Below are 55,444 nucleotides of genomic sequence, written 5' to 3' on the forward strand. Positions count from 1 at the left end.
GGCGGCGCTGCCGGAACTGATCGAGGCCCATCAGCCAGTCGGACGCATCCTGCCGGCCATTGCAGCGCACCTGGGCATCAACCCTGACGCCGTGGTGGCAAGTGGTGGCGGCGACAACATGATGGGCGCCATCGGCACCGGGAACATTCAGCCCGGCGTGATCACCATGAGCCTCGGGTCCTCCGGTACGGTCTACGCCTATGCCGCCGAACCTGCGGTCAGCCCACAGCCGTCGGTGGCGACGTTCTGCTCCTCCAGCGGTGGCTGGCTGCCGCTGATCTGCACCATGAACCTGACCAACGCCACCGGGGCGATTCGCGAATTGCTGGCGCTGGACATCGACACATTCAACGCCCTGGTGGTCCAGGCTCCGATTGGCGCCGAGGGCGTGTGCATGCTGCCGTTCCTCAACGGCGAGCGTGTTCCCGCCCTGCCCCATGCCACCGGCAGCCTGCTGGGCCTGACCACCACCAACCTGACCCGGGCCAACCTGTGTCGCGCCGTGGTCGAAGGCACGACCTTCGGTTTGCGCTATGGCTTGGACCTGCTGCGGGCCAACGGGCTCCAGGCCCAGAGCATTCGCCTGATCGGCGGCGGGTCGAAGAGTGCGGTGTGGCGGCAGATTGTCGCCGACACCATGGACACCACGGTCATTTGCACCGAACAGAGCGAAGCCGCTGCCTTGGGAGCGGCGATTCAGGCAGCATGGTGTCACTCGGGTTCACCTACGGATTTGGCCGAGCTGTGCGAGCGCTGCGTCAAGCTCGACCCGACCAGCGAAACCCGGCCAATCGCCGCGCATGTCGCGGCGTCGCAACAAGTTTATGAACGTTATCGACAACACGTCGCAACCCTTTGAGAGCGGGAAACTATGTATTTGGTGTGTGGTGAAGCGCTGTTTGATTTTTTCAGTGAGACCGAGGCGAATGGCCCGGCCTCGCAAGTGAACTACAAGGCCATTGCCGGCGGTTCACCGTTCAACGTGGCCGTGGGGCTGCGCCGCCTGGGTGTTGAATCGGCGCTGTTGACCGGGCTGTCCACCGACTACCTGGGCCGACGCTTGCAACAGGTGCTGCTCAATGAAGGTGTCAGCGCCCAATACCTGGTGGAGTTCGACGCACCGACCACCCTGGCAATGGTTGCCGTGGGCGCCAATGGTTCGCCCCACTACAGTTTTCGCGGCGAAGGCTGTGCGGACCGACAACTGAGCCTGGCGCATCTACCGGACCTGGGCCCCGAGGTACGCGGCTTGCATTTCGGCTCGTTCTCGCTGGTGGTCCAGCCCATCGCCGACACGCTCCTGGCCCTGATGCAACGCGAAAGCGGCCGCCGCCTGATCAGCCTCGACCCGAATGTGCGACTCAACCCGCAACCGGATATCGAGCTGTGGCGCTCACGGATTGCGACGCTGGTGCAATATGCCGACCTGATCAAGGTCAGTGACGAAGACCTGGAGCTGCTCTACCCAGGGGTTGAGCCCAAGGCGATCGTCGAAGGTTGGCTGGGGAACCGCTGCCAATTGGTCTTCCTGACCCGTGGCGGCCAGGGCGCTACGGTCTTCAGTCGCCAACACGGCTCATGGTCGCTGCCGTCCTGTCCGGTGAAGATCGCCGACACCGTGGGGGCAGGCGACACCTTCCAGGCCGCGCTGATTGCGTGGTTGACTGAACAACAATTGGATTCGGTCGAGGGGTTGCATACCCTGACCCGGGAACAGATCAGCGCCATGCTTGAGTTCGCCATTCGCGCCGCCGCCCTGACGTGTGGCAAAACCGGGCCAGACCTGCCATACAGGCAACAATTGAACTGAATGGCGCATCGCTGCTAAAAAATCGCAGCTAAAAACTGGACGCCGGGTTCGGACACGACCGGACCCGAGCGTCAGGCTTACAAGGACAACGCCGCTATTAGCGCCCAGTCATCCGATGGTGTTGCTGATGAAAGTGATTGCCAGCGGCAGGGTTGTGGTCGAGCTCGGTACGCAGCTCGGCGATCAAGTCGTTGATGGCCCGGCAACCGGTGAGTTTATTGGCATCGATGTCGGTTTTGACCAAAGCCACGCGATCGGTTTCGTGATCGTCGTAAATCTTGACCGTCATCTTGAGCTCAGGTGACAAGGTGCATTGCGAGCGCTTGGGCAACAAGCTGCTTTCAATGATGTTTCGCATTTCGAGGGCAGATAGAAACATGGCGACTCTCTCCTGTTGAGGCGGCCAACTTATGTTCACGCCGGCGGTATTTTCGTCCGTTTTCTTCCCTGCGGACTGGGACTACGAATACCGTGCCGTTCGTTCTTTTTTTTAGCGTTTTCAGTCAACGAGTTCGCCAGGCGAACTCTTGAATCATCCCGCAATAAGTGTGCCTGTATTGAAGACCTTGCGGATTGATCTGAATCAAACGCTTAGCTTCTTCCCGCGCCAGAGAGCTCGTGCAAAATGCAAGGAAACGCTATTTTTTCCATGCAAACTGCAATCACTTTTATCCTGTTCGCAAACTAGAGTAGCCCCTAATGTGAAGACGCAAGCGGGCATCCGTCGCCTGCTTCAAAAAAAGTGTGACGTAGCGTAAAAAACTCAAATCGCGCCCACCGCCGCACGCTCGGCCACGTGGCGCAAACTGTCGAAATTGATATTGGCACCGGAGTCGATCGCCACCAGCGTCTGGCCTCGCGCCCCCGTGTGCGCCACGTACTGCTTGATGCCTGCCACCGCCAGTGCGCCCGACGGTTCGGTGATGGAACGGGTATCGTCATAGATGTCCTTGATCGCGGCGCACAGTTGATCGTTGCTCACGGTCATCACTTCATCGACACAGAAACGACAGATATCGAGGCCATGGGCGCCGATCTGCGCGACGGCCACGCCATCGGCGAAGGTTCCCACTTCTGGCAAGGTCACCCGCTCACCGGCTGCCAGTGCCGCCTGGAGGCAAGCAGAATGCTGCGACTCGACGCCGATGATGCGTACCTCCGGGCGCAGGTACTTGACGTAGGCCGCGATCCCGGCGATCAGCCCACCGCCGCCGACCGGGACGAAAATCGCATCCAACTGGCCGGGGTGCTGGCGCAGGATTTCCATGGCGACAGTGCCCTGCCCGGCGATCACGTCCGGGTCATCGAAAGGCGAGACGAACTCCCGTCCGGTCTGCTCGGCCAGGTCCAGCGCGTGCGCCAGGGCAAACGGAAAGCTTTCCCCGTGCAGAATCGCTTCGGCGCCTCGGTTGCGCACGCCCAGCACCTTCAATTGCACAGTGGTCACAGGCATGACGATGCTGGCCGAAATCCCCAACTCCCGTGCCGCCAGCGCGACACCCTGGGCATGATTGCCGGCAGACGCGGTGATGACGCCACGGGCGCGCTGCTCCGGGGTCAGTTGCACGAGTTTGTTGTAGGCACCGCGGATCTTGAAGGAAAAGGTCGGTTGCAGGTCTTCACGCTTGAGCAGGATCCGGTTACCCAAGGCCTCGGACAGTGCAGGAGCCGCTTGCAGCGGCGTGCGCACGGCCAGTTCATAGACCGGCGCGGCGAGAATCTTCTTAACATAGTGCTCAAGCAGGGCTTGCTCGGTGCGGGTAACGGTCATGGCGATCTCCTGGTTCGGGCGGAGCCCAGGAGACAGAAAGAAAAAACCCGCCTCCAGGGCGGGTTGGGTGCAGCCGACAGCTAACCCGCCAAATAAGGAATGGCGGTAATAATGCTTGGCTGGCTGCGCAGTACGGTTGAGTTCATGCCTGGAAATTAGCGGTGTGTTGGCGGCAAGTCAATGGCAAATATGTAGGAGCTGGCGAAGCCTGCGATCTTTTGATCTTTCGCTTGAGATTCAATTTCTGGGGAAAGATCGCAGCCTCGTTGCACTCGACAGCTCCTACACAGCTCCTACATTCCTACATGGCACCTACATGGCGTTGTGTCATTTGAGTCCGATTTTATACAGCGCCCCGTCGTCCTCATCCGTCAGCACATACAGGTAACCATCCGGGCCCTGGCGAACATCCCGGACGCGTGCCTTGAGCTCGCCCAGCAAACGCTCTTCGTGGACGACCTTGTCGCCCTGCAATTGCAGGCGAATCAGTTCCCCGGGCACCAGCGCTCCGATGAACACGTTGCGCTGCCAGGCCTTGAAACGATCATGGTCGTAGAACGCCATGCCGCTGAGCCCCGGTGACACCTGCCAGACGTGGTGAGGGTCAAGGCCGCCCTCGACGGTCTTGCCCTGGGCTTCGGGAATCGGGGCGCCGGAGTAGTTGATGCCATGGGTCGCCAGTGGCCAGCCGTAGTTCTTGCCGCGCTCGATGATGTTCAATTCATCACCGCCCCTGGGCCCGTGCTCGTTTTCCCACAGCGTGCCATTCCAAGGGTTGAGGGCGGCGCCCTGGGGGTTGCGCATGCCGTAGGACCAGATCTCGGGACGGACGTCTTTCTGGCCGACGAAGGGGTTGTCGTCGGGCACCTTGCCGTCGGGGTAGATACGCACGACCTTGCCTTGCAGCTTGTCGAGGTCCTGGGCGGTGGCCCGCTCGTTGTTTTCCCCCAAGGTAATGAACAGATAGCCGTCGCGATCGAAGACCAATCGCGAGCCAAAGTGGTTGCCCGTGGACAGCTTGGGTTGCTGGCGGAAGATCACGTCGAAATTCTTCAGGCTCTTGAGGTCTTCGGACAGTTGCCCGCGCCCCACGGCGGTGCCGGCCTTGCCGTCTGCGCCCGCCTCGGCATAAGACAGGTAGACGGTGCGGTCCTGCTTGAAGTCAGGCGACAGCACCACGTCCAGCAGACCGCCCTGGCCCTTGGCCCACACTTGTGGCACACCACTCAAGGGTGTGGACAATTGACCATCGGGGCTGACCACGCGCAGGTTGCCCGGCCGCTCCGTCACCAGCATGCCCTGCTGGCCAGGCAAGAACGCGACGGACCAAGGGTGTTCCAGCCCCTTGACCACGGTGGTCACTTCCAGGGTGCCCTCCTCGCTCTTGAATGACTGGATTGGCGCGGCAGCAGCCGGCGTGGCAAAGGTCAGGACAGCGCTGGCGCAACAGGCGGCCAGGAGTGTTTTACGCAACATGCACATTTCCTTCTGCGGTGTTGAAAGAGAACAACGGGCTCCGGCGCCTAGCGGTTGCCATTCTGGCTGTTCCTGGGGGGCGTGGGAGACTCGATGGTGGGACGCGGCGAACCCGACGGTTGGCCGGACCGAGGGTAGCCATTACCGATGCCGCCATTTTCCAGGGTCGGTGGGCGTGGTACAGGCACGCTCGGATTGTCATGAATCGTCGGCACGTTGGGCCGCGTGCCCTGCATGCTGTTGGGATTGGCCCGCCGTGTCGGGCTGTTATAGGGATTGTTGTTGCCCGGCAGATTCTGGGCCAGGACCATAGGGCCTTCGCCCGGAGGGGTGGCCTGGGCAGCGGCGGTCAGTAATAGCGTCATGATGGCGAGTATCAGCCTGTTCATTCGGACACCTCTTAAGTTCAGGCATATCGAAAGCACGCTACGCCGCAGGTTCGCCATTGTTAAGCGAAATGTCCCGGTGAAGATGTAACCAAGAGTCTCCGCCCCCTGTGGGAGCGAGCTTGCTCGCGATGGCGGTGGGTCAGCTTGCATCAATAGCGCCTGTACCGTTGCCATCGCGAGCAAGCTCGCACAATGGAAACTTTTCCCAAGGCGCGAAGGTCACCAGAAAGACATTCACCGGCAAGGACAACACCACCATGGCACGGGCAATCTGGAAAGGCGCAATCAGTTTCGGACTGGTCCACATTCCTGTCGCGCTGGTGTCGGCCACCTCTTCCCAGGGCGTGGATTTTGACTGGCTGGACAAGCGCAGCATGGACCCGGTGGGCTACAAGCGGGTCAACAAGGCCACGGGCAAGGAAGTGACCAAGGACGACATCGTCAAGGGCGTCCAGTACCAGAAAGGCCAGTACGTGCTGCTCAGCGAAGAGGAAATTCGCTCCGCCCACCCCAAGTCCACCCAGACCATCGATATCTTTGCCTTTGTCGACAGCGAGAAGATCCCGTTGCAAAACATCGACACGCCCTACTTTCTCGCCCCCGACAAACGCGGGGGCAAAGTCTATGCCCTGCTGCGCGAAACCCTGGTCAAGACCCACAAGGTCGCCCTGGCCCACGTCGTGCTGCATACCCGCCAGCACCTGGCGGCGCTCATGCCCCTTGAATCGGCGCTGGTACTGGTGATGCTGCGCTGGCCCGCGGAGGTGCGCGACCTTGATGTCCTGGAGTTGGGCGACGAGGTGACGAACCCGACCCTGGCCAAGGGCGAGCTGGAAATGGCCAAGCGTCTTGTGGCAGACATGAGCGCCGACTGGGAGCCGCAAGAATACCGGGACAGTTTCGAAGACAAAATCATGGAACTGGTGGAGAAAAAGGCCAATGAAGGCCGTCTCGAAGCGGTGGAGACCGACCCGGGCGAAGAACAACGCAAGACCGCCGATGTCATCGACCTTACCGAGTTGCTTAAGCGCAGCCTGGGCAGCAAGGGCAAGGTCACCGACAAATCCGCCGGGAAGGCCCCGGCAAAACCTGCGAAAACCGGCAAATCCGCGCCTGCCAAAAAAGCCACCAAGGCCTCCCGGGGCTAAAAACCTGGCGTATGCCGCGCTGGAACGGGCCAAGGGCTCGGGCGCCAACCCTTGGGAAGGCTACAACCACCGCCAGCGGATCACCGCCAGTATGTGGGAGCAATTGGACGCGCAAAAACCCAACGACTGAACACGCGTAGGACGTAGGAGCTGTCGAGTGCAACGAGGCTGCGATCTTTCCACAAACAATTGAGTCCAGAGCGAAAGATCAAGATCAAAAGATCGCAGGCTTCGCCAGCTCCTACGGGGGATGAGGCCTCGGTTCAGATCCAGACAAAGATCGCCAGCAAACCACCAAAAAAAGCCCACTTCTGCAGGTAATACAGCGTGCGGTTGCGTTTCTTCAGGGCCTTGCCTTGCAAGCGTATCTTGTAGAGCCTGGAGAACGCCCGGTTCAGGCCGCCCGTCCTGTCACCGGCGTCGTTGGGCGCACCGGCCGCCGCCATCACGGTGCGGCTGAACCAGCGGTTGAACGCGCTGGCCCAGCGAAATTTCATGGGCCGCTCCACGTCGCAGAACAGGATGATGCGGTTATGGTCGGTGGTGTTCTGGGCGTAATGAATAAACGTTTCGTCGAAGATCACCGCCTCGCCATCGCGCCAATGATAAGGCTCGCCATCGACATTGATGTAGCAACCGGCATCGTTGGGCGTTTCCAGGCCCAGGTGATACCGATAGGACCCGGCATATGGGTCGCGGTGCCGGACCAACTTCGAGCCCGGCGGCAACTCGGCAAACATCGCCGCCTTGATCGAGCCGATGCTCTGCACCAGTTCGGTGGTGCGTGGGCACAGTTTCATGGCCGAGGGATGGCTGTCGCCGTACCACTTCAGGTAGAAACGCTTCCAACCGGTCTTGAAGAACGAGTTGAAGCCCACGTCGTCGTATTGATTGGAACGCTTGATCTCCCCTGCGTGCAGCAGGTTCTGGCCTTCGGCCCGGATCTCTTCCCAGTGGGCCTGCAACGGGCTCAGGTCCGGGAACTGCGCCGGGCTCAGGAACGGCCTGTTGGGCAGTTTCGAGCACAGGTAAAGCAGGCAATTGATCGGTGCGAGAAAAGACGAATGATCGCTCAACTGGCGGCCGATCTTATGCCGCACCCGCCCGCGCAGATGAACGTAACCAATGGAGAAAATGTAAATCGCAACAATGATGAGCTTCACGGAAACCGTCACAATGCAGGAGTGAACAGGTTGCTTTCCCGGGCCAGCCAAGCGGCAAGGGAGATAGCATCGAGCGAGATGGCATTCTAGCCACAGTTTGTAACCGAAAGTTATCCTTCAATTGTGAAAAACTGTCTTGCCCGGGCAATCCCCTATCGTTTATGCGGCCAGATCAGTACAATCGCCGCCAACTATTACTACGCGCCCCCTTTGGCCGATACCGCAAACCACGGCTTCGGCGCACGTCTACCGGGCCAGGCGCTCCGTATGCTGCTGTCCTCTTATGCCGGATGGACCCTTGCGCTTGCGACCGCGACGCCTTTGGGCGGTCGGGACGTGCGCAAACAGGTACTGAACAGGTACTGCCGCACCCTTAGCTACTCTGAATGTTCCGCAGGATAAACCTTTGATCTCTACAGCTAACATCACGATGCAGTTCGGCGCCAAGCCACTGTTCGAAAACGTCTCTGTCAAATTCGGCGCGGGCAACCGCTACGGTCTGATCGGCGCCAACGGTTGCGGCAAGTCGACCTTCATGAAAATCCTCGGCGGCGACCTCGAGCCGTCTGGCGGCCAGGTCATGCTCGAGCCGAACGTGCGCTTGGGTAAACTGCGCCAGGACCAGTTCGCCTACGAAGAATTCACCGTGATCGACACCGTGATCATGGGTCACGAAGAGCTGTGGAAGGTCAAGGCTGAGCGCGATCGCATCTATTCGCTGCCGGAAATGACCGAAGAAGACGGCATGGCCGTGGCCGAGCTGGAAACCGAATTTGCCGAGATGGACGGCTACACGGCCGAATCCCGTGCCGGTGAACTGCTGCTGGGCCTGGGAATTGGCATCGAGCAGCATTTCGGCCCGATGAGCGAAGTGTCGCCAGGCTGGAAACTGCGTGTGCTGCTGGCCCAGGCGCTGTTCTCCGACCCGGAAGTGCTGCTGCTCGACGAACCGACCAACCACCTGGATATCAACACCATCCGCTGGCTGGAAAACGTGCTGACCCAGCGTTCGAGCCTGATGATCATCATCTCCCACGACCGTCACTTCCTGAACAGTGTCTGCACCCACATGGCGGACCTGGACTACGGCGAGCTGCGCCTGTTCCCGGGCAACTACGACGAGTACATGACCGTGGCGACCCAGTCCCGGGAGCAATTGCTGTCGGACAACGCCAAGAAGAAAGCGCAGATTTCCGAGCTGCAATCGTTCGTCAGCCGCTTCTCGGCCAACGCCTCGAAAGCCAAGCAGGCCACCTCCCGCGCCAAGCAGATCGACAAGATCCAACTGGCCGAGGTCAAGCCATCGAGCCGCGTCAGCCCGTTCATTCGCTTCGAGCAGACCAAGAAACTGCACCGCCAGGCGGTCATTGTCGAGCGCATGGCCAAGGGTTTTGACGGCAAACCGCTGTTCAAGGACTTCAGCTTCACCGTCGAAGCCGGTGAGCGCGTGGCGATCATTGGCCCGAACGGTATCGGCAAGACCACCTTGCTGCGCACCCTGGTCAATGAACTGGAACCCGATGCCGGTACCGTGAAATGGACCGACGCCGCGGAACTGGGCTACTACGCCCAGGACCATGCCCATGACTTCGAAGACGACGTCAACCTGTTCGACTGGATGGGCCAATGGACCCAGGGCGGCGAACAACTGGTTCGTGGCACCTTGGGCCGCATGCTGTTTTCCAACGACGAGATCCTCAAGTCGGTCAAGGTCATTTCCGGTGGTGAGCAAGGCCGCATGCTGTTCGGCAAGCTGATCCTGCAAAAGCCGAACGTGCTGGTGATGGACGAACCGACCAACCACTTGGACATGGAATCGATCGAAGCGCTGAACCTGGCACTGGAAAACTACCCGGGCACGCTGATCTTCGTCAGCCATGACCGTGAGTTCGTCTCGTCCCTGGCTACCCGCATCATCGAGCTGAGCGCCGATGGCGTGGTCGACTTCAGCGGCACCTATGACGACTACCTGCGCAGCCAGGGTGTGGTGTTCTAAGGACGGCCCTCGGCTGTTTGCTGCAAAAGCAAAGCCCTGTCCACTGTGACAGGGCTTTTTTGTATCCCAAGGGTAAAAACCTGTGGGAGCGAGCTTGCTCGCGATGGCGGCCTGACAGTTGGCCTGGCTCTTGCCGTCGTACACCCGTCAGATCTGTTTGAGCAGCACCCGTGGGAGCAAAGCTTACTCGCGAGACGGCCTTACAGCCGACCTGTTTCTCCCTGGTGAACCCAATCCCTTGCTCGCGAAGGGGCCGGTGCATACAACCTCAATTGAAACTGCACATCCGGGTCCCCAAGCACATTTAGTTAGCCTGCTTTCTTTTATCCCCTCCTCGCGCCATGATGAAACTCTCTTACCGCTGCCCGCGAACGAGCCCTATGCCCACGCCCTCACCTGCCTCCAGTTCCCTGTCGATCACCCTGCAGATCGTCTCCATCGTTTTCTACACCTTCATCGCCTTTCTTTGCATCGGCCTGCCGATTGCCGTGTTGCCCGGGTATGTCCACGAACAGCTGGGTTTCAGCGCGGTGGTGGCCGGGTTGACCATCGGTTCACAGTACCTGGCGACCCTGCTCAGCCGCCCCATGGCCGGGCGACTGTCGGACAGCGTTGGCACCAAGCGGGCAATCGTCTACGGGCTGTCGGGAATTGTGCTCAGCGGCGTGCTGACGTTGATCTCGACCTTGCTGCAAAGCTTTCCCCTGCCCAGCCTGCTGATCCTGATTGCCGGCCGTCTGCTGCTCGGCGTGGCCCAAGGGCTGATTGGCGTGGGTACCATCAGTTGGTGCATGGGCCAGGTGGGTGTGGAGCACACGGCCCGCTCGATTTCCTGGAATGGCATCGCCTCGTACGGGGCCATTGCCATTGGCGCCCCATTGGGGGTGGTGATGGTCGGTGAACTGGGTTTCGCCAGCCTGGGCGTTGCCTTGTCGTTGCTGGCGGGCGCTGCGCTGTTGATGATTCGCAACAAGCCGTCGGTGCCGGTCATTCGCGGCGAGCGCTTGCCTTTCTGGGCGGTGTTTGGGCGCATTGCGCCGTACGGAGCGGGCCTGAGCCTGGCGTCGATCGGCTACGGCACGCTCACCACGTTCATCACCTTGTTTTATGTCAGTCGCGGCTGGACCGGCGCGGCCTGGTGCCTGACGGTCTTCGGTATCTGCTTCATCCTGGCGCGGTTGTTGTTCATTTCCAGCATCGCCCGCTTCGGTGGCTTCAACTCGGCCATTGCCTGCATGAGCATCGAAACCCTCGGTCTGGTATTGCTGTGGCTGGCACCGTCCACCCCGTTCGCCCTGGTCGGTGCCGGGCTGGCCGGCTTCGGGCTGTCGCTGGTATACCCGGCGCTGGGGGTCGAGGCCATCAAGCAGGTGCCGAACACCAGTCGGGGTGCTGGTTTGAGCGCTTATGCGGTGTTCTTTGACCTGGCGCTGGCGATTGCCGGTCCGCTGATGGGGGTGGTGGCGTTGAACATGGGCTATTCGTCGATCTTCTTCTGTGCTGCCTTGTTGTCCCTCACCGGGTTGGGCCTGACTCTGCTGCTGCGTGGCCGAGCCATAAGCGCACCTTATTGATCGTAATACTGCTCACTGCCGTTTTTGTTTTGAGAAGGTCCGGTATTTACTTGTTCTGGTGTGTATATCCGTTTCTGCGGTAACGGCCGCTTAGGGTTCCGCCCTGACGGCGGGTCACTTTTGGAAGAGCGCCAAAAGTAACCAAAAGCGCTTTGCCCCACCACTTGGCACCTCGCCTAGGCTCGGTGTGCCCGAACGAAGGCATTGCTCCGTGGGCCGCCGCGAAGGGCCATCCATGGCCCAGCGCGGCTACCTCGGCATCCATGCCGAGGTGCCCACTACGCAATGCCTGCGTTCGGCCAGCGTGGTTTAACGGGGCGTTCAGATCAAGATCCAAAGCAACAGCAAGAGCAGGAGCAGGAGCAGGAGCAGGAGCAGGAGCAGGAGCAGGAGCAGGACATATGCCCACATTTATTTAGCTGACCCACCGCTATCGCGAGCTGGCTCGCTCCCACATGGGGTTGCGGGTGCTCACCGCATCTGCGCACGACACAAAAACCTGTGGGAGCGAGCTTGCTCGCGAAGACGTCGGCACATCCAACATTACCGTAAACTGAACCACCGCTTTCGCGAGCAAGCCCGCTCCCACAGGAGAAACGCGGTCCCATCAAGAACCAGGTCGGCTATCAGGCCGCCTCGCGGTGGACGTTGATTTCGGCGCCCCGTTAACCACGCTGGCTGAACGAAGGTATTGCGCAGTGGGCAACCCGGCATGGATGCCGAGCCTAAGCGAGGCACCGAGTGGTGGGGCAAGAGCGCTTTGGTTACTTTCGACTGGGCCGGCTTCCGGGCTTTTCGAAAGTGACCCGCCGTCAGGGCGGAACCCTAAGCAGCCCTTACCGCAGAAACGGATATACACACCATCCTTACGTAAAACCATGCCTCTCTATTGATCAGCCGTCCTCATCCCCGCCCGGGTCGGCTTGCCCAAGGCCTCGCCAAAGAAGCGACTGGCCTCGGAAATCATGGTGCGGTGGATGTCCTTGCGGTCGACCCCGTCAGCATCCGTGCAAAGCGCCGGCATCGCAGCGACCTGCTCGTCGGTACACGGCGCCATGAAGACAAAATGTCCCGCGCCGGCCAGGGTCTTGAAATCCGGTGCAGTGGGCAGCTTGCGGGCCAGAGCGGCGGCGTTCTTGTCGAAGGCAACGAGTTTGTCGCCATCGCCGCTGTACAGCAGCACCGGCACATGAACATCAGCCAGGGTATGACGACCGAACTTCAGGCTCAATGGCGCCATCAGCAGCAACGCCCGGACCCTGGGGTCGGCCACGGGTTGCAGGTCATCGCGGTCGGCGATCAGTTCGCCTTGGGTATTGCAGGCGTCTCGGTCATCCGGTCGCTCCACGCAGTAACGGCGCAGGCGATTGAGGTCCGGCGTCGCACCCGACAGGATCAGCGCGGTTTCGCCGCCAGCCGAATAGCCGATCACCCCAACCTGCCCGGCGTTGACGAACGGCGAGAGCATCGGGTCATTGAGCGTGGCGGTGATGGCTTCGGAAATCTGGATCGGCCGCCCGTACAGGTTGCTCAGGGTGCCAAGCCGACTGTGATCCTGGTTGTTGTCGCCGGGATGAATCACCGCCACCACGACAAACCCCTTGCGCGCCAGCGAGGTGGCCAGGTCATGCAGGGCCAGCGGCGTGCCGGTATTGCCATGGGACAGCATCAATAGCGGAAAGCGTCCGATGGCGATCTTGGCGTCCGGCGCGGCATCGATCTGGTAACCACCCAGCAGGCTGGACTGTTCCCGGTCGGTGGATGGATAAAAGGCGATGGCGTGCATCGGCTGCTGATCGAGCGGATCGAGAAAGCTCAGTTCATGGAAACCAGCGCTCCAATGCGGATGCGGCCCCGGTGCGGCCTGCACTGAACCGAGACTGGCAAACAAGCAAAGCAGCAGCGCTGCACCAAAACGTGTCATCGAATCTTCCACCTTCACCAGCGTACGGGAAGGCCCCGTCGCTCGCAGTCTTGGCCGTGCATAACCTGCGCCATAAAGCCCGGCGCCGAATGCAGAAAAACCCTGCATCCCGACCATCCAATGACGACGAGAATACAGGGTTTTACGAAGGCTGCCCGACTAGCTTGGTGCCTTTACGCAAGCCTTACGCAGCGGCGAACTGCTGGCCGATCTGCAACGTGGCTTCGCTCATGGCTTTGGTGCGCATGTCGTCACCGTAGGCCAGGCCTTCGGCGCGGACGAATTCGATATCGGTGATGCCGATGAAGCCGAACAGTAGCTTCAGATAGTCCTCATGACCCACGCCGCTCGGTTGGCCGGCATGCAAGCCGCCCGCCGTGGAGACGATCACCAGTTTCTTGCCGCCGCACAGGCCTTCGGGACCGGCTTCGGTGTAACGGAACGTCTGGCCGGCCACGGCAATGCGGTCGATCCAGGCCTTGAGCTGGGTCGGCACGCTGAAGTTGTACATAGGGGCTGCGATAACGACCGCATCCGCCGCTTGGAATTCGGCCATCGTGGTAGCACTCAACTCTGCCTCATGTTGTTGGGCAGCGTCACGCAGTTCAGCGCTGGTGCCCGCCGCGATCAAGGTCTGGGCGGAAAAATGGCTGATGGCATCGGCGGCCAGGTCGCGGTAGGTCACCGTGATGCCTGGCTCGGCAGCTTTCCAGGCGTCAACCACTTCACGGCTCAATTGGCGGGAAGCGGAGTTGTCGCCGAGGATGCTCGAATCGATGTGCAGCAGTTTCATGTGAGTGCTCTCCAAGTGAGGACCGCAACCAGGCGATCAATTGGAGACAATCCTATCGATGAAGCCAATATTCGATAAGTCAGCACAAATGCGATAGTTTGTCCCACTGACAGGACAATCGAGCTGAACATGCAAGACCTCAATGACTTGTACTACTTCGCCAAAGTCGTCGAAGCCGGCGGTTTCGCGGCGGCCGGGCGGTTGCTGGGCATTCCCAAGTCCCGACTGTCGCGGCGTATCGCCGAGCTGGAAGAACGCCTCGGCGCCCGGTTGCTCCAGCGCACCACCCGCCAATTGAAATTGACCGCGGTCGGCGAACGTTATCTGCGCCACTGCCAGGCCATGTTGCTGGAGGCCGAAATGGCCGACGAAGCGGTGGCGAGCATGTCCAGCGAACCCCGCGGCCGATTGCGGGTATCGAGTCCGGTGGGCCTGGCCCACCAGTTCCTGCCGGTGATAATCGAAACCTTCCTGGTGAAATACCCTTTGGTGCAACTGGACATGACCCTGCTCAATCGGCGGGTGGACCTGATCGGCGAAGGCATCGACGTGGCGTTGCGCGTGCGCGACCTGGGGGACGAGGACCCCTTGCTGATGACCCGACGTCTGCGCCAGGCGCGACTGATGATGGTCGCCAGCCCGGCCTTTGTCGAAGGGCGGCGGATCGAAACCCCGGACGATCTCAAACAGTTGCCGGTGCTCGGGGCATTGGAAGCCGATCGCCAAGTGCACCTGCACTTGGTCAGCGCCGATGGGCAGCGTGTGGAACTGAGCCTGGAAGCCCGCCTGGGCATTGACGACTTCATTGTGCGCCGGGCCTGCACCCTCGCCGGCCTGGGCTTCACTTTATTGCCGAGCATGTATTGCGAGCAGGAATTGCAGGACGGCACACTGGTGGAACTGTTGCCTGGATGGTCGTCGCCCGATGGCTGGCTCCAGGCGGTCTACCCGCATCGGCGCGGCATGCTGCCGGCGGTGCGTGCATGGATCGATCATTTGGTGGAAGCCTTCGAGGGCTGTGGAGATAGAACGCTATGAGGTTGAGCGAAGAGGATGTCGCGCAGTTTTGCCTGGGCCTGCCCGGCGCCAGGGAGGACTACAAATGGGGCGGCGTGCGCGTATTTTCCATTGCCGGGAACAAGATGTTCGCCCTGCAGGGCCTGCGAGGCGACTCGTTGGCGTTCAAGGTCGACAAGGATCTGTTCCTGGGGCACTGCGACCGGCCGGGCATCCACCCGGCGCCTTACCTGGCGCGGGCCCAGTGGGTCATCATGCAAGTGCCCTACCCGCTGGGGGCCGAAGAGCTGCGAGGCCTGCTGCAACGCGCACACCAATTGGTGGTCAGCAAATTGCCCAAGCGCACGCAGGTGGGCTTGTTGCTCTAGCCATTCAGAACAGATAGCTGCCCAGGAACAACTGGTCGATCCAGAACACCTGGTGCAGCAGCACGATGAACCAGAACACCACCTGAAACGACACTTTGCGGGTCTTGTGGCGAAACAGCTGCTGGGCCAGCAAGGCTCCGGGCCAACCGCCGGCCAGTTCCACCGCATGCAACACGTTCTCCGGGGTGCGCCAGGTGTCGGCGCGTGCCTTGCGCTTGTCGCTCCAGTACAGCAGGAACGCCACCGCGCTGACGACGCCATAAGCCACCATCGGCACCCACGACACCGCCCGTAGCCCGAATAGCAGCGAACCGAACAGCGGCAAGGCACAGAGCAGCGCAAACACCATCAGTTTGAGCCGCAGGTGCTGCACGGTGCCTTCAGCATTGCGCCCGGCACGTTTGCGCTTGCCTGATTCGTTCATGGCTTGGCAGCGGTCCAGTCCACCCAGCCAAACTGCCAGGTTGCCAGGATCAACAGGCCGAAGGCGATTCGATACCAGGCGAACACAGCGTAGCTGTGACTGGCGATGAATCGCAGCAGGCCCTTGACCGCAATCATGGCGAAAATGAACGCCGTGACGAAGCCAATGGCGAACACCGGGAAATCCGCCGGGACGAACAACTCACGGTATTTGTAGCCCGAGTAGACCGCCGCACCGACCATGGTCGGCATCGCCAGGAAGAACGAAAACTCGGTAGCGGTTTTACGCGACAGCCCGAACAGCAGGCCACCGATGATGGTCGCACCGGAACGGGAGGTACCCGGGATCATCGCAATGCATTGGGCCAGGCCGACCTTCAGTGCATCTTTCCAGGAGATCTCGTCCACCGTTTCGGCGTGCACCTGGTGCTGGCGTTTTTCGGCCCAGAGCATCACCAGGCCGCCCACCACCAGCGCGGCGGCCACCGTGATCGGGTTGAACAGGTAGTGATGGATCCAGTCGGCGAACAGCACACCCAAGATCACGGCGGGCAGGAAGGCGATCAGCAGGTTGGCGGTAAACCGGCGGGCGCTGGGTTGCGTCGGCAGCCCCAGTACCACGTCGAAAATCTTGCGCCGGAACTCCCAGACCACCGCGAGGATCGCGCCGAGCTGGATGATGATGTTGAATGCCATCGCACGTTCGCCACCGAACTCGAGCAAGTCGGCGACGATGATCTGGTGCCCCGTGCTGGAAATCGGCAGAAACTCCGTCAAGCCTTCCACTACGCCAAGAATCAGTGCCGAAAAGGCAGTCCACAAATCCATTCATCCCCCAAAAAAGACGCTGCTCATGCAGGTCTTATCAATATTCAAGTGTCATACAGGTCCACGCAACGGCTGCACGATAGCTGCGATCTTTCAAAAAAAACCAATGAAAAAATCAGAACAGGCTCAGGTTTTGCGCTGCGGGGCCGAAATCCTATCAGACAAGCCCTGATAACGCTGCCGCGTTGTGACTCAGGTCAATGACCGATAGCGGCTGGGCGTTACAGTGCCGGCCGTCGATATGACAAGAATAAAAAACCGGAGTGACAGCGTATGAATAGCTTGCGCAGTGTGTCGATCAGCCGACGCTTGTGGCTCATCCTGGTGGTGGCCATCGTGATGTTGTTCACGCTCGGCGCGTTTATGCTCAAGCAGATCCACACGGATCTGTATCAGGCCAAGGTGCAGAAGACCCAGCATGTGGTGCAGACCGCCAGTGGCGTGCTGAGCTACTACCATGGGCTGGAAACCGCCGGGACCCTGACCCGCGAGGCGGCGCAGAAGCAAGCCCTCAGCGCGGTGCGAGGCCTGCGTTATGACCAGAGTGACTATTTCTGGATCAACGACCTGGCGCCGGTCATGGTCATGCACCCGACCAACCCGAAACTTGAAGGCCAGAACCTCTCGGCGATCCGTGACCCGAACGGTTATGCGCTGTTCAACGAGATGGTTGCCATCGCCAAGTCCAAGGGCGCCGGCATGATCAACTACCTCTGGCCGAAGCCGGGCGCCGAGGCGCCGGTGGGCAAGACCTCCTACGTCAAACTGTTCGAACCCTGGGGTTGGATCATCGGTTCGGGCGTCTACATCGATGACGTCCAGGCCGAGTTCCAGTCCCAAGTGATCAAGGCCACGGTGGTCGGCCTGATCATCACCCTGCTCATGGGCCTGCTGTTGACCCTGATTGTGCGCAGCATCGTCGGCCCGCTGCAGGAAACGGTCAACGCCATGGCCAACATCGCCAGCGGCGAAAGTGACCTGACCCGCACCCTCGACACCCACGGCCAGGACGAAGTCACCCAACTGGCGCGGCATTTCAACGCCTTTACCGCCAAGTTGCGGCAAGTAGTGACCCAACTGCAAGCTTCGGCCAGCGCGCTGGGGCAATCCTCCAGTGAATTGGGCAACGACGCCACCCAGGCCCAGCAACGCAGCCAGCAGCAGTCGCAACAAATGGAGCTGGTGGCGACCGCGATCAATGAAGTGACCTATGGCGTGCAGGACGTGGCCAAGAACGCCGAGCACGCAGCCAGCGAGATGCGCGACGCCGAATCCCAGGCCCAGCAAGGCCAGGTCAACATCGATGGCAGCTTGCAGCAGATCGACCGCCTGTCCCAGACCATCGACCAGGCGGTGGAAGTGATCCGCACCCTGGCGAGTGAAAGCACCCAGATTGGCAGCGTGCTGGAGGTGATTCGCTCCATTGCCGAGCAGACCAACCTGCTGGCCCTCAATGCCGCGATCGAAGCCGCCCGCGCCGGCGAACAAGGCCGGGGCTTTGCGGTGGTCGCCGATGAAGTGCGGCTGCTGGCCCAGCGTACACAGAAGTCCACCGCAGAGATCCAGGCGATGATCGAGCGCCTGCAAACCCATTCCGAAGCCGCCGTGAAAGTCATCAGCGACAGCAGCCGCGCCTCGCAACTGACCATCGAACAGGCCGGCCTGGCCGGTGCCAGCCTCAACGCCATCGGCCAGGCCCTGCGCAACCTCAACAGCCTGAACGCCTCCATCGCCAGTGCCACCCTGCAACAGGCCCATGTGGTGGAAGACATCAACCAGAACGTCACCCAGGCCGCCGGACTGTCCCACAGCACCGCCATGGCCGCCGAACAATCCAGCCAGGCAAGCGGTCGCCTCAAGGCACTGAGTGAAGAATTGAACGGGTTGCTCAAGCAGTTCCGAGTCTGAAGATTGATGGGCTATTTGTGGGAGCGGGCTTGCTCGCGAATGCGGTGTATCAGTCAGCAAATACCTAACTGACAGATAGCATTCGCGAGCAAGCCCGCTCCCACATTGTTCTGTGCTGGCCCCAGATTGGGTGTCCACCGCAAATCCCTTGTGGGAGCGAGCTTGCTCGCGATAGCGGCGGCACATTCAACATTGGTATTGGAGCTCTCCACGCCATAGCGTTTACAATCGCCGCCCTCTCCTATCTCCCCAAGGAACCGCCATGTCCGGGCTTGAACTGTTTGCCGCAGCCCTCGGCGTGATCGCTGTCTGGTTGACCGTCAAGCAGAACCCCTGGTGCTGGCCGATCGGCCTGGTCATGGTGTTGCTGTACAGCTGGATTTTTTTCGAGGTGAAGTTGTACTCGGACATGCTGCTGCAGGTTGTCTACGCGGTGCTGCAACTCTACGGTTGGTGGCAATGGACACGAGCCGGGCACAATCATGATGGACGTCAGGTCAGCCGCCTCGGTGGGCCGTCGGTGTTGCTCAGCCTGGTCATTGGCACGGCAGGCAGCCTGCTGTTGGGCGCCGCCATGGCCCACTGGACCGACGCCGCCCAGCCCTGGCTCGATGCCGCGCTCACCGGTTTCAGCCTCGTCGCCCAGTGGTGGATGGCGCAAAAACGCGTGCAATGCTGGCCGCTGTGGATCGTCCTGGACGTGATCTTCGTCGGCCTGTTCATCTACAAGGGCCTGCACCTGACCGCCGCGCTCTACGCCCTGTTCACCCTGCTGGCCGTGCAAGGCTGGCGGGAATGGCGCGCCGACCCGGCCCTGCGCGCATGAAGGTGGTGGTCCTGACTGGCCCGGAATCCAGCGGCAAGAGTTGGCTGGCGGCGCAATTGCAGGAACACTTTGGCGGCGTGCGGGTGGATGAGTACGTGCGCCACTTCATGGAACAGACCCGGCGCGATACCTGCCTGGCCGACATCACCGACATCGCCTCCGGCCAACTGGCCTGGGAAGATCAGGCCCGTGCCCGCCGTCCCGCGCTGTTGATCCTCGACACGCACCTGCTGAGCAACATCCTCTGGAGCCAGACCCTGTTCGGCGACTGCCCGGACTGGCTCGAGCCGGCCCTGCTGGCCCGTCATTATGACCTGCACCTGCTGCTGAGCCCCGAGCAGGTCGAATGGACCGGCGACGGTTTGCGTTGCCAACCCGAACTGGCAGAACGGCTGGCGTTTTTCGAGACGATCGAGGCCTGGCTGAGCGTACATCGGCAACCGTTCCAGGTCATTGAAGGCGATTGGGCGCAACGCCAGCAGCAAGTGTTCGCCGCCGTTACCCGCCTGCTTGAAGCCTGACCACAAGGGTGATCTGTTCCATTGCTGAAACACCACGGTCGCTGCAAACCCGGATCCAACGTCGCTTCACCAAATTGCCATCAAGACTGTCAAGCTTCTGAAACACCCCCCCAAAAGCCTGGATCCATGGCCCTGGGACAGTGTGTGACCGCCTGGTCACCATGCCCCTTGTCTCAGCGCTGAAACAGGTCCCTTCCCCGGCATCCCCCCCATAAATCCAACTCATTGAATCCAAAGGCATTCCAAAACTCGGCACGACACCTGCTCTGCCCATTTCGCAACGCTGGACCAGGGCCAGCCCACCGAAGAAGGAATCGATGCCGTGGGAACTTTCGAGAGAAATTTGACCTGTCTGCTGTTGATCGGCTGCGCCGCCAGCGCAACGCTCAGTCTGCCAGCGCAGGCCGAGGGCAACGGCGTCATTGTGCTCAACCGTGACGTGCAGCCCATCGCAATTGGTCGCAACGGTGGCAAAGACCCCTATCCGACCACTGTCAATGCCAATCCCTCCGAACGAATCAACCAGGCGACCACCAGCACCGAACTGAGCGATGGCGAGTTCGCCAGCGTGGCCAGCGGCTCGTCGATCCGCAACACCCTCAACCCGAACACAGGCGTGCAGGGCCTGAACGTCGTGACCAACCCCAACGGCATGCCGGGCATGAATGCCGGTCACGGTGGCGGTAGCGGCGGCGCGATCTCCGGCACCATCAACCGCTCGTTGAGTTCTGGCCTGGCCCCGCTGGGTCGGCTGGCGGGAGGTCAGTGATATGAAGCCCGCGCTGTTTCTACTCACTCTGTTCATGCTTTCCCTGCTCAGCTCTTTCACCGTATTTGCCGATTCAGGTGTTGCGGTGGTCAGTAACGCCAACCTGCAGGATTCCGGCAGCCATTACACCGGCAACTTCAACGTCAACCAGGCGGCCGGTGACCAGATCCAGCAGACCAATGCCCGGGCCATTGCCATTGGCAGCCACGCCCAGGCCAGTACCCGCGTGCAACAACGGGTCGACACGCAGGCCAACCCTTCCATGAACGCCACCGCCCGCATCGGCGGCCAATCCTTTACCAACGGCAACGGTGTACTGGGTGTCAACCAGTCCGCCGGGGCCAACAACCAGATGGCCAATGTCATGCGGGTAGGCATCAGTGCCCAGCCGCAGAGCATTGACGACAGCGCCCTGTCTCAACAGAACGTGGCGTTGCTACCGAACTCAGGAGCAACTGGCGCCCCAACCGGCAGTCGCCAGGTCGTTACCAGCGACCAGGCCTTCACCGGCAGCCGAGGGGTAATCCAGGTGAACCAGAGCGCCGGGGTGGGGAACCGTATGGCCAACACCCTGAGCATCCGAGTCGCTGATTGACCCGGAGGCTACATAAGAAAGTACTGACACTTAACCAACGACACGCAAGGAGAAACACCATGAAACCTACAATGGCACTCAAACCATTGGTTTTCGCTCTCGCCGCTGTCATGGCAATGGCTGCACAGGCTGGAGGAAACGGCAACGGGCACGGCGATGGTAACGGCCACCATGGTCCCAAAGGCCCAACGTGGGAAGAACAGCTGTCCATCAACGCCAGTGCGATGGCTACCGTGATCGATGAGCAGAACAGCGACGGCAACGAGGTGCTCAACCAGGGCACTAAAAACACCGCCGACGCTACCGACTCCCTCAATGGCAGCAACGGGAACATGGGGGCGAACATCGCCGCTGGCGATGGTAACCAACAAGACAACGCCGCAGCGCTGGCTACCGCTGACGAAAGCTTCATCTTCGGCTCGGCTGTCGCCGCCTCAAGTGCCACGCAAACCAATACCAACAACTATGTAAAAAACAACTCGACCCACAACAACGCCTCGCTCACCAACGCAGGCAACGACGGCTCCGGCAACATCGGCATCAACGTGACCGCCGGCAACTTCAACCAACAGAAAAACAACCTGGCCATTGCCGTATCGGGTGGCCGTGTCGCACAGGCCTCTGCCGAGGCCAATCAGTCCTCCACTGGCCTGGTGGTCGACAATAAGGGTGTACGGACCTACAAAACCGACACGCTCACCAGCACCTACGCCGCTTCTGGCACCTTCAAGGCCAAAGGCACCGGCACCGTCGAAGAGGACGATCATGGTGGCTGGGGCAACAGAGGCGGTAACGGCGGTCACGATGACGACAAGTTCAAGTTCTCCGCCGTGGGGACTTTCGAACTGGCCGGCAGCAACACCCAGCAGGTGCTGACCCGCGACGGTTGGAAAAACCCTGTGATCAACAACGCCACCATGACCAACTCCATGAACGGCTTCTCCGGTAACGGCGGCGCCAACGTATCGGCAGGCGTGGGCAACCAGCAAAGCAACTCGCTGTCCATCGCGGCCGGCTGCAGGGCTTGCATGTAAAAAAGTACCGCTGTAGGGGCGGGGCTGTGGGAGCAAAGCTTGCTCGCGATGAGGTCGTTACATAAAACGCCTCTGTTGGCTGTAAACCGCTATCGCGAGCAAGCTTTGCTCCCACGGACTCGCTCCCACAGTGGGCTTTTTTCCCGGATGTCCACTAGGCGTATTGATCATGCGTGTCACTGCCGTTTCCCTGCTGCTCTGCCTGGCTTGTATGGCCGAAGCGGCGCAGATACCGGTCGCCGCCCTGCCTGGCGGCATGCTGGTCTACAAACCGGTGCAAAGCGTACGCGAGCGCAAGTTCAGCGACATCGTCGAGCAGAAAACCGATTTCAGTTGCGGTGCCGCCGCACTGGCCACGGTGTTGCGCCAGGCCTATTGGCTTGACGTCGATGAAGAGCACGTCATCAAAGGCATGCTGGTCAATGCCGACCAGGACCTGGTTCGCACCCAGGGTTTTTCCATGCTGGACATGAAGCGCTACGTGGAAAGCATCGGCATGCGTGCCCGAGGCTACCGGATACCGCCAGAGAAACTCGAAGCGGTGACGATCCCGGTGGTGGTCCTGATGGAAATACGCGGCTACAAGCATTTCGTGGTGTTGCAGCGGGCCGACAAGCAATGGGTCTACATCGGCGACCCGGTGCTGGGCCACAAGCGCTACGCCCATGATGAGTTCGTCAAAGGCTGGAACGGCATCGTCTTCGCGATCGTCGGCCCGGGCTATGACAAGACCAATGCGCTACGCAGCCCTCCTCAACCCCTGACAGCCCGTAACAAGCTGGACGGTTTCAACCCGGTCAGGGATGCGGAACTGATGGATTTCGGCTTCATTCAGAGCGACTTTTTTTAATCGCCGACCTACTGCCAACAATAAGTACAAAAAGGAGCAGGAAGCTCCGGGAGCAACACATGAAAACCTCACACTGGCTGTCGCTGGCCTGCCTGCTCGCGACTGCCTCGGGCTATGCCCATGCCGGCTTCAAACCCATCGAAGTCAAGGACCAGGAGCTTGCCGAGCTGCGCGGTCGTTATGTCATGCCCGGCCGAGTCATCAGCTTTGGCATCGTCATGAGCAGTACCTGGCGCAACGCCAGCGGCGACTTGATCGGCGCCACCAGCACCATGCAGATCCAGGCTGCCACCGTCAAACCCGAGTTTTATGTCTCCACCGTCAAGCAGACCGGCAACGGCAGCGTCCCGGAACAGGGCAGCGGCAACATTACCGGTGGTGCGGGCCTTGGCACGAGCCAGGGCGTGACCCAGAGCGTACGTGCCGCCGGCGACGGCAACACGGCCTACAACAACGTCAACATCAATGTGAAGGAGAGCAACCGAGCGCCAGCGCTTGTGCCCTCCCAGGGCCAACTGCTGACCAAGGGCCAGACCATCAGCGGCAGCAACGCCGCCGGCAGCGTCGCGGTCACCGCCACCGGCAGCGGCGTGCAAATGGCGATCCAGGCCAGCCACAACCAGGGCAGCAGCCTGCAACAAGTGGCCCAAGGCGGTTTGCTGCAAAACACCCGCCTGCTGGGCAACAGCAACCTGGTCAACAACATGACGCAACTCAATGTGGTGCTCAACAATAACGGCCCCAGTGCCGGCGCCTTGGACTGCAATCTGACCCAACTGCGTGGCCTCCGTAACCTCGGTTATTGAACTACGCTGATCTCCGATCATTGGGCAAATAGGGACGGCATATTTCATGTATCGATCCGTATCGTTGCGCGCTGTGATGTGTTTAAGCACGTTGTTCCCGGCGGCCGTGTTGCACGCGGCCCCGGATGCGGACATCGAGGCCCTGAAACAGGAACTTCTAGAGCTCAAGCAACGATACGAGGTCCAGCAAAGGGCCCTGGCGGTGCTCGAACAGCGGGTTCGCCAGGTAGAAGATCAACCCGCGGCGCCACCGCCCAAGCGCCTGGCCAAATCCCCGGCTGACATGAAAGGCAACCAGACCGTGGCCGGCGGTGGCGCGGCAACGGCTGGCGGCAGCGGCTACGGGCAATCCCTGGCCGATGATTCCCAACCGGCCCAGAGCGTCTCCAACCTCTATGACGAGGCCAGTGGTTTCTTTGGCGGCGGTAAATTCAGTTTCGAGACTGGCGTGACCTATTCGCGCTACGACACGCGGCAACTGATCCTCAACGGTTTCCTGGCCCTGGATTCGATTTTCCTGGGCAACATCAACCTCGACCGGATCAAGGCCGACACCTGGACGCTGGACCTCACCGGTCGCTATAACTTCGACAACCGCTGGCAGTTCGACCTCAACGTCCCGGTGATCTACCGCGAATCCACGTACCAGTCAGGCGGCGCGAACAACGGCGCAGCCGGTGTCACCAGCGAAGAGACCGTGACCCGCAACCCCACCATCGGCGACGTCAACTTCGGTATCGCCTACAAGTTCATGGATGAGTCGATCAACTCCCCGGACGCGGTGGTCACCTTGCGAGTCAAGGCCCCCACCGGCAAGGACCCGTTCGGTATCAAGCTGCGCCAATCCCAGGCCAACACCAACCTGTTCGTGCCTGACGACTTGCCCACCGGCAACGGCGTATGGTCGATCACGCCCGGGCTTTCGCTGGTCAAGACCTTCGACCCGGCGGTGCTGTTCGGCACCCTTTCCTACACCCATAACTTCGAAGAATCGTTCGATGACATCAGTTCCACGGTCAACCAGGAGGTCCCGGGCAAGGTGCGGATCGGCGACAGCTTCCAGATCGGCGCGGGCATTGCCTTTGCCTTGAACGAGAAGATGAGCATGTCATTCTCGGTCTCTGACCTGATCCAAAAGAAAAGCAAGCTCAAACAGGACGGTGGCGACTGGGAGTCGGTGACCTCCAGCGACGCCAACGCCGGCTACTTCAATATCGGCATGACCGTCGCCGCGTCCGACAACCTGACCATCGTGCCCAACCTGTCCATCGGGCTGACCGACGATGCGCCGGATTTCACCTTTAGCCTGAAATTCCCGTACTACTTCTGACGCCCTTAGGGATATGTGAAGGACACATCCCCCAAGGACACTGCAAAACTACTGTGGGAGCGGGCTTGCTCGCGAAAGCGGCGTGTCAGTGACATGGATCAACCTGACACTACGCCTTCGCGAGCAAGCCCGCTCCCACAATGGGTTGTGTATAGGCAGTTCTAGCGGATCTGGTGCTTGTGCAGCAGACGATAGAACGTCGGCCGGGACACGCCCAGTACCCGGGCGGCGACGCTCAGGTTGTCACTGTGACGGTTGAGCACATCACTCAGGGCCTGGCGCTCGGCGCGGGTCTTGTAGTCCTCCAGCGTGCCCATCGGTGCCACGACGCCCTGGTGGCTGGCCAGGCCGAGGTCACGGGCCTCGATTTGTCGGCCTTCGGCCAGTACCAAACCGCGACGGACGCGGTTGGCCAGCTCCCGCACATTGCCGGGCCAGTCATGCATGCCCATCGCCACCAACGCATCCTCGCTGAAGCTGCGGGGACGGCGGCCGGTTTCCTGGCTGTAGAAATGGGAAAAGTGGCTGGCCAGCATCGCCAGGTCACCATGGCGTTCGCGCAACGGCGCCATCGACACTTGCAACACGTTCAAGCGGTAATACAGATCCTCGCGAAATCGCTTGTGCTCAATGGCCGCCTCAAGGTCCACATGGGTGGCGGCCAAGACCCGCACATCGACCGCAATCGGCTGACTGCCACCGACCCGCTCAATGTGTTTTTCCTGCAGAAAACGCAGCAGGTTGGCCTGCAGCTCCAACGGCAGGTCGCCAATTTCATCGAGAAACAACGTGCCACCGTGAGCCGCCTCGATCCGTCCGATCTTGCGTTGGTGAGCCCCGGTGAACGCGCCCTTCTCATGCCCGAACAATTCGGACTGGATCAGGTGCTCCGGAATCGCACCGCAATTAATGGCGATGAACGGCTTGTTGCGCCGGTGAGACTGACAATGCAGGGTGCGCGCCACCAGTTCCTTGCCGGTGCCGCTCTCACCCCGAATCAATACCGGCGACTCGGCAGGCGCCAGCTTGCTCAACAGCTTGCGCAATTCGCGAATCGGCTTGCTGTCGCCCAGCAGTTCATGTTCGGGCTGATCAATGTGGATCGAGCCCTGCCCCCGCAAGCGCGCCATGCCAAATGCCCGGCCCAGTGTCACCTGGACCCTGGACACATCGAAGGGCAAGGTATGGAAGTCGAAAAACCATTCGCAGACAAAATCACCGACGTTTTGCAGGCGCAACACTTCCTGGTTGAGTACGGCGATCCATTCGGTGCCGCTACGGCTGATCAACTCCTTGACCGCTTCCGGGCGCTCCAGGTGAAAAGGCTGCAAGCGCAACAGGCCGACGTCACAGGTCCGATCGCCGGCGTGTTCGAGGGCGCAACTGTCCACCTCCCAACCAATGGTGCGCAGACCTGGCAACAGGCGATGACAATCGTCGCAAGGATCAACCACGAGCAAACGACGTGACGTACTGGCTTCGATCATGACTGATCCTTGGCGCCAAAATAAAGAAATATGAGTAGAAACAATCGTTTGGCAAACCTGCATGTAACAGTAGCAAGAAGTTGACGCGCCCTTGTATCAATTGATTATCGAGACCACGTCAAACTGGTTATAAGAGAGCGTTTCGTTAGTTGTCACAGGCGTTTTTCTTTCATGGCGCTTTCAAACAAAAGTCAAAAAGCCTGGTCTGAAAGAAAATCGAAATTTATTTAAATAATGTGTGACCCGCCTGCGGGTTCGGGACATCAGTACAAGTAACCAGCCGCACGGTACGCCCAACCGACGGCACATCATTTGTTTGGGCACACTTAAGAGAAAACGCCATGAACGCCCCGCTCCGTATCAACGAAGCTCTTTTGATTGCCGACCGCGCATTCCGTCCTTTCCACTGCGTGGCCTGGGCTCCACAAGACGGTAACGGTGAACTTAGCCTGACCGTCGTCGACCGCACCAATACCCATATTGGCCGCACCCAGATTCCAAGCAGCGCCTATACCGACCCGGTCCAACTGGCCGACCTGTTGAAACAGGCCCGTGCCGAACTGAGCCAGGAAGGTTACACATTGCAATCGTGGTCGATGCCTGAATAACCACCGGTAAAGCCTGTTATCGATTGCAGGCTTGGCTCTGGATTGTAAAGCCATTGTTATGGCACGAATCGCTGCTGTATCTGCAGAACCTGACAGTTGTGCATTGTCACATTCAGGGATTGAATGTTGCCCTCATGCAGTCGTCGCCCTTCCGGGCCTTTCGACACGCAAGGAGAGGCAGGCATGCTCGATCAGTTCGCATTTGTGCTCCCCCGGACCATGGCCCACGCCGGGCAGCTTGACTCAGGCTTTGCCGCCAACGGCAAAGCCTGGATTCATTTCGAAGACAGCACCTCGAGCCTGACCACTGGATTGACCCTCGACCACGCAGGAAGAATCCTGGTGGCGGCCAGGATCGAGACCGCCCACGGCAGCCGGTTCGGGCTGGCAAGACTCAACCATGACGGCTTAACCGACCCGGATTTCGGCACTCGCGGCTGCGTGATCGGCGCATTTGAAAACGGTTTCGACGCGACGGCAGGCAAGGTGATCGCGTTGCCCGACGGGCATATCCTGTTGTCCGGCCTGCACTACGAAAACAACGACCATACCTTTCCCGCCCTGGCGCTGTTCGATCAGCAAGGCCGCGCCGTTCAAAGCTTCGGCAACGCCGGCCGGCACATCATCAGGCTTTGCGGCAATCTCTCCCAAGGCCTGCGCGATCCCTGGCTGCCGCCCGGTGTGCCGGGACTTGAGGCTTGCGACATGCAAGTGCAGGCCGATGGCCGGATCCTTGTGCTCGCCAACCATCACTATCAATTGTCCGACCATGTCGGCGTACTGATCCGGCTCTTGCCGTGCGGGGCATTGGATACCTCATTCAACGGTCGCGGTTTCGTGATGGTCCGACGCTTGTTGAAAAATACCTGGCTCGGCTGCCTGGCGCTCCAGGCTGACGGCCAAATTGTCGTCGGCGGCGCCATCGACTTGCCCCAGCATGGCTTGATTGCCCGCTATGACAGCAGCGGCAAGCTCGATGACAGCTTCGGTGAAAACGGCTTTCTGTCGATCCTGGCGCAGGGTCACAGCGTGATGGTCAGCCAGATCGTCCAGGACACGAACGGTGATCTGCAGGCGTTCGGCAGCAGCCGTGATCCGATGCATAGCCTGTCCCTGAAAGTGCGCCCCGACGGCAAGCCGGACCGTCATTGCAATCAGGGCCAGTGCCAGCTCATGGCGATCGGGCGCAACGCCAGTCAGTGGACCGCCGCCCAGCTTCAAGCGGACGGAAAACTGCTGACCGCTGGCGCCACCATCGGCGGTATCGAGGCCGACTTCGTGCTTGCCCGACATCTGCCAGATGCCAGCCTCGACCCGGATTTCGGCCAGGGCAAAGGCTGGGTTCGCACGCGACTCGGCTACAGCCTGGACACCGCCACCGCCCTGGCTGTGCAGACTGACGGCAGAATCCTGGTGGGCGGCTATTCGCTCCACGGTCATTATCGAGCGGTGGTTGCGCGATATTGGGCCTGAGTCGAATTGTCGCAGGTGAACGGTATTTATTCTTACGCTTGATATTCCTCATTTCTTACGGCAACTTGCGCGCTTCTAACTAAAAGGAGCAGCCGATGTCCGGCCCAATGGCTCAAGCGTTCGCGCACAACTTTCTTGGCCACTCACCGCGCTGGTACAAGGCGTGCATCATCACCTTCCTGATCCTCAATGCCGTGGTGCTGTGGACCCTGGGCCCGGTCGTCGCAGGCTGGATGCTGGTGCTGGAGTTCATCTTCACCCTCGCCATGGCCCTTAAATGCTACCCATTGATGCCTGGTGGGTTGCTGCTGGTCGAGGCCCTGGTGCTGGGCATGACCACCCCCAAGGCGCTGTACGACGAGCTGCTGCATAACTTCCCGGTCATCCTGCTGCTGATGTTCATGGTGGCCGGGATCTACTTCATGAAGGATCTGCTGTTGTTCCTGTTCTCGCGCCTGCTTTTGGGTGTGCGTTCCAAGGCGATGCTGTCCTTGATGTTCTGCTTTCTCTCGGCGTTTCTGTCGGCCTTTCTCGATGCCTTGACCGTCACGGCAGTGATCATCAGCGCCGCGGTGGGCTTTTATTCGGTGTACCACCGCGTGGCGTCGGGCAACGATCCGCGCCAGGACAGCAGCATCGATGAAGACCATGACCTGCCGACGCTGCATCATGCCGACCTGGACCAGTTCCGGGCCTTTCTGCGCAGCCTGCTGATGCATGGCGCCGTGGGCACGGCGCTGGGCGGCGTCTGCACCTTGGTCGGTGAACCACAGAACCTGCTGATCGGCCATGAAATGGGCTGGCATTTCGCCGACTTCTTCCTGAAAGTCGCGCCGGTGTCGCTGCCGGTGCTGGTAGCCGGGCTAGCGACCTGCGTGGTGCTGGAAAAGCTGCGTTGGTTCGGTTACGGCACGTTGTTGCCAGACAACGTGCGTGCCGTGCTGGCCGACTACGCCGAGCAGGACAATCGCGAACGCACCGCACGGCAACGAGCGGCGCTGATCGTTCAGGGTATCGCCGCGCTGATTCTGATCGTGGGCCTGGCGTTACACATTGCCGAAGTCGGCCTGATCGGCCTGATGGTCATCGTGTTGATTACCGCCTTCACCGGCATCACCGACGAGCACCGGCTGGGCAATGCGTTCAAGGACGCCATGCCGTTCACGGCGCTGTTGGTGGTGTTCTTTGCGGTAGTGGCGGTCATCCACGACCAGCAGTTGTTCACACCGCTGATCCAGTGGGTCCTGGCCCTGCCCGCCGACCAGCAGCCGGGCATGCTGTTCATTGCCAATGGCCTGCTCTCGGCCATCAGCGACAACGTGTTCGTGGCGACCATCTACATTACCGAGGTCAAACAGGCCTTCGTCAACGGCCACATGAGCCGCGAACAGTTCGAGACCCTGGCGGTGGCCATCAACACCGGCACCAACCTGCCGAGCGTCGCCACACCCAACGGCCAGGCCGCCTTCCTGTTTCTGCTGACCTCGGCGATTGCCCCGCTGATTCGCCTGTCCTATGGCCGGATGGTCTGGATGGCGCTGCCCTACACCGTGGTAATGGGTGGCTTGGGCTGGTATGCGGTGACTTACTGGTTGTAGAAATATTGGAACATCGATGGCAAGGGGATCCCTCTGTGGGAGCAAGGCTTGCCCGCGATGAAGGCGATGCGGTCTATCAGGAACCGAGGCGCCTGTTTCGCGAGCAAGCTTTGCTCCCACAGTAGGAATAAATTCCCCTGCCACAAAAGCCGGGGCATCCTATCGCGGCAAGATGTACCGTTCGATCGCCAGCGCCGCACCGTCATCGATAACGGCGGCGGTCACGACATCCGCTTGACGCCGGATCGCCTCCTCCGCCTGCCCCATGGCAATCGACAACCCCGCGCGGTGGAACATCGCCGGGTCGTTGCCACCGTCGCCCATGGCCGCCGTCTGTTCCAGTGGCACATCAAGGAAGGCTGCCAGGGTCGACAGTGCTTCCCCTTTGTTGGCCTTCATCGCCGTCACGTCCAGGTAGATCGGTTGCGAACGCGACACCTGGGCCTGGCCCTTGAGCAGCGGATGCAGCCGCGCCTCCAGTTCCACCAGCAGGTCGGTGTTGGCGCTGGTGGCGACGATCTTGTCGATCCGCTCCAGATACGGCTCGAAGCTTTCGACCTCTACGGGTGGGTAGCCCAGGCCACGCGTCTCCACCGGTACCATCGGACCGTTGGCGTCGCGCACCAGCCAGTCGCCATCGGCAAATACCCAGACTTCGATGCCGGGTTGATCGGCATACAGGGCCAGCGTGGTCAGAGCGGCCTCGGGGGGCAGGTAATGGACGGCAAGAAAGCTGCCATCGGGATGAACCAGCGTGCCGCCATTGAACGCCGCCGTGGGCAGGTCGACGCCCAAGGCCTCGATCTGCTGCAACATGGCCCGCGGCGGTCGCCCGGTGGCGAGGCTGAACAACACACCGGCCTCACGCAATGAGCGAACCGCTTCAATGGTGCGCTGGTTGAGACTGTGATCAGGCAGCAGCAAGGTGCCGTCCATGTCGCTGAGTAAAAACCGGATGGGGTGTTTCAGCAGATCACTCATCCGAGGCCATGCCAGACGCGATTGTCGCGGGTCAGCAAGTCCTCGGCGGCCGCCGGGCCATCTTCGCCGGCCTTGTAGGACTGGAGTGCCGCGTCCTGCTGCCAGGCATCGAGGAACGGCTGCACGGCGCGCCAGCCGTTTTCAATGTTGTCGGCACGCTGGAACAGCGTCTGGTCACCGGTGAGGCAATCGTAGATCAGGGTTTCGTAACCTGTAGACGGCTGCATTTCGAAGAAGTCCTTGTAGGCAAAGCCCAATTCGATATTGGCCATGTCGAGTGCCGGCCCCGGCCGCTTGGCCAGCAGGTCGAACCACATGCCTTCATTGGGCTGAATCTGGATTCTCAAGTACGTAGGTTGCAGTTCGTCGACTTCGGTGTCGCGAAACTGCGCGTAAGGCGCTGGCTTGAAGCAGATGACGATCTCCGTGTCCCGCACGCTCATGCGCTTGCCGGTGCGCAGGTAAAACGGCACGCCGACCCAGCGCCAGTTGTCGATCATGACCTTGAGGGCGACGTAGGTCTCGGTGCTGCTGTCGGGCGCTACGTTGGCCTCCTGGCGATAACCGTTTACCGCCTTGCCGCCGACTTCACCGGCAGTGTACTGGCCACGGACCGAGTTGGCCCGGGCCTGCTCCACCGACCAGGGCCGGATCGCCCCGACAACCTTGGCCTTTTCCCCACGCACGGCGTCAGCACCAAACGCCGCTGGCGGCTCCATGGCCACCATCGCCAGCAGTTGGAAAAGATGATTGGGCACCATGTCTCGCAGGGCGCCGGTGTGCTCATAAAAACTGCCACGGGTTTCCACGCCGACGGTTTCGGCGGCGGTGATTTGTACGTGGTCGATGTAGTGGTTGTTCCAAAATGCCTCGAACAGGCTGTTGGAGAAACGGCTGACCAGAATGTTCTGCACCGTTTCCTTGCCCAGGTAATGGTCGATGCGATAGATCTGTTTCTCGCTCATGACCTTGAGCAGGCAGGCGTTCAGCGCTTCGGCGGTATGCAGGTCGGAGCCGAACGGCTTTTCGATCACCACCCGCCGGAAGGCGCCCTCCTGCTCCTGAAGCAGCCCGGCCGCACCGAGGCGGCTGACCACTTCACTGAAAAAGCGCGGCGCGGTCGCCAGGTAGAAAATCGCATTGCCGGTGCCGCTGGCCGCGATTTTCGCCGCCAGCGCCTGGTAGGTGCTCTCATCGAGGAAATCACCCTGGACGTAGCTGATGCCCCGGGCCAGCTTGGCCCACAGCACTGGGTCGAGCGCGCGGTTGGCATCACCGCCCTTGCTCGCCGCTTCGTTACGGATGAAATCCTCGAGTTTCTTGGCAAAATCCACATCGCTGATGGCGTTGTGGTCAACCCCGATGATGCGCAGCCCATCGCCCAGCAGACCGTCGCGACTGAGGTGGTAAAGCGCCGGCATCAGCAGACGCTTGACCAGATCGCCATGGGCGCCGAACAGAAACAACGTGGTCGGCGGCGCGGGTTCTGCCTTGGATTTGCTGGCGATCGAGGTCATTTTTTCGGCGTCTCCACGTGGCCGCCAAAGCCGAAGCGCATGGCCGAAAGCATTTTGTCACCGTACGTGCTTTGCTGGCGCGAGCGGAAACGGGCGAACAGCGAACTGGACAGAACCGGAACCGGCACCGCTTGCTCAATGGCGGCCTCGATGGTCCAGCGGCCTTCTCCGCTGTCGGCGACTTCGCCGGAAAAACCGTCCAGTTTCGGGTCGCTGGCCAACGCGTCGGCGGTCAAGTCCAGCAACCAGGACGACACCACGCTGCCGCGACGCCAGACTTCGGCGATATCGGCGACGTTCAGGTCGAAACGCTGCTCAGCCGGCAGGCTTTCGCTGGATTTGGTCTTGAGGATGTCAAAACCCTCGGCGAAGGCCTGCATCATTCCGTATTCGATGCCGTTGTGGATCATCTTCACGAAATGCCCCGAACCGGCCGGGCCCGCGTGGATGTAGCCACGTTCGGCGCGGTCATCGTCGGATTTGCGATCACGGGTGCGCGGGATGTCGCCCATGCCCGGCGCCAGGCTGTCGAACAGCGGGTCCAGGCGCTTCACCACGTCGGCCTCACCGCCAATCATCATGCAGTAGCCGCGCTCCAGGCCCCAAACGCCACCGGAGGTGCCGACGTCGATGTAGCTCAGGCCTTTTTCCGACAAGGCCTGGGCGCGACGGATGTCGTCCTTGTAATACGTGTTACCGCCGTCAATGATCACATCACCCGGCTCAAGCAGTTCGCTGAGGGCGTTGATGGTGTCTTCGGTGGGTGCGCCGGCCGGCAGCATGACCCAGACCGCCCGTGGTTTTTCCAGGCCGGCGACCAGTGCCGAGAGGTCCGCGACGCCCATCGCGCCTTCCTGGTGCAGGTTTTCGACAAAAGCGGCATTGCGGTCATAGACGACGGTGGTGTGCCCATTGAGCATCAGGCGCCGCGCAATATTGCCGCCCATGCGGCCCAGTCCAATGATCCCGAGTTGCATGTGCTGATGCTCCCTACTACAAATAAAGGTAAGTCAAAGATTTAGCTCGTAAGACACGTGGAGGTTAGTCCAGAGCATTGCTGCATAGTTTCCGGGTAATTCGAGCGATCACAAGGGATAAAGCTCAAGATCCGGCCGAAGCCACAGCGACCATGAAAAATAAAAAAGTTCCAATCACAAGCAAAAGAAATCAGAATCGGCGCCGATAGTAGAGGTGTCGACCAAATACTGGCGACATCTCTATAGTTGATGTACGCCATTTGCGAGGTGAGCAATGGGCCCTGTCGTTACCGCACGTCCTCCCCAAACCCTTTATGTGACCATTCGTCGCGATGAATTGCGCCTACTCAAGGAAGAACGCGATCTACTGCTTGATGAAGTGATGCAGCTGCGCATGCAGTTGCAACACGCACAGCTGCCCCACCAAAGCCAGTCCCTGGCTCGGTAACCGCCCCAGAGGGTAGGAGCTGGCGAAGCCTGCGATCTTTTGATCTTGATCTTTCGCTTGAGACTTAACTGTCTGGGGCAAGATCGCAGCCTCGTTGCACTCGACAGCTCCTACACAGTTCCTACACAGCACCTGCAGGCAAAGGCCAGCGGGTGCAAGCTCCCTCGCCACAGCGTGGGGCGCTTCTTTGCCTGTCGTGCTACCGGCTCATCACCTTCCCTGCGTTTTGTAACCGAAAAACTCATTATTTTTTCACAACCGGCTCGCAATACTCCGCGCCTTTAGGGTTGCTTGGCGTATGCCTGCGGTCACCAATCAGGTGCCGACAGCTTCGTCGATAAGGGCTGGAGCGCTTGATGAGCTTGTTCAAACGCAGCAAAACGACAGCGAAAGGTTTCGACTGGGCCGGATTCGGCTGGCTGTTTCTGTTCTTCTGGTATTTCTCGGGCATCACCCAACTGCTCATTTTGCTGAGCGACACCTCCGGTTTCACCGGCTTTCGCCAAGCATTCGTGATGAGCGCGATATGGCTGGCACCCCTGCTGCTCTTCCCCGCCCGTACACGCTTGCTTGCCGCATTAATCGGCGTGGTGCTGTGGGCCTGCTCCATGGCTAGCCTGGGCTACTTCTTCATTTATCAGCAAGAGTTTTCCCAAAGCGTCATCTTCATCATGTTCGAATCGAACGCGCCTGAAGCCGGCGAGTATCTGACACAATATTTCGCTTGGTGGATGGTGGCGGCGTTCCTGGCCCATACCGCCGTCGGCTATTGGCTCTGGACCCGCCTGCGCCCGGTGTACCTGCCCCGAGGTCAGGCCATCGTGGCGGCAGCCGTCATCGTGCTTGCCGTGGTCGGCTACCCGTTGATCAAGCAGACCCTGCGCACCGGCAGCTTCGCCTACGGCCTGGAGGAGTTCGAAGATCGCATCGAGCCGGCGGTACCGTGGCAGATGCTGGTGGCCTATCGTCACTACGGTGAACAGTTGGAGAACATGCAAGGCATGCTCCACAGCACCAGCAAGATTGCGCCACTGCGCAACCTCAAGGATGCCATGGCCGACCAACCGGCCACCCTGGTGCTGGTGATCGGTGAGTCCACCAACCGCCAGCGCATGAGCCTCTACGGTTACCCGCGGGAAACCACACCGGAGCTGGACAAGCTCAAGGACCAGTTGTCGGTGTTCGACAACGTCATCACCCCGCGCCCCTACACCATCGAAGCGCTGCAGCAGGTGCTGACGTTCGCCGACGAACAGAACCCGGACCTGTACCTGAGCACACCGTCGCTGGTGAGCATGATGAAACAGGCCGGCTACAAGACGTTCTGGATCACCAACCAACAGACCATGACCAAGCGCAACACCATGCTCACGACCTTTTCCCAACAGGCCGACGAACAGGTGTACCTGAACAACAACCGCAACCAGAATGCCGCGCAGTATGATGGCGACGTGATCGAGCCGTTCAACAAGGCCCTGGCCGACAGCGCCCCGCGCAAGCTGATCGTGGTGCACCTGCTCGGGACCCACATGAGCTACAAGTATCGGTACCCGCCGACCTTCAACAAGTTCACCGACCGCAAGAACGTACCGGCGGACCTGCGTGATGATCAGGTCCCGACCTACAACAGCTACGATAACGCGGTGCTTTACAACGATTTCGTCGTGTCCAGCCTGATCAAGGACTACGCCAAGACCGACCCCAACGGTTTCCTGTTGTACCTGTCGGACCATGGTGAAGACGTGTTCGACTCGCAGGGCCACGGCACGCTGGGCCGCAACGAAGGCAAGCCGACCGCACCGATGTACACCATTCCCTTCATGGCCTGGGCGTCACCCAAATGGCGCGAAAGCCATGACTGGAACTTTGCCGGCGACCTGTCACGGCCCTACAGCAGCTCGCACCTGATTCACACCTGGGCGGACATGGCTGGCTTGAGCTTTGATGAGCTGGACCACAGCAAGAGCCTGGTCAGCGATGACTTCAAGGCCCGGCCGCTGCTCATCGGCAACCCGTATCAAGCCCCGCGCAAGGCCCTGATCGACTTCAGCCTGATGCAGCCCAAGTCGACATTGACTAAAGTCGTGCAGAAATAACCGAAGTCGTCCAGATGCACGCTTTTACAGGGGCTTGATCCAGAACTGCATAGGCCCGTGGGCCGGGTCGAACATGCCGGCGGCAAAGCCGAACTTGGCGTAGCTGCCCTGGGCCGCGGCATTGCCCTCGAGCACCTCCAGGGTGATCTTGCAGCAACCGCGCTGGCGGGCGATGTCCTCGACCTTCTGCAACATCTTCTGGCTCAACCCGAGACCGCGAAAGGCCGGCATGACCGCCACGTCATGGATGTTCACCAGGGGCCGGCAGGCAAAGGTTGAAAAACCTTCGAAGCAATTGACCAACCCCGCCGGTTCGCCGTTGACGAAGGCCAGCACGCTGAAAGCATGGGGGCGCTTGGCCAGTTCCCCGGGCAGGTGCAACAGCACCTCGGCCGGCAATGAATGCCCCCCTCCCATCGGGTCCTGCGCATAGCCATTGAGCACATGACAGATTGCTTCGGCGTGGACCGGGTTGCTGTAGCTGGCTTGCAGAACAAGAATGTCCTTGGCTTCTTCCATGACCTTCCATCTCACTTCGGTAGTACCGGCGACTCGACGCCGTCGGCGGGATACAGGTCAGACCTGCTGACCAAAACGTTGCATTTGCATTTCCTGGAGGCGACTGAGCGTACGGCGAAACGGGAATTGCAGATAGCCCTCGGTGTACAACTCATCCATCGGCACCTGGGCCGAAAGGCACAGCGGCACCTTGCGGTCATAACATTCGTCGACCAGGGCGATGAAGCGCCGTACGCCATCGTCGTGGATCGACAGCTGCGGCAGTTCGCGATCACCCGCCGCGACCCGTTCGACGCCGTCCTCGGTGCCACGGGCAATGCGCCCTTCGCGCTGTTCGGCGCTCAGGCACGGCACGTCACTGAGCAGGATGACACTGAAGCGGTCGCACAGCGCCATGAAATCCAACGCCGAGAATGGCTGTTCGCACAGGTCGGGGTAACGGCTCCAGAGCACGCTGTCGCTGGCCTGGACCGGTTCAAGCAGGCGATGACCGACCTCGATCGGCGCGCTGTTCGACGTTTGCCCGGCGGTCAACTGGATGAAAACATTGACCAGCGGATCAGGTTGCCCGGGATCGCGCAGCCAATAACGCTGCTGTAACTGGCCTGGGTGCTGGCGATGGTCTTGCCAGCCGTTCACCGGCACAACCTGCATATATCGATTGATCGCGGTGATAGTCGGCAGGAAACGCTCACGGTTGTGGCCGTTGGCATAGAGTTCTTCCGGCGGCAGGTTCGAGGTGCTGACCATCACCATGCCCAGTTCGAACATCACTTGGAACAGGCGCCCGAGGATGATCGCGTCGCCAATGTCGTTGACGAACAGTTCGTCGAAACACAGCACCCTTACTTCAGCGCTCAGCTCCCGGGCCAAGGCTTGCAAAGGATCCGGCGTGCCGGTGAGCTGGAACGAACGCTGATGCACCCACGCCATGAAATGATGGAAGTGTTGACGACGGGCCGGCACCTTGAGGCTTTCGTAAAAACGGTCCATCAGCCAGGTCTTGCCACGCCCCACCGGTCCCCAGAGGTAAACGCCCCGGATCGACTTGCGCCCTTCGTGCAACGCCGTGTGGCATTGCTCCAACGCCATGATGGCCAATTCCTGGGCCTCGTCCTGGACGAAGCCGTGGTGTTCGATGGCATGCTGCCAGGCGCTCAGGGGGGAATCGAAGGTCATACGGCCCGGGTCCGGAAAACGAAGGTGGGGAGTATGCCCTGTGGGAGCAAGGCTTGCCCGCGATAGTTGCGCCGCGGTCCAACAGCCAAACCGCGTTATCGTTCATCGCGGGCAAGCCTTGCTCCCACAGGCCTTGATCCCACAAGGCCTTGATCCCACAAGGCCTTGCTCCCACAGGCCTTGATCCCACAAACCTTGCTCCCACAGGGCATGCTTCCACAAGACCTGGGTGCAGAATGCTAAATCGAGATATCCAACCGACTGATCTTGCCCTGCTCATCGAGCCGGAAGGTATAACGCAACTCCAGCGGGCTGCCGGGGAATGTCCCGGAGATCAGGTTTTGCACCAGCACCTTGCCAGTGCGTTGCTGCACATTGAGGACTTCCACACGTGGCTGGAAGCGTCGGGCAGTGTCTTCCATCCATTGGGCGATGGCCTGGGCGCCAACACGGTGCTGGCCTTCATCGAACACGTTGGCATCCTCGGCGAAGAAACGCATCGCCGCCGAACTGTCACGGGCATTGGCGGCCGCAATGTAGCCAGCGATGGCCGGGGCCAGGGAAGAGACGGGATTGGACATGATACGGCTCCTTGTTTTATCGATCTGGCACCATGCTAGACCAGCGCTGTGTCAGTTTTTGTCAGGAGTGAAACGCCCGGTTTCGTCCAGTTTCATCAGCGCAAACCAGTCGCGCAGCAAGTCGCTGCGTCGGCCCGGATAACGCTCGCCCTGCTCGGTGGCAGAGGCAATCCGGTCGGTGCGAAAAGTTCGATAGGCGCTGCGCAATTCGCACCAGGCCACCACCACCCGCGCCTCATTGAAAAAGCCCAGGGCCAGCGGCCAGATCAAGCGCTGGCTCGGGGTCTTGTTCACGTCGGCGTAGTCGATGTGCAGCTTGGCCTGGGCGCGAATGGCCTGGCGGTAGACATTCAGTTCCACGGTGTTCTGCGGATAACCATAACCCGGCGGGCCAGGCAACACCGTGGGGTTGCGCAACGCGTCTCGCACATCGGGCGCCAGCACCGCTGCGACCTTCGCCAGCGCGTCGGCCGCCGCCTTGCCCAGCACCTCGTCGGCGCGCTGATCGACGTAGCGCAAGCCCAGCACAATGGCCTCGATTTCATCGGCGGTGAACATCAGTGGCGGCAGGAACAGGCCGCTGCGCAAGACATAACCTATGCCCGCCTCGCCCTGGATCGGTGCACCGAGGGCTGTGAGTTCGGCGATGTCGCGGTACAAGGTGCGCTCGGAGACGTTCAGTTCGCCCGCCAACGTCGCAGCGGTGACCGGGCAACGCTTGCCCCGCAGGACTTGCAGCAAAGTGAGCAGACGAGTGGTACGCGACACGATGGACAGTCCGCAAAGAAAAAGATGACGCAGATTAGCAGAGGCTGGTGTCAGAAACTGTCAGGAGCCATGAACCTTGTTCGGATCCAGAGCAAGGTGGAATCTGCCCCGCAAGGCTGTGGGAGCAAAGCTTGCTCGCGAAACAGACACCTCGGCCCCTGAAAGACCGCATCGCCTTCATCGCGGGCAAGCCTTGCTCCCACAGGGTGGTTTGCCGTTGTCATGGGGCCGCTGTGGGTTATCGTACTCAATCGTTTCCGAGTTTTTCCCTTCCTCGAGAGTCTATCCATGCACAGAATCCTCGGCCTTTCCGTTTTCCTGATGCTGCTCAACCTGAGCGCCTGCGCCCTCTTCCCGCACCGTGACCCGCTGAACATCAACGTGGTCGGCATCGAGCCATTGCCCAACCAGGGCCTGGAGGTGCGTTTCGCCGTGAAACTGCGCGTGCAGAACCCCAACGAAACCGCCATCGACTACAACGGCGTGGCGCTGGACCTGGAGGTCAACGGCCGTACGCTGGCGACGGGGGTCAGTGACCAGAGTGGTTCGATCCCGCGCTTTTCCGAAGCGATCCTGAGCGTGCCGGTGAGCATTTCGGCGTTTTCCGTGTTGCGCCAGACCCTGGGTCTGAGCCAGACCCAAAGCCTGGATAACTTGCCCTACGTGCTCAAGGGCAAGCTCGCCGGCGGCGTGTTCGGCACCCTACGCTTCGTCGACCGCGGAACCCTGGACCTGCCGGGCTCCGCCGCCAACTGGTGATCAGGCGGTGAAGCGCACGCCGGGCTTGGCGCGCTCGTCCACCACCAACTCGAACACGTCCGGCCTGGCGTAATGCCCGACCACGTCATAGTCGTAGCGCGCCCGCACCAGCTCATCGGTGTCGATTTCAGCGGTCAGTAATCCGGCGGTGTCTTTCAGCGGCCCGGCCAGCACGTCGCCCATCGGGCCGACAATCACACTGCCGCCAGCAATCAACGGCCGCTCGGCCGGCCAGTGTGCGACCTTGATGCCCAGGGCCTGCGGCGAGGCCTGGACCTGGCAGGCACTGACCACAAAACAACGACCTTCGTGGGCGATATGGCGCATGGTCACCTGCCACATCTCCCGCTCATCCACCGTTGGCGCACACCAGACTTCCACTCCTTTGGCGTACATCGCGGTGCGCAGCAGCGGCATCATGTTTTCCCAGCACACCGCCGCGCCGACCCGGCCGACCTGGCTGTCGATCACGGGCAAGGTCGACCCATCGCCCTTGCCCCAGATCAGCCGCTCGGTGCCAGTGGGCATCAACTTGCGGTGCCGGGCCACCAGGCCCGCATCGGGTTCGAAATACAGCGCGGTGCAGTACAGGGTGCTGCCGACACGCTCGATGACGCCCAGCACCAGGCTCGCCCCCGTACGCGCCGACAGCCCGGCCAGCGCGTCGGTTTCAACGCCGGGCACGTCAATGGCATTGGCAAAATAGCGGGCAAACGCCTCGCGCCCCTCCGGCAACCGGTAACCCAGTTGCGTCCCGAACCCCTCGCCCTTGGGATAGCCACCCAACAGCGCTTCAGGCATCACCACCAGGCGCGCGCCAGCCTCGCGAATGGCCTCTTCGTAGGAAAGGATCTGTGCCAGGGTCTCGCCCTTGCCGCCGGGCAACGAGCCGATCTGCAGGGCAGCCACAATGGATTTGGGCATGGTTTTTCAACTCCTTGATCATCAGGTGTTGCTGATTCTCAAGCCGCGGCCGATCATGAATAAAGCCCAGAATGCTGCTAAATGATATGAGCCTTATGAATATCGCCGACATCGACCTCAATCTGCTCAAGACCTTCGAAGCCCTGCATGACGAATCCAGCGCCAGCCGCGCCGCCGTGCGCCTAGGTGTGACCCAGTCAGCCATCAGCGCGGCGCTGCGCAGGCTTCGCGCGGTGTATGACGATCAATTATTCGTGCGCACGGGCCGGGGCCTGGCGCCAACGTTGCGGGCCAATCAACTGAAGCCGGTGATCAGTGAAGCACTGGATAAATGTCGCCAGAGCCTGGCGATGGTCGACCCGGGTGCCAGCCATTACGAAGGCCGTTCGGTCATCGTTGGCCTGTCGGACGATTTCGAGATTGCCCATGGGCGTCGCCTGATAGACGAAGTGGCCCGACGCGCACCTGGCCTGCGCTTGATTTTCCGCCAGACCCACAGCCAGATCGTCGGCCGGGCCCTGATGGAGCGCGACCTTGATCTGGCGATCACGGCGGGCGGTTTCGCCCAGCGGTTGCTCAGCCGCCAGGTGTTGGGCGAAGGCGATTACGCCTGCCTCCTGGACCCGGCGAGCCTGATGCAGGGCCAACAATCCCTCAGCCTGGAGGCGTTCGTGGCCCGCGAGCATCTGCTGGTGTCTTCGGGGGGCTTCATCGGCATCACCGATGAAGGGCTGGCCGGGCTTGGCCTGACTCGACGAGTCTGCGCCTCGACCACCCACTTTGCCGCACTGCCGTTCCTGCTCAAGGGCAGTCAGGCCGTGGCGACCATCCCGGCCCATGCCGCCCGGGCCATCGCCGACCTCAGCGGCCTGGCCTTGCTGCCCTGCCCCCTGGCCTTGCCCCGCTACCCCATCGAACTGGGCTGGCGTACCCACACGCAAATGGATCCGGCAATGCTCAAGGTGCGCGAGGCCATTACCGCGACGTTTGCCTGAGGTTTACTTGTTGGCGGCCATCAGTCGATTGACTTCACTGCGCACCATGTTGGCGTACTCCGGCGGCGACATGCCGTCCAGTTCGGCACGCACCCACTCGGCCCACTTGCCCTTGCGTTTGGAGCGCTCGCCGAACAAGCGGGCAGCATCGCCCTTGGCTTTGCCCAGGTTGTTTTGCCACAGTTCAAAAAGTCGGGATTTCTCGTCTTCCAGCGCGGCGCGCTCGGCCAGGGGCTTGTCAGCCAGATTGAAGCTCATGGGAATTACCTGTTGCGTAAATAGGCGCCATCTTACACCTTGCAGGGAAACGTCTTAACCACGATTTGTGATGGGCTGCGCCGACAAGGCCAAACGTTGCAACTTTTGCACAAGCGCAGCACTCCATTGATCAATGCCATCATCAACAAGGAGCACTTCAATGGCCCGTAAAAGCACCGTGCAAGCGAATGGAGAGCAAATCAAGGATCAAGCCTTCAGCGAACTGAAGGCGTTGATCGAGGAATCGGAGAAACTGCTCAAAAGCAGTGCCTCGCTGGTGGGTGAAGAAGCTGACGACCTGCGCGGCCAGATCTCCCAGAAACTGCAGCAAGCGCTTGATTCGGTCGCCAGCGCACGGGAACGTACCCGTCCGATGGTCGATGCCACTGAGGTCTATATTGGCGGCCACCCTTGGCAGACCGTGGCGATTTCCGCCGGTTTCGGGCTGGTGGTGGGCTTGCTGCTGGGGCGGCGTTAAACATCACGACCTGTGCGCGGGCAAGCCCGACTCCCATAGGGGCCGGTGGCGCACACAAATATTGCCTACACCACAAATCCACTGTGGGAGCGGGCTTGCTCGCGAAGGCGGTGTGTCAGTCGACATTATCCTTGACTGATAGACCGTCTTCGCGAGCAAGCCCGCTCCCACATGGCTTTGTGCTTAGCCCAACGTCCCCGCCCGCAGGATCGACGCATCCTCCCCGCGATACAGCGCCTCGACCTTCCCCGCCCGCCACTGCAACACCGCCCGTTGGTTGATCGAGCCCTTGTCGGTGATTTCACCGCGGTCGATGGAGGCTGGCTCATCGAGCAAGGCGATCCACTCCACGCGACTGGCGTTGCCGCTGGCTTCGCGATTCAGGCGTTGCAGCCAGTCGGCGAACCATTGACGTACCGACGGGCTGGCGAGGACCTGGGCGTCACTGGCGTCCGCGCCCAGGCCTGACAGGCGCCGGCATTCAGCAAGCCGTGGGAACACCAGCGCCCCCAGGCACTCGCGATCCGGTGCGGTGATCACCAGGTCCTGCACGTAAGGCGTGCCCTCCAGCACCGCCCGGTTGCGCAACGGCCCGACGCTGACGAAGACACCGGAAGACAATTTGAAATCCTCGGCAATCCGCCCATCGAACATCAGCCCCAGTTGCGGATGGCCGGCATCGGCCAGCTTGATCGCATCCCCCGAACAGTAGAAACCGTCCTCGTCGAATACCTCGGCCGTTTGCTGCGGCGAGCGCCAGTAGCCGGGCATGATGTGCGGACCGCGAAAACGCCCTTCGAACTTGCCGTCCACCGGCACCAGGCGCACCTCGCAGCCAGGCGCTGGAAGGCCGATGTAGCCGGCCATGGACAACGGCCCGGTGGTGAAGGTGCAGGACGGCGCCGCCTCGGTCATGCCCAGGCCCGCCATCATGCGGATACGTTCGCCGCAATGCTGCTCGGCGACCTTGTCGAGCCGGTCCCAGGTGCTTTGGGAAAGGCCCGCCGCGGCGAAGAAGAACAGGCTGATGCGCTTGAAAAAGCGCTCGCGCAACTCCCCATCCCGCTCCAGGGCGTTGACCAGTTCCTCCCAGCCCTTGGGCACGGTCAGGTAAGCGGTCGGCGAAATTTCCTTGAGGTTGCGCAAGGTTTCGGCGAAGCCCTGGGCAGTGGGTTTACCGTCGTCCAGGTAGAACGTGCCGCCGTTGTACAGCACGATGCCGACGTTGTGGCTACCGCCGAACGTGTGGTTCCACGGCAGCCAGTCCACCAGCACCGGCGGCACCTCGCCGAACACCGGAAAGGTCTGCAACAGCATCTGCTGATTGGCGCAAAGCATGCGCTGGGTGGTGATCACCGCCTTGGGCAGCTTGGTGGAGCCTGAGGTAAACAGGAACTTGGCGATGCTGTCCGGACCGGTGGCGGCGAACGCCTGCTCGGCCTCGACGCCGCCGGGTTGGGCCAGCAGGCTGGCGAAGCTTGTCCTGGGCCGACCGGCCATCTCGCCATGCACCGTGATCAAGGGCACGTCCGCTGGCAATACGGCGGTGATCGCCCGCTCGAACGGTGCGGCTTCACTGACAAACACCAGCCCCGGCTGCAACAGATCGCAGACGTGGCGCAGCTTGGCGAAATCCTGGGACAGCAATGAATAGGCCGGCGACACCGGGCAATAAGGAATGCCGGCGTACATCGCGCCGAGGGCCATTTGCAGGTGCTCGATGTCGTTGCCGGAGAGCAGCGCCAAGGGTTTTTCAGCCGACAAACCGTAACCGAGCAGGCTTTGGGCGATGGCCCGGACACTGTCGAGCATTTGCGCATAACTGACTCGACGCCAGTCACCGCCGGCTTCACGGGCCGCGATGAACGTCTGCTCTGGGCGCACCTCGGCCCAGTGCACCAGGCGATCGAGCAACCGCGCCGGCAGCGGGGCCAGGGGTTCCAGGGAGCGCATGTGCAAGATGCCACGCTCTTCCCGGACTTCGACGGCAGGATGACCAATCGACACCTGGCGATACCGCCCGGCCTCGGGTCGGGAGGACGATCTGGACTCGGAACTCACGTACATTTCCTCCACCAAGGCACACTCGGGTCGCGATGCGAGCGGAGCGTGGCAGCACTAGGCTGCGGCCTTGTCATTGTTATTCTGGCCTGCATCGGGGCGACGGCCTTCAAGACTCGACCGCCCGCAATGCGACGGGTTTCAGATCGGGTAATGCCGGGGACCGTTCTGCAGGGTCACCCAACGCAACTGGGTGAAATGCTCGATGGACGCCTTGCCGCCAAAGCTGCCGTAACCACTGGACTTGACCCCACCGAAGGGCATCTGCGCCTCGTCGTGCACGGTCGGCCCGTTGATGTGGCAAATGCCCGACTCGACCCGCTGGGCCAAGGCTAGAGCACGACTCGTGTCGCGACTGAAGATGGCAGCCGACAGGCCGAACTCGGAATCGTTGGCCAGGCGCAGCAGTTCTTCATCGCCGTCACCGCGCAGCAGCACGGCCACCGGCCCGAAGGACTCTTCGCGGTACAGGCGCATCTGCGCAGTGACACCGTCGAGCAAGGTCGGTTGCAGGATGCTGCCTTCCAACTGTCCACCCGTGACCAGCGTTGCGCCTTTGGCCAGGGCATCGTCGATCAGCCCCTTGATGCGTTGGCCGGCACTGACGTCGACCAACGAGCCCAACACCGAATCAGCGGCCGTCGGATCGCCGGCGCGCAGGGTGGCGATCTTGGCGGTCAAGCGGGCGATGAACTCATCCGCCACACGGGCATCGACGATCAATCGCTCGGTGGACATGCAGATCTGGCCCTGGTTGAAGTAGGCGCCGAAGGCCGCTGCTTGCACCGCGGCGTCCAGATCAGCATCGTCCAGCACCAGCAGCGGCGCCTTGCCACCGAGCTCCAGCAACGCAGGTTTGAGGTGGCGCGCCGACAGTTCGCCGACGATGCGCCCGACGTGGGTCGAACCGGTGAAATTGACCCGGCGCACCGCCGGGTTGGCGATCAACCGCTCGACGATGGCCGGCGCATCGGCAGGTGCGTTACAGATCACGTTGACCACACCGTCACCCAGCCCGGCGTCTTGCAACACCTGGCCGATCAGCCGGTGCACCGCCGGGCTTATTTCAGAAGCCTTGAGCACCACGGTGTTACCGCAGGCCAGGGGCATGGCGATGGCGCGGGTGGCGAGAATCACCGGGGCATTCCAGGGGGCGATGCCCAGTACCACGCCGCAAGGCTGACGCAGGGCCATGGCGAAACTGCCAGGCACGTCCGAAGGAATGATTTCGCCGTTGATCTGGGTGGTCATGGAAGCGGCTTCGCGCAGCATGTTCGCCGCCAGGTGCACGTTGAAACCGTACCAATTGGCCATGGCACCGGTCTCGCCGGCAGCAGCGACGAATTCACTGCTGCGGGCCTGCAACTGCTCGGCGGCACGCAACAGTCGCGTCCGGCGCTCGTTGGGTGCCAGCGCGGCCCAGGCGGGAAACGCCGCTTGGGCTGCGGCCACGGCGGCGTCGGCATCTTCCAGGGTGGCGGCGGCCACGCGAGACACCACCTCACCGGTCACCGGGTTGCAGCGTTCGAAGGTCCGGCCGTCACGGGCCGGGCACGACTGGCCGCCAATCAACAGGGGCACGTCCAGCATGGTGATTCCTCTTTATTGTCTTTATCGGGAATACATCGCAGCGGTGTAACAGTAGCGCCAGGGCGACGCAGCGAACAGCGGGATGCGGCCTGCCATTCGCCTGTCGTTTCAGCGCTTATAGGTTTGCAAGCCAGGCTTGATGCTCTTGTCGTCCAGGAACTGCTTCATGCCCTGCTCGCGGCCGCCTTCGGTATCGAGCAGGCGCGACTGGTCGAGCTTGGCGTACAGGTAATCCTCGTTCTGCTCCCAGGTCAGCTCGCGGCAGCGCTTGAAACCATGCTTGGCGGCTCGCAGCACCACCGGATTCTTCTCCAGCAGGTTGCGCGCCAGCTCCACAGTGACTTCACGCAGCTGCGCCAGGGGCACGCTTTCGTTGACCAGGCCCATCTCGGCGGCTTTCTGCCCACCGAAGGTCTTGCCGGTCATGATGTAGTACAGCGATTGGCGATGGCCCACGGTATCGGCCATGGCCTTGCTGACCAGGTTACCCGGCGGGATGCCCCAGTTGATTTCCGAGAGCCCGAAGGTCGCTTCGTCGGCGCAGATCGCCAGGTCGCACGCCACCAGCGGGCTGAAACCGCCACCAAAGCACCAGCCGTTGACCATGGCGATGGTTGGCTTGGCGTACATGCGCAGCAGCTTCCACTGCCATTGCGAGGCTTCACGACGGATTTTTTCCTGGAGGATTTCCGGCCCGGCATCCACTTCGCGGAAATATTCCTTGAGGTCCATGCCAGCGGTCCAGGCATCACCGGCCCCGGTCAGCACCAATACGCCAGCGGCCGGATCCTGCTCCAAGGTCTCGAGCACGTCGATCATCTCGCGGTTGAGGGTCGGGCTCATGGCGTTGCGTTTTTCCGGGCGATTGAGGATGACCCAGGCGATGCCCTCCTCGATTTCGACCTTGACCGTTTTCCAGCGACCTTCGTAATTGCTCATGATGCGTGCTCTCTTGTTCTTGGCTGAAGATGATCAAAAACTAAACCGGAAAATTAGTTATGTCAATTAACCATTAATCGATTTATCTGTATTTTTCCGGGCCTGGATCGAGGGTTACAAATCTCGAATATGCGCGACCCCATAGCCAGGGCGTCGCAACCCCGGCAAACTGGATAGCCTTGTTAACCACTTACCTTGAGGAAGTTCACTTCGATGGCCAAGTCTTCCAAGCTTGCCGAACCCGCCGAGCCCCTGGCCGCTGGTACCGACGCGCAAGCGCCGTTGGATTCCGCGCTGGACGACCTGATCGGTTACGCCCTGCGCCGCGCCCAGTTGAAACTGTTCCAGAACCTGATTGGCCGGCTTGCCGTCCACGATCTGCGCCCTGCCCAGTTTTCGGCCCTGGCGATCATCGACCAGAATCCAGGCCTGATGCAGGCCGACCTGGCCAAGGCCCTGACGATCGAACCGCCGCAAGTGGTGCCGCTGCTCAACAAACTGGAAAGCCGCGCCCTGGCCGTGCGCGTGCGCTGCAAGCCGGATAAACGCTCCTACGGGATTTTCCTGAGCAAGACCGGCGAAACGTTGCTCAAGGAACTCAAGCAAATCGCCGCGCAGAGCGACCTCGACTCCACGGCGACCCTGTCAGGGGCTGAGCGTGAGGAATTGCTGCGGTTGTTGAAGAAGGTTTACCAATAAAGGACACCGCTCCCCTGTGGCGAGGGAGCTTGCTCCCGCTATGTGGGAGCAAAGCTTGCTCGCGACGAAGGCACCTCGATTTCTGAAAAACCGCAGTGCGTTCATCGCGGGCAAGCCTTGCTCCCACAAGAGCTAGCCAGGCACCTCGAAACTCACCAGATCGGCACACTGTACGTCACCAGGAACCGGGTCTGGTTCTCGTCGCGAAATGCCGCCGTACCCGGGAAGTTGTTGCGATAGATCGATTTGCGTGCCAGCAGCCCGACGTTTTTCAGCGGGCCACCCTGGATCACGTACCCCAGCTCCATCTGGAACTCGCGCTCCTTGCGATCCTCGGCATTGAGGGCCGCCAGTTCGATGTGATCGCCACGCACATAACGCAGCCGACTCCGCAGGCCCGGCACGCCCACGGCCGCAAAGTCGTAGTCATGGATCGCCTGCCAGGTGCGCTCCTTGGCATTGAGGAAGTCCGAGCTCATGGTCATTTCGCTCAAGCCCATCAGCTCGGTGCCGGACACATAAGGCGTGGCCGTATCGCCACTGGCATGCATGTAGCCCAGGCTCACGCGATGCCCGCCCAGGCGATAACCGACCAGCGCCGAGACATTGCGGTTATCCACCTTTCCAGCCTTGGCCGCACCGTCTTCGTCGCTGAAAAAACTGCGCAGGTCGGTGGTCAGGACGCCTTCGCCCAAGGGCAGGTTGTGCAACAACGCCAGGGTGTTCTGTTGATACAAATCCGCCACTTCGGCGTGGTAAGCCCGCAGGCTGAGGTCTTTGTTGACCTGGTAGTCACCGCCCACGTACGCCATGTGGGAAGAAGTCGCCGCACCGTTGAAACGACGGTTGGGCGAGGCGATGCTCATCGCTTGGTAGTCGGTGGAATCGCGCCGGGCGATGCGATCGATATAACCGGTGTTCAACGTCAAACCGTCGATGTCCTTGGAACTGAGGGTCGTCCCGCGAAAGGTCTGCGGCAGCAGCCGCGACGGGCTGGCAAAGGCAAACGGCAGGAAGATCGACACATCGCCGGTCTTCACTGTGGTTTGCGCAAAACGCAGCTTGCCGGTCACGCCCAGGCGCGAATACTCATCCGCCGCGCGCTTATCGCTGCTCGACACCGGCAACAGTTCGGTGCCGCTTCGGTCCGGCGACGAGTCGAGCTTGATGCCCAGCAATCCCCTCACGTCGAGGCCGAACCCAACCGTGCCTGGGGTAAACCCCGACTCGACGTTCATGAACACACCTTGAGCCCACTCCCTGGCCGCGGTCTTGGCGCCGTCGTCCTTGTAGTCGCGGTCCATGTAGTAATTGCGCAGGGTCAGGGTACCGTGGCTGTCGTCGATGAAGCCCTCCGCCCGCAAGGTGGGAGCCCCCAGGCTCAGCCCGAGACAGGCCAGCAGATGAACGAGCGATGAAACAGGGCGCGCCGTCAGGGCGGCCCGGGCAAGGTTTGGCATGTTCGATATCCACTTATTGTTGTTGTTTTGTTCGGCCCAGCCTTGGTGATGGGGGCCGAGGGAACCAAGAATGGAAACCGCACGGGTGCTTCGTCAATCAACAATGACCGATAATCGAACATTAATATCATTAACTAATTTATCAATTAGCCTGAAGATTCTCGCCAAACCGCTGATTTTCTTAATGATCTGGTCCGTTATTGAATTCCCTTTGGCCGCCTTCATTTTTTAGTTAGCTTTGTTAATCTTAAATGCACCCGCCGGTTTTCCTCCGAGCCGGTGTTCCCTCACAAAAACAATAAGAGGATTTGCCATGAACCAGCCGGCGCGTCGTGCGACGCTGACCATCGCCTTGTGTTTCATCGTTGCATTGATCGAGGGTTTCGACCTGCAATCAGCCGGTACCGCAGCCGCTGGGCTGCGACAGACGTTTGCCCTCGACCCGAAAATGATGGGTTGGGTATTCAGCGCCGGGATCATCGGGCTGTTGCCAGGTGCGTTCTTCGGTGGCTGGATCGCGGATCGCATCGGTCGCAAGAAAATCCTCGTCGCCGCGGTCTTGCTGTTCGGCGTGTTTTCCCTCAGCACCGCTTATGTCGAACACTTCTCCAGCCTCTTGCTGGTGCGCTTCATGACCGGCCTGGGCCTGGGCGCCGCCCTGCCCAACCTCATCGCCCTGTGCGCCGAAGCCGTGGGCGAGCAGCGCCGGGGCACGGCCATCAGCGTGATGTATGCGGGCGTGCCGTTGGGTGGTGCGTTGGCGGCAGTGGTCGCCATGTTGTTTGGCGAACACTGGCAGATGACGTTTTTCATCGGTGGGTTGGCGCCCTTGCTGGTGGTCCCGCTGATGCTCTTGTGGCTCCCCGAGTCCAGCGCCTTTCGCCAGGCGCAGGATGGTGGTTCATCGCGCGATTCCACCGCCCAGGCGCTGTTCGGTGAAGGTCGCGGCCGTACCACCATGGCGCTGTGGCTGAGTTATTTCTTCACCTTGACGGTGATGTACATGTTGCTCAACTGGCTACCGTCGTTGCTGCTGGAACAAGGCTTCAGCAAACCCCAGGCTGGCCTGGTGCAGATGCTGTTCAACATCGGCGGAGCGCTTGGCTCGTTGCTCGGCGGCCTGCTGTTGGACCGTTGCAACGGCATCAAGGTGGTGCTGTTCGTCTATGCCGGCCTGCTGAGCGCCCTGGCCGGGGTCGGGTTGTCCGTCGGCATCGTGCCGATGGCCATTGCCGGGTTCGCCGTCGGGTTGTTCGTCATGGCCGCGCAATTGGTCCTCTATGCCCTGGCACCGCCCTCCTACCCTACGGCCATCCGTGCAACGGGGGTTGGTGCAGCAGTGGCCATCGGACGCCTGGGATCGGTGGCCGGGCCTCTGGCTGCCGGGCAGATCCTGGCAGCCGGGGGTGGGACCACGGCCGTATTGCTGGCGACGTCTCCTGGGTTGGTGGTTGCGACGCTGGCTATTCTTAGTGTGATTCGTCATTCGGCAGCGCCGCGGTTGAGTACGACAAAACCGGTTGGGGGGCATTCCTGAGCAGGCCGTCCCACAAAGTCGATAGGCGCTCATCCCAGAAGATCAAAACACTGGCATCATGCCTTTTTCCTTGCACTCATGGAGTGACTGTGACGAATCTGTGTACCGCCTCTGAGTTGGCATCAGCCTCCACTTTATCGCCCTACCGCTTTTTTCCCCGACTCGGGATGTTTGCGCTTGCCACCCTGGTCGTCTTCCTGGCAGCAGTGCCCGAGGTCCTTTTCGTACCCGCAGACATGCAGGCCTACCTGGCGTTCACGACAACCTCCGGTATCACCGCGCTCGTTCTCCTCGCCCTCTTCGCCTTGCAATACCGTGCCGATGCGCGCACCCAATGGCGCGGTCATTCCATAAGCACCCCCCTGCGGTGGGGGGCGCTTGGCATCATTGGGGCCTACCTGCTTTTCGGGGTCGCCATATTCGTGCTGGAGTTGCCGCGAGAAGTATTCATAGCCGAGCTCCTGGAGGGGCTCAACGGTTGGCAGGCCACGATCAAGATCGCCTCGCTGATCGTGCTGCCGCCCATCGCTGAAGAGTTATTTTTCCGCCATTACATGCTCCGGCTGTTCCCCTACGAGAACAGCCGTGCCTGGACATGGATCGCGATCATCGTCACGTCAGCCGTGTTCGCCAGCATGCACATCCAATACGGGAATTGGATGACTGTCGCGCTGATCTTCGCCTGTGGAGGCGTATTCGCTGTTGCGAGAGTGGTCAGCGGTGGCCTGCTGGTGCCGGTGCTCCTGCATTCGCTGGCCGAAATTGTCGCACTGACCACTGACAGGTCTTTCTCGCTGATGGGGCTTTACGGTTGAATCAGGCAAAGGTGCAATACCAGACGATGATTTCGCGAACGCCAGCACCTCAAACAAGGGTAACCATGAACACTCACGCAGCGTGCCTCGGACTGCTTGCCTTGACGCTCCCCTTCCTGTGCGAGCCCGTCCAGGCCTCGACGTGGCAGATCTGCCATATGGAGCTGCGTATCGTCGAGGTCCTGAAACAACCCTATCCGCAGCTTCAGGCGCAGATCGTGAAAGCCCGGCCGAAATCCGCCTCGGTGGAGTGTCCTGCACAAGGCTCATCGCTCACCTTCACCCCGGAAACCCCGGACTACCAAGCCACGCTGCCCCGCCGACAATGGCCCGGCAAAGGGCAGTCGGTACGAGTGGACTACCGCTACCTGGATGGCGTTTGTAAAGGCGACGGTAACTCGTATGCGTGTCGTATCAAACACTATTCAGTGGTCGGTCAGTAGGTAATGACAAGGCGGGGACATTAGCGACAATCGTCGTAATGCCTGTCGAAATGGAACATCAATACTTCAAGGAAATGCGTAGATGCTGGAAAAAATTGTGAAGTCCAAGGGGGTCGGTTTTCTGGTGGTCGACGCTGAGTTGAATCAAGACAACGCCGAGGCTTTTTTTACTATCGCTGGGGCTGGCGATGCGGGTGTGCTGGGCAAGGCACTGAAGAAATTCAAGGAAAAACACGGGGGACTTTGGGTAGGCGGGAAGATGCTGCTGACCCCGACCACGATTCACTTGAACGCCAATTGGATGAATCGAATTGCCCAAGATGGAACCCTGGATATTGAGGTCCCATTGGCATCGATCCGAAATGTCAGATTCGAAAAGAGTCTTATCACCCATATCGTCCGACTGGACACTGACGAGCAGTGCATCAAGTTTCGCTGCTTCGGGGCAAAGGAAGTCGCCGCGCTGATCGAGGAGACGATCCTGGCGCAGGCATCGGTCTCGGTGCTCTGAATGCAGCGTTCACCAACGGGGGGCTGCTACGCAGCCCAGCGAAAGCAAGCTCCCTCACCACAAGGTCTCAGGCGGCCAACAGCTCGCTGATCCACCGGACCTGCCGAGCAACCTCTTGCAGCTTCTCTTCCGGCACGGCTTGCCGCGCCTTGGCGAAGCTGGTGAGGGTCTTTTGCTTCTGGCGCAGCAGGCGCTGCCACTTGGCCAGGAAGATCGGGGTGCGGGCTTGCAGCTGCAGCGGGCCGAAGTACAGCTCCTCGGCCGTGTACGTCACCGGCCCGGCGCGCTCGGCGACGATGATCTCGTAGTAGAAACGATTTTCCCGCAGCACTTCCTCGCAGAGGATGCGGTAGTCGTTCTCCATCAGCCATTGGCGCAGCGGTTGTTCACCGCCATTGGGTTGCAGGATCAGGCGCTCCTGACCGCTCAACCGCGCTTTGCCGCTGTCCAGGATGTCGCGGATCGTCTCGCCGCCCATGCCACAGAGGCTGATCGCCGTGATCCCGTCTTCCGGCTCAATCGCCGCCAGGCCATTGGCCAGGCGCACGCTGATCTGCTGTTCCAGGCCATTCTCGCCAACGGTGCGTTCGGCGGCGCGAAACGGCGTCAGCGCCACCTCGCCCGCCACCGCCATCACGATGGCGCCACGGCGCAGCAAGGCCACCGGCAGGTAAGCGTGATCCGAGCCGATATCGGCCAGGCGCGCGCCCGCCGGCATATGCGCCGCCACGCGCTCCAGGCGCATGGACAAGGTCTGTTCGTTCAACTGCAATTCCCTGGATTAATCGTAGAACGGCTCGACCGCCGTCCGGCTGCCGACAAAAAAGCTGTCCGCGACCAACCGCAGCGGCTGCAGGTCCATGTCGCTGGTTTGCTCGGCAATCAGTTGTTGAAAATGTCGATACACCGCTGCGTACTCGCCTTCCTCGGAAACAGCCTGGCCCACGCCGTCGATGCTCAACAGTGCACCGCCGTTGTCCAGGCGCAGGACGCCTTCGGCGCAGCGAATCTCGATGTTCCAGAGCTCGTCATGACCATGGTCGAAATCAAATTCCGCACGAATATCGAGGTGGCGCGCGTCGGCCATCTTGATGCTGGCGGCAATCGGCGACTGGCAGTTGTCCGGCACGCGCAACTCGGCGGACTCCACGAACAGCGGCAACGCCAGCAGATGGGTCACTATCGACAAGGCATTGATACCCGGATCGAACACACCCAAGCCGCCGGGTTGCCAGATCCATGCCTGGCCGGGGTGCCACTTGCGCACGTCTTCCTTCCAGTCGATCTGCACGCTCTGCAAGGTGCGACTCGCCAGCCAGTCACGGGCGGCTTCGATGCCCGGCGCGTAACGCGAATGCCAGGCGAACAGGCCGCTGACGCCTTGCTCGCGGACCTGCTCCACCAACGCCATCGCCTCCCCCAGGGTCGCGCACGGCGGTTTTTCCACCAGCACGTGTTTGCCTGCCGCCAGCGCCTGTTGCACCAGGGCGAAGCGACCTTGTGGCGGTGTGCAAAACGCAATGGCATCGACCTGCGGACCGTTTTCGAGCAACTCGCCCAGGGAGCGGAAGTTCTCCACCCCGGCGCAAGGCTGCCCTTGCGTGGCGACAGCCACCAGTTGGAACGCAGGGTTGGCGTGGATGGCAGGAACGTGTTGATCCTGGGCAATCTTGCCGTAGCCCACCAGCCCGAGACGAATCGGTTGCATCGATGACTCCTGATTTTTGTACTTGTGATCGGCCAGCAAACTAGACGCAAATCGCCCGGCGGACAATGGGGGCCGTGCAGTCTCTATACGATTGTCCTGCGCAATTGGGCAACAGCCGTGCAGCAAAGACCTCAGCTCTGCCGCGGCTCACTGGCTGCCGTCACGACGTTGGTCACCCGTCCGAAGAAAGGTTCGAGTCGCTCCCGCGGCGCATCGTGCTCGACCACCAGGGTGGCGACCTCTTCGCAGGAGGCCACCTGGTAGTGGGCAACGCTGGAGAGCTTCTCATTGGTCACCGCCGCAATCACCTGTCCGCTTGCCGCGACCACCGCGCGCTTGAACTCCGCGTCATCCAGGCCGAACGCCGTGACGCCATTGTCCGGATCGATGGCGCAGGCACCGAGCAAGCACACGTCAAAACTGAACTGACGCAATTGCTGGACAGCCGTCAGCCCGATCACACCCCCCGCGTTTGGACTCAAGCGGCCACCCAGAAGGATGACCTCAGCGCGGGGCAGCTTCATCAACTGAACCGCAATCAACGGCGAATTGGTGGTGAGGGTCAACTGAAGTTGCGGATCGATGGCGCAGGCCACGGCCAGGTTGGTTGACCCGGCGTCGATGAAGACGTGCTGGCCCGCGCGCAGCAGTGCCGCGGCCGCTTGGCCGAGACTGCCCTTGCGCGCCGGGTCTTTGCGTACGCGTACGTCCAACGA

55 protein-coding genes (2 of these 55 cut by a window edge) are annotated in these 55,444 nt (G+C 60.9%); 29 read left to right on the forward strand and 26 right to left on the reverse strand.

Features of this window, described 5'->3' with window-relative positions; all coding sequences use genetic code 11:
- Together xylB and CFII68_RS23380 are read left to right on the forward strand one after the other, a co-directional pair.
- Positions 1 to 859, forward strand: the 3' portion of a protein-coding gene (gene xylB, locus CFII68_RS23385) for a xylulokinase (RefSeq protein ID WP_018601520.1). It extends 629 nt beyond the left edge of the window; only the last 859 of its 1,488 coding nucleotides appear in the window; its start codon lies off the left edge, out of view; its stop codon occupies positions 857 to 859.
- A gap of 12 nt (positions 860 to 871) precedes the next feature.
- Complete coding sequence (locus tag CFII68_RS23380; protein WP_018601522.1) at positions 872 to 1,810, forward strand: carbohydrate kinase; 939 nt, start codon at positions 872 to 874, stop codon at positions 1,808 to 1,810.
- 97 nt (positions 1,811 to 1,907) lie between these two features.
- On the opposite strand, the gene CFII68_RS23375 is transcribed toward CFII68_RS23380, so the two are convergent.
- From CFII68_RS23375 to CFII68_RS23360, 4 genes are all read right to left on the reverse strand, one after another.
- Entirely contained in the window at positions 1,908 to 2,189 is a 282-nt protein-coding gene (locus CFII68_RS23375; protein WP_014338168.1) for a DUF1652 domain-containing protein, read from the reverse strand.
- Positions 2,190 to 2,573: 384 nt separating this feature from the next.
- Positions 2,574 to 3,581, reverse strand: a complete 1,008-nt coding sequence (gene ilvA, locus CFII68_RS23370; protein ID WP_018601526.1) for a threonine ammonia-lyase, biosynthetic — start codon at positions 3,579 to 3,581, stop codon at positions 2,574 to 2,576.
- A 327-nt stretch (positions 3,582 to 3,908) separates the two neighbouring features.
- Complete coding sequence (locus tag CFII68_RS23365; RefSeq protein ID WP_018601528.1) at positions 3,909 to 5,057, reverse strand: PQQ-dependent sugar dehydrogenase; 1,149 nt, start codon at positions 5,055 to 5,057, stop codon at positions 3,909 to 3,911.
- A gap of 47 nt (positions 5,058 to 5,104) precedes the next feature.
- Positions 5,105 to 5,446, reverse strand: a complete 342-nt coding sequence (locus CFII68_RS23360) for a hypothetical protein (RefSeq protein ID WP_018601530.1) — start codon at positions 5,444 to 5,446, stop codon at positions 5,105 to 5,107.
- Between the two features lie 257 nt (positions 5,447 to 5,703).
- On the opposite strand from CFII68_RS23360, the gene CFII68_RS23355 reads away from it, so the two are divergent.
- Positions 5,704 to 6,594, forward strand: a complete 891-nt coding sequence (locus CFII68_RS23355; RefSeq protein WP_018601532.1) for a Ku protein — start codon at positions 5,704 to 5,706, stop codon at positions 6,592 to 6,594.
- Between the two features lie 263 nt (positions 6,595 to 6,857).
- Here the strand turns inward: CFII68_RS23355 and lpxO are convergent, their stop codons facing one another.
- Positions 6,858 to 7,757, reverse strand: coding sequence for a lipid A hydroxylase LpxO (gene lpxO / locus CFII68_RS23350; protein ID WP_018601534.1), 900 nt, complete (start codon positions 7,755 to 7,757; stop codon positions 6,858 to 6,860).
- 406 nt (positions 7,758 to 8,163) lie between these two features.
- Here lpxO and CFII68_RS23345 point away from each other — a divergent pair, with 406 nt between their 5' ends.
- Both CFII68_RS23345 and CFII68_RS23340 read left to right on the forward strand, forming a co-directional pair.
- Positions 8,164 to 9,753 carry an ABC-F family ATPase gene (locus tag CFII68_RS23345; protein ID WP_003181279.1) on the forward strand — a complete coding sequence of 530 codons (1,590 nt, stop codon included), beginning with the start codon at positions 8,164 to 8,166 and terminating at the stop codon, positions 9,751 to 9,753.
- Positions 9,754 to 10,133: 380 nt separating this feature from the next.
- A complete protein-coding gene (locus CFII68_RS23340; protein ID WP_018601537.1) occupies positions 10,134 to 11,327 on the forward strand; it encodes an MFS transporter in 1,194 nt (397 codons plus the stop codon).
- A gap of 886 nt (positions 11,328 to 12,213) precedes the next feature.
- Here CFII68_RS23340 and CFII68_RS23335 read toward each other — a convergent pair.
- Together CFII68_RS23335 and CFII68_RS23330 are read right to left on the reverse strand one after the other, a co-directional pair.
- The gene (locus CFII68_RS23335) at positions 12,214 to 13,251 is read right to left on the reverse strand and encodes a hypothetical protein (protein ID WP_018601539.1); all 1,038 of its coding nucleotides are present in this window, start codon (positions 13,249 to 13,251) and stop codon (positions 12,214 to 12,216) included.
- A gap of 184 nt (positions 13,252 to 13,435) precedes the next feature.
- Positions 13,436 to 14,044 (reverse strand): FMN-dependent NADH-azoreductase, encoded by a 609-nt coding sequence (locus CFII68_RS23330; protein WP_018601541.1) that lies wholly within the window; start codon positions 14,042 to 14,044, stop codon positions 13,436 to 13,438.
- Positions 14,045 to 14,173: 129 nt separating this feature from the next.
- On the opposite strand from CFII68_RS23330, the gene CFII68_RS23325 reads away from it, so the two are divergent.
- Positions 14,174 to 15,082 (forward strand): LysR substrate-binding domain-containing protein, encoded by a 909-nt coding sequence (locus CFII68_RS23325; RefSeq protein WP_018601543.1) that lies wholly within the window; start codon positions 14,174 to 14,176, stop codon positions 15,080 to 15,082.
- Positions 15,079 to 15,429, forward strand: a complete 351-nt coding sequence (locus tag CFII68_RS23320) for an MmcQ/YjbR family DNA-binding protein (RefSeq protein ID WP_033062396.1) — start codon at positions 15,079 to 15,081, stop codon at positions 15,427 to 15,429. The genes CFII68_RS23325 and CFII68_RS23320 overlap by 4 nt, the downstream gene beginning before the upstream one ends.
- Before the next feature lie 4 nt (positions 15,430 to 15,433).
- On the opposite strand, the gene CFII68_RS23315 is transcribed toward CFII68_RS23320, so the two are convergent.
- A complete protein-coding gene (locus CFII68_RS23315) occupies positions 15,434 to 15,853 on the reverse strand; it encodes a DUF1294 domain-containing protein (protein WP_018601547.1) in 420 nt (139 codons plus the stop codon).
- Entirely contained in the window at positions 15,850 to 16,680 is an 831-nt protein-coding gene (locus tag CFII68_RS23310; protein ID WP_018601549.1) for an undecaprenyl-diphosphate phosphatase, read from the reverse strand. Before CFII68_RS23310 ends, CFII68_RS23315 begins: the two co-directional genes overlap by 4 nt.
- 273 nt (positions 16,681 to 16,953) lie before the next feature.
- Here CFII68_RS23310 and CFII68_RS23305 point away from each other — a divergent pair, with 273 nt between their 5' ends.
- From CFII68_RS23305 to CFII68_RS23265, 9 genes are all read left to right on the forward strand, one after another.
- A complete protein-coding gene (locus CFII68_RS23305; RefSeq protein WP_018601551.1) occupies positions 16,954 to 18,588 on the forward strand; it encodes a methyl-accepting chemotaxis protein in 1,635 nt (544 codons plus the stop codon).
- Positions 18,589 to 18,850: 262 nt separating this feature from the next.
- Positions 18,851 to 19,414, forward strand: coding sequence for a nicotinamide riboside transporter PnuC (pnuC, locus tag CFII68_RS23300; RefSeq protein ID WP_018601553.1), 564 nt, complete (start codon positions 18,851 to 18,853; stop codon positions 19,412 to 19,414).
- Positions 19,411 to 19,935, forward strand: coding sequence for an AAA family ATPase (locus tag CFII68_RS23295; protein ID WP_033062411.1), 525 nt, complete (start codon positions 19,411 to 19,413; stop codon positions 19,933 to 19,935). Before pnuC ends, CFII68_RS23295 begins: the two co-directional genes overlap by 4 nt.
- A gap of 322 nt (positions 19,936 to 20,257) precedes the next feature.
- Complete coding sequence (locus tag CFII68_RS23290; protein ID WP_018601557.1) at positions 20,258 to 20,704, forward strand: hypothetical protein; 447 nt, start codon at positions 20,258 to 20,260, stop codon at positions 20,702 to 20,704.
- A gap of 1 nt (position 20,705) precedes the next feature.
- Positions 20,706 to 21,299, forward strand: a complete 594-nt coding sequence (locus CFII68_RS23285; protein ID WP_018601559.1) for a hypothetical protein — start codon at positions 20,706 to 20,708, stop codon at positions 21,297 to 21,299.
- Between the two features lie 59 nt (positions 21,300 to 21,358).
- The gene (locus tag CFII68_RS23280; protein ID WP_033062397.1) at positions 21,359 to 22,333 is read left to right on the forward strand and encodes a hypothetical protein; all 975 of its coding nucleotides are present in this window, start codon (positions 21,359 to 21,361) and stop codon (positions 22,331 to 22,333) included.
- A gap of 169 nt (positions 22,334 to 22,502) precedes the next feature.
- The gene (locus CFII68_RS23275; RefSeq protein ID WP_018601563.1) at positions 22,503 to 23,183 is read left to right on the forward strand and encodes a C39 family peptidase; all 681 of its coding nucleotides are present in this window, start codon (positions 22,503 to 22,505) and stop codon (positions 23,181 to 23,183) included.
- Between the two features lie 59 nt (positions 23,184 to 23,242).
- The gene (locus CFII68_RS23270; protein ID WP_018601565.1) at positions 23,243 to 23,989 is read left to right on the forward strand and encodes a hypothetical protein; all 747 of its coding nucleotides are present in this window, start codon (positions 23,243 to 23,245) and stop codon (positions 23,987 to 23,989) included.
- A gap of 46 nt (positions 23,990 to 24,035) precedes the next feature.
- Positions 24,036 to 25,319 (forward strand): transporter, encoded by a 1,284-nt coding sequence (locus CFII68_RS23265; RefSeq protein WP_018601566.1) that lies wholly within the window; start codon positions 24,036 to 24,038, stop codon positions 25,317 to 25,319.
- A 161-nt stretch (positions 25,320 to 25,480) separates the two neighbouring features.
- On the opposite strand, the gene CFII68_RS23260 is transcribed toward CFII68_RS23265, so the two are convergent.
- The gene (locus CFII68_RS23260) at positions 25,481 to 26,806 is read right to left on the reverse strand and encodes a sigma-54 dependent transcriptional regulator (protein WP_018601568.1); all 1,326 of its coding nucleotides are present in this window, start codon (positions 26,804 to 26,806) and stop codon (positions 25,481 to 25,483) included.
- Between the two features lie 341 nt (positions 26,807 to 27,147).
- Between CFII68_RS23260 and CFII68_RS23255 the strand changes: the two genes are divergently transcribed.
- The 3 genes from CFII68_RS23255 (at position 27,148) to nhaB (ending at position 30,485) form a co-directional block, all read left to right on the forward strand.
- Entirely contained in the window at positions 27,148 to 27,414 is a 267-nt protein-coding gene (locus CFII68_RS23255) for a hypothetical protein (protein WP_014338145.1), read from the forward strand.
- 183 nt (positions 27,415 to 27,597) lie between these two features.
- Complete coding sequence (locus CFII68_RS23250) at positions 27,598 to 28,887, forward strand: delta-60 repeat domain-containing protein (RefSeq protein WP_018601570.1); 1,290 nt, start codon at positions 27,598 to 27,600, stop codon at positions 28,885 to 28,887.
- A gap of 95 nt (positions 28,888 to 28,982) precedes the next feature.
- Entirely contained in the window at positions 28,983 to 30,485 is a 1,503-nt protein-coding gene (nhaB, locus tag CFII68_RS23245; RefSeq protein ID WP_018601572.1) for a sodium/proton antiporter NhaB, read from the forward strand.
- Positions 30,486 to 30,644: 159 nt separating this feature from the next.
- On the opposite strand, the gene CFII68_RS23240 is transcribed toward nhaB, so the two are convergent.
- Genes CFII68_RS23240 through gnd form a run of 3 tightly spaced genes read right to left on the reverse strand, consistent with a single transcriptional unit; the run spans position 30,645 to position 33,984 of the window.
- Positions 30,645 to 31,466, reverse strand: coding sequence for a Cof-type HAD-IIB family hydrolase (locus tag CFII68_RS23240; protein ID WP_018601576.1), 822 nt, complete (start codon positions 31,464 to 31,466; stop codon positions 30,645 to 30,647).
- Entirely contained in the window at positions 31,463 to 32,983 is a 1,521-nt protein-coding gene (gene zwf, locus CFII68_RS23235; RefSeq protein WP_018601578.1) for a glucose-6-phosphate dehydrogenase, read from the reverse strand. The genes CFII68_RS23240 and zwf overlap by 4 nt, the downstream gene beginning before the upstream one ends.
- Entirely contained in the window at positions 32,980 to 33,984 is a 1,005-nt protein-coding gene (gene gnd, locus CFII68_RS23230; RefSeq protein ID WP_225919183.1) for a phosphogluconate dehydrogenase (NAD(+)-dependent, decarboxylating), read from the reverse strand. The genes zwf and gnd overlap by 4 nt, the downstream gene beginning before the upstream one ends.
- A gap of 250 nt (positions 33,985 to 34,234) precedes the next feature.
- Here gnd and CFII68_RS27630 point away from each other — a divergent pair, with 250 nt between their 5' ends.
- Both CFII68_RS27630 and CFII68_RS23225 read left to right on the forward strand, forming a co-directional pair.
- Positions 34,235 to 34,408, forward strand: a complete 174-nt coding sequence (locus CFII68_RS27630; protein ID WP_018601582.1) for a DUF6026 family protein — start codon at positions 34,235 to 34,237, stop codon at positions 34,406 to 34,408.
- A 356-nt stretch (positions 34,409 to 34,764) separates the two neighbouring features.
- Positions 34,765 to 36,504, forward strand: a complete 1,740-nt coding sequence (locus CFII68_RS23225) for a phosphoethanolamine transferase CptA (protein ID WP_018601584.1) — start codon at positions 34,765 to 34,767, stop codon at positions 36,502 to 36,504.
- 24 nt (positions 36,505 to 36,528) lie between these two features.
- On the opposite strand, the gene CFII68_RS23220 is transcribed toward CFII68_RS23225, so the two are convergent.
- The 4 genes from CFII68_RS23220 to CFII68_RS23205 form a co-directional block, all read right to left on the reverse strand.
- The gene (locus CFII68_RS23220; RefSeq protein WP_018601586.1) at positions 36,529 to 37,023 is read right to left on the reverse strand and encodes a GNAT family N-acetyltransferase; all 495 of its coding nucleotides are present in this window, start codon (positions 37,021 to 37,023) and stop codon (positions 36,529 to 36,531) included.
- Positions 37,024 to 37,080: 57 nt separating this feature from the next.
- The gene (zapE, locus tag CFII68_RS23215) at positions 37,081 to 38,202 is read right to left on the reverse strand and encodes a cell division protein ZapE (protein WP_018601587.1); all 1,122 of its coding nucleotides are present in this window, start codon (positions 38,200 to 38,202) and stop codon (positions 37,081 to 37,083) included.
- A gap of 239 nt (positions 38,203 to 38,441) precedes the next feature.
- A complete protein-coding gene (locus CFII68_RS23210) occupies positions 38,442 to 38,783 on the reverse strand; it encodes a nuclear transport factor 2 family protein (RefSeq protein ID WP_014338135.1) in 342 nt (113 codons plus the stop codon).
- 51 nt (positions 38,784 to 38,834) lie between these two features.
- Positions 38,835 to 39,551 carry a YafY family protein gene (locus CFII68_RS23205; protein ID WP_018601589.1) on the reverse strand — a complete coding sequence of 239 codons (717 nt, stop codon included), beginning with the start codon at positions 39,549 to 39,551 and terminating at the stop codon, positions 38,835 to 38,837.
- 288 nt (positions 39,552 to 39,839) lie between these two features.
- Between CFII68_RS23205 and CFII68_RS23200 the strand changes: the two genes are divergently transcribed.
- Positions 39,840 to 40,310 (forward strand): LEA type 2 family protein, encoded by a 471-nt coding sequence (locus tag CFII68_RS23200; protein ID WP_018601591.1) that lies wholly within the window; start codon positions 39,840 to 39,842, stop codon positions 40,308 to 40,310.
- Here the strand turns inward: CFII68_RS23200 and CFII68_RS23195 are convergent, their stop codons facing one another.
- Positions 40,311 to 41,234, reverse strand: a complete 924-nt coding sequence (locus CFII68_RS23195) for a carbon-nitrogen hydrolase family protein (protein ID WP_018601593.1) — start codon at positions 41,232 to 41,234, stop codon at positions 40,311 to 40,313.
- A gap of 86 nt (positions 41,235 to 41,320) precedes the next feature.
- On the opposite strand from CFII68_RS23195, the gene CFII68_RS23190 reads away from it, so the two are divergent.
- Positions 41,321 to 42,229, forward strand: coding sequence for a LysR substrate-binding domain-containing protein (locus tag CFII68_RS23190; RefSeq protein ID WP_033062398.1), 909 nt, complete (start codon positions 41,321 to 41,323; stop codon positions 42,227 to 42,229).
- 3 nt (positions 42,230 to 42,232) lie between these two features.
- Here CFII68_RS23190 and CFII68_RS23185 read toward each other — a convergent pair whose 3' ends face one another.
- Positions 42,233 to 42,487, reverse strand: coding sequence for a hypothetical protein (locus CFII68_RS23185; RefSeq protein ID WP_003181187.1), 255 nt, complete (start codon positions 42,485 to 42,487; stop codon positions 42,233 to 42,235).
- A 160-nt stretch (positions 42,488 to 42,647) separates the two neighbouring features.
- On the opposite strand from CFII68_RS23185, the gene CFII68_RS23180 reads away from it, so the two are divergent.
- Positions 42,648 to 42,965, forward strand: a complete 318-nt coding sequence (locus CFII68_RS23180; protein ID WP_014338130.1) for a YqjD family protein — start codon at positions 42,648 to 42,650, stop codon at positions 42,963 to 42,965.
- A 183-nt stretch (positions 42,966 to 43,148) separates the two neighbouring features.
- On the opposite strand, the gene CFII68_RS23175 is transcribed toward CFII68_RS23180, so the two are convergent.
- The 3 genes from CFII68_RS23175 to CFII68_RS23165 all read right to left on the reverse strand — a co-directional run bounded on the left by CFII68_RS23175 (position 43,149) and on the right by CFII68_RS23165 (position 47,555).
- Positions 43,149 to 45,026 carry a feruloyl-CoA synthase gene (locus CFII68_RS23175; RefSeq protein ID WP_033062413.1) on the reverse strand — a complete coding sequence of 626 codons (1,878 nt, stop codon included), beginning with the start codon at positions 45,024 to 45,026 and terminating at the stop codon, positions 43,149 to 43,151.
- A gap of 141 nt (positions 45,027 to 45,167) precedes the next feature.
- Positions 45,168 to 46,616: an aldehyde dehydrogenase gene (locus CFII68_RS23170; protein WP_018601603.1), complete on the reverse strand. Its 1,449-nt coding sequence runs from the start codon at positions 46,614 to 46,616 to the stop codon at positions 45,168 to 45,170.
- 108 nt (positions 46,617 to 46,724) lie between these two features.
- A complete protein-coding gene (locus CFII68_RS23165) occupies positions 46,725 to 47,555 on the reverse strand; it encodes a p-hydroxycinnamoyl CoA hydratase/lyase (RefSeq protein WP_018601605.1) in 831 nt (276 codons plus the stop codon).
- Between the two features lie 213 nt (positions 47,556 to 47,768).
- On the opposite strand from CFII68_RS23165, the gene CFII68_RS23160 reads away from it, so the two are divergent.
- Positions 47,769 to 48,254 carry a MarR family winged helix-turn-helix transcriptional regulator gene (locus CFII68_RS23160; RefSeq protein ID WP_014338127.1) on the forward strand — a complete coding sequence of 162 codons (486 nt, stop codon included), beginning with the start codon at positions 47,769 to 47,771 and terminating at the stop codon, positions 48,252 to 48,254.
- 152 nt (positions 48,255 to 48,406) lie between these two features.
- Here CFII68_RS23160 and CFII68_RS23155 read toward each other — a convergent pair whose 3' ends face one another.
- Positions 48,407 to 49,714, reverse strand: coding sequence for an OprD family porin (locus CFII68_RS23155; protein WP_018601609.1), 1,308 nt, complete (start codon positions 49,712 to 49,714; stop codon positions 48,407 to 48,409).
- 313 nt (positions 49,715 to 50,027) lie between these two features.
- Between CFII68_RS23155 and mhpT the strand changes: the two genes are divergently transcribed.
- From mhpT to CFII68_RS23135, 4 genes are all read left to right on the forward strand, one after another.
- The gene (gene mhpT, locus CFII68_RS23150; RefSeq protein WP_018601611.1) at positions 50,028 to 51,251 is read left to right on the forward strand and encodes a 3-(3-hydroxy-phenyl)propionate transporter MhpT; all 1,224 of its coding nucleotides are present in this window, start codon (positions 50,028 to 50,030) and stop codon (positions 51,249 to 51,251) included.
- Positions 51,252 to 51,340: 89 nt separating this feature from the next.
- On the forward strand, positions 51,341 to 52,066 hold the full coding sequence (locus CFII68_RS23145; RefSeq protein WP_033062399.1) for a CPBP family intramembrane glutamic endopeptidase: 726 nt from the start codon (positions 51,341 to 51,343) through the stop codon (positions 52,064 to 52,066).
- Positions 52,067 to 52,131: 65 nt separating this feature from the next.
- Complete coding sequence (locus CFII68_RS23140; protein ID WP_018601616.1) at positions 52,132 to 52,509, forward strand: hypothetical protein; 378 nt, start codon at positions 52,132 to 52,134, stop codon at positions 52,507 to 52,509.
- An 82-nt stretch (positions 52,510 to 52,591) separates the two neighbouring features.
- Complete coding sequence (locus CFII68_RS23135) at positions 52,592 to 53,020, forward strand: hypothetical protein (protein WP_018601618.1); 429 nt, start codon at positions 52,592 to 52,594, stop codon at positions 53,018 to 53,020.
- Positions 53,021 to 53,087: 67 nt separating this feature from the next.
- Here CFII68_RS23135 and CFII68_RS23130 read toward each other — a convergent pair whose 3' ends face one another.
- The 3 genes from CFII68_RS23130 to CFII68_RS23120 form a co-directional block, all read right to left on the reverse strand.
- A complete protein-coding gene (locus CFII68_RS23130) occupies positions 53,088 to 53,786 on the reverse strand; it encodes a tRNA (adenine(22)-N(1))-methyltransferase TrmK (protein WP_018601620.1) in 699 nt (232 codons plus the stop codon).
- 15 nt (positions 53,787 to 53,801) lie between these two features.
- Positions 53,802 to 54,728, reverse strand: coding sequence for a Gfo/Idh/MocA family protein (locus CFII68_RS23125; protein ID WP_018601622.1), 927 nt, complete (start codon positions 54,726 to 54,728; stop codon positions 53,802 to 53,804).
- Between the two features lie 131 nt (positions 54,729 to 54,859).
- Positions 54,860 to 55,444, reverse strand: the 3' portion of a protein-coding gene (locus CFII68_RS23120) for a DeoR/GlpR family DNA-binding transcription regulator (protein WP_018601624.1). 210 nt of this gene lie beyond the right edge of the window; 585 of the gene's 795 nt are visible here — the last part of the coding sequence; its start codon lies off the right edge, out of view — the gene reads right to left on this strand; the stop codon is at positions 54,860 to 54,862.

Origin of the sequence: Pseudomonas sp. CFII68 (genome assembly GCF_000416195.1) — a bacterium.
In the GTDB taxonomy this organism is placed as follows: Bacteria; Pseudomonadota; Gammaproteobacteria; order Pseudomonadales; family Pseudomonadaceae; genus Aquipseudomonas; species Aquipseudomonas kilonensis.

What these genes read in the sequence shown, in the direction of transcription:
- CFII68_RS23340 (WP_018601537.1), top strand. Translation starts at nt 10,134, where the DNA reads ATGCCCACGCCCTCACCTGCCTCCAGTTCCCTGTCGATCACCCTGCAG.
- CFII68_RS23250 (WP_018601570.1), top strand. Translation starts at nt 27,598, where the DNA reads ATGCTCGATCAGTTCGCATTTGTGCTCCCCCGGACCATGGCCCACGCC.
- zwf (WP_018601578.1), bottom strand. Translation starts at nt 32,983, where the DNA reads ATGACCTCGATCGCCAGCAAATCCAAGGCAGAACCCGCGCCGCCGACC.
- CFII68_RS23315 (WP_018601547.1), bottom strand. Translation starts at nt 15,853, where the DNA reads ATGAACGAATCAGGCAAGCGCAAACGTGCCGGGCGCAATGCTGAAGGC.
- CFII68_RS23240 (WP_018601576.1), bottom strand. Translation starts at nt 31,466, where the DNA reads ATGAGTGATCTGCTGAAACACCCCATCCGGTTTTTACTCAGCGACATG.
- CFII68_RS23260 (WP_018601568.1), bottom strand. Translation starts at nt 26,806, where the DNA reads ATGATCGAAGCCAGTACGTCACGTCGTTTGCTCGTGGTTGATCCTTGC.
- CFII68_RS23210 (WP_014338135.1), bottom strand. Translation starts at nt 38,783, where the DNA reads ATGTCCAATCCCGTCTCTTCCCTGGCCCCGGCCATCGCTGGCTACATT.
- CFII68_RS23365 (WP_018601528.1), bottom strand. Translation starts at nt 5,057, where the DNA reads ATGTTGCGTAAAACACTCCTGGCCGCCTGTTGCGCCAGCGCTGTCCTG.
- CFII68_RS23285 (WP_018601559.1), top strand. Translation starts at nt 20,706, where the DNA reads ATGAAGCCCGCGCTGTTTCTACTCACTCTGTTCATGCTTTCCCTGCTC.
- CFII68_RS23195 (WP_018601593.1), bottom strand. Translation starts at nt 41,234, where the DNA reads ATGCCCAAATCCATTGTGGCTGCCCTGCAGATCGGCTCGTTGCCCGGC.
- CFII68_RS23335 (WP_018601539.1), bottom strand. Translation starts at nt 13,251, where the DNA reads ATGACACGTTTTGGTGCAGCGCTGCTGCTTTGCTTGTTTGCCAGTCTC.
- CFII68_RS23310 (WP_018601549.1), bottom strand. Translation starts at nt 16,680, where the DNA reads ATGGATTTGTGGACTGCCTTTTCGGCACTGATTCTTGGCGTAGTGGAA.
- CFII68_RS23320 (WP_033062396.1), top strand. Translation starts at nt 15,079, where the DNA reads ATGAGGTTGAGCGAAGAGGATGTCGCGCAGTTTTGCCTGGGCCTGCCC.
- CFII68_RS23155 (WP_018601609.1), bottom strand. Translation starts at nt 49,714, where the DNA reads ATGCCAAACCTTGCCCGGGCCGCCCTGACGGCGCGCCCTGTTTCATCG.
- CFII68_RS23330 (WP_018601541.1), bottom strand. Translation starts at nt 14,044, where the DNA reads ATGAAACTGCTGCACATCGATTCGAGCATCCTCGGCGACAACTCCGCT.
- CFII68_RS23190 (WP_033062398.1), top strand. Translation starts at nt 41,321, where the DNA reads ATGAGCCTTATGAATATCGCCGACATCGACCTCAATCTGCTCAAGACC.
- CFII68_RS23305 (WP_018601551.1), top strand. Translation starts at nt 16,954, where the DNA reads ATGAATAGCTTGCGCAGTGTGTCGATCAGCCGACGCTTGTGGCTCATC.
- CFII68_RS23355 (WP_018601532.1), top strand. Translation starts at nt 5,704, where the DNA reads ATGGCACGGGCAATCTGGAAAGGCGCAATCAGTTTCGGACTGGTCCAC.
- pnuC (WP_018601553.1), top strand. Translation starts at nt 18,851, where the DNA reads ATGTCCGGGCTTGAACTGTTTGCCGCAGCCCTCGGCGTGATCGCTGTC.
- CFII68_RS23140 (WP_018601616.1), top strand. Translation starts at nt 52,132, where the DNA reads ATGAACACTCACGCAGCGTGCCTCGGACTGCTTGCCTTGACGCTCCCC.
- CFII68_RS23180 (WP_014338130.1), top strand. Translation starts at nt 42,648, where the DNA reads ATGGCCCGTAAAAGCACCGTGCAAGCGAATGGAGAGCAAATCAAGGAT.
- CFII68_RS27630 (WP_018601582.1), top strand. Translation starts at nt 34,235, where the DNA reads ATGGGCCCTGTCGTTACCGCACGTCCTCCCCAAACCCTTTATGTGACC.
- CFII68_RS23165 (WP_018601605.1), bottom strand. Translation starts at nt 47,555, where the DNA reads ATGAGCAATTACGAAGGTCGCTGGAAAACGGTCAAGGTCGAAATCGAG.
- CFII68_RS23360 (WP_018601530.1), bottom strand. Translation starts at nt 5,446, where the DNA reads ATGAACAGGCTGATACTCGCCATCATGACGCTATTACTGACCGCCGCT.
- ilvA (WP_018601526.1), bottom strand. Translation starts at nt 3,581, where the DNA reads ATGACCGTTACCCGCACCGAGCAAGCCCTGCTTGAGCACTATGTTAAG.
- CFII68_RS23125 (WP_018601622.1), bottom strand. Translation starts at nt 54,728, where the DNA reads ATGCAACCGATTCGTCTCGGGCTGGTGGGCTACGGCAAGATTGCCCAG.
- CFII68_RS23160 (WP_014338127.1), top strand. Translation starts at nt 47,769, where the DNA reads ATGGCCAAGTCTTCCAAGCTTGCCGAACCCGCCGAGCCCCTGGCCGCT.
- CFII68_RS23265 (WP_018601566.1), top strand. Translation starts at nt 24,036, where the DNA reads ATGTATCGATCCGTATCGTTGCGCGCTGTGATGTGTTTAAGCACGTTG.
- CFII68_RS23325 (WP_018601543.1), top strand. Translation starts at nt 14,174, where the DNA reads ATGCAAGACCTCAATGACTTGTACTACTTCGCCAAAGTCGTCGAAGCC.
- CFII68_RS23185 (WP_003181187.1), bottom strand. Translation starts at nt 42,487, where the DNA reads ATGAGCTTCAATCTGGCTGACAAGCCCCTGGCCGAGCGCGCCGCGCTG.
- CFII68_RS23200 (WP_018601591.1), top strand. Translation starts at nt 39,840, where the DNA reads ATGCACAGAATCCTCGGCCTTTCCGTTTTCCTGATGCTGCTCAACCTG.
- CFII68_RS23375 (WP_014338168.1), bottom strand. Translation starts at nt 2,189, where the DNA reads ATGTTTCTATCTGCCCTCGAAATGCGAAACATCATTGAAAGCAGCTTG.
- CFII68_RS23255 (WP_014338145.1), top strand. Translation starts at nt 27,148, where the DNA reads ATGAACGCCCCGCTCCGTATCAACGAAGCTCTTTTGATTGCCGACCGC.
- mhpT (WP_018601611.1), top strand. Translation starts at nt 50,028, where the DNA reads ATGAACCAGCCGGCGCGTCGTGCGACGCTGACCATCGCCTTGTGTTTC.
- CFII68_RS23275 (WP_018601563.1), top strand. Translation starts at nt 22,503, where the DNA reads ATGCGTGTCACTGCCGTTTCCCTGCTGCTCTGCCTGGCTTGTATGGCC.
- nhaB (WP_018601572.1), top strand. Translation starts at nt 28,983, where the DNA reads ATGTCCGGCCCAATGGCTCAAGCGTTCGCGCACAACTTTCTTGGCCAC.
- CFII68_RS23135 (WP_018601618.1), top strand. Translation starts at nt 52,592, where the DNA reads ATGCTGGAAAAAATTGTGAAGTCCAAGGGGGTCGGTTTTCTGGTGGTC.
- CFII68_RS23380 (WP_018601522.1), top strand. Translation starts at nt 872, where the DNA reads ATGTATTTGGTGTGTGGTGAAGCGCTGTTTGATTTTTTCAGTGAGACC.
- CFII68_RS23280 (WP_033062397.1), top strand. Translation starts at nt 21,359, where the DNA reads ATGAAACCTACAATGGCACTCAAACCATTGGTTTTCGCTCTCGCCGCT.
- zapE (WP_018601587.1), bottom strand. Translation starts at nt 38,202, where the DNA reads ATGACCTTCGATTCCCCCCTGAGCGCCTGGCAGCATGCCATCGAACAC.
- CFII68_RS23295 (WP_033062411.1), top strand. Translation starts at nt 19,411, where the DNA reads ATGAAGGTGGTGGTCCTGACTGGCCCGGAATCCAGCGGCAAGAGTTGG.
- CFII68_RS23170 (WP_018601603.1), bottom strand. Translation starts at nt 46,616, where the DNA reads ATGCTGGACGTGCCCCTGTTGATTGGCGGCCAGTCGTGCCCGGCCCGT.
- CFII68_RS23225 (WP_018601584.1), top strand. Translation starts at nt 34,765, where the DNA reads ATGAGCTTGTTCAAACGCAGCAAAACGACAGCGAAAGGTTTCGACTGG.
- CFII68_RS23220 (WP_018601586.1), bottom strand. Translation starts at nt 37,023, where the DNA reads ATGGAAGAAGCCAAGGACATTCTTGTTCTGCAAGCCAGCTACAGCAAC.
- CFII68_RS23270 (WP_018601565.1), top strand. Translation starts at nt 23,243, where the DNA reads ATGAAAACCTCACACTGGCTGTCGCTGGCCTGCCTGCTCGCGACTGCC.